Annotated in this window: 54 protein-coding genes, 3 tRNA genes and 1 other RNA gene (2 of these 58 running past the window's edge); 30 read left to right on the top strand and 28 right to left on the bottom strand. The window is 70.7% G+C overall.

The window, feature by feature from the left end; all coding sequences use genetic code 11:
* The 3 genes from ppgK to EXU32_RS05210 form a co-directional block, all read left to right on the top strand.
* Positions 1–488: the 3' portion of a polyphosphate--glucose phosphotransferase gene (ppgK, locus tag EXU32_RS05220; protein WP_130628948.1), read on the top strand. It extends 268 nt beyond the left edge of the window; 488 of the gene's 756 nt are visible here — the last part of the coding sequence; its start codon lies beyond the left edge, outside the window; the stop codon is at positions 486–488.
* A gap of 52 nt (positions 489–540) precedes the next feature.
* On the top strand, positions 541–1,797 hold the full coding sequence (locus EXU32_RS05215; protein ID WP_165399584.1) for an APC family permease: 1,257 nt from the start codon (positions 541–543) through the stop codon (positions 1,795–1,797).
* 462 nt (positions 1,798–2,259) lie between these two features.
* A complete protein-coding gene (locus tag EXU32_RS05210) occupies positions 2,260–2,451 on the top strand; it encodes a hypothetical protein (RefSeq protein ID WP_130628946.1) in 192 nt (63 codons plus the stop codon).
* A 14-nt stretch (positions 2,452–2,465) separates the two neighbouring features.
* Here the strand turns inward: EXU32_RS05210 and EXU32_RS05205 are convergent, their stop codons facing one another.
* The 3 genes from EXU32_RS05205 to EXU32_RS05195 form a co-directional block, all read right to left on the bottom strand.
* Positions 2,466–3,041, bottom strand: a complete 576-nt coding sequence (locus tag EXU32_RS05205) for a hypothetical protein (protein ID WP_130628945.1) — start codon at positions 3,039–3,041, stop codon at positions 2,466–2,468.
* Between the two features lie 66 nt (positions 3,042–3,107).
* A complete protein-coding gene (locus tag EXU32_RS05200; RefSeq protein ID WP_165399583.1) occupies positions 3,108–3,764 on the bottom strand; it encodes an HIRAN domain-containing protein in 657 nt (218 codons plus the stop codon).
* Positions 3,761–4,597, bottom strand: a complete 837-nt coding sequence (locus tag EXU32_RS05195; RefSeq protein ID WP_130628943.1) for a HipA domain-containing protein — start codon at positions 4,595–4,597, stop codon at positions 3,761–3,763. The genes EXU32_RS05200 and EXU32_RS05195 overlap by 4 nt, the downstream gene beginning before the upstream one ends.
* Positions 4,598–5,309: 712 nt before the next feature.
* Between EXU32_RS05195 and EXU32_RS05190 the strand changes: the two genes are divergently transcribed.
* Positions 5,310–6,575: an IS110 family transposase gene (locus EXU32_RS05190; protein WP_130628060.1), complete on the top strand. Its 1,266-nt coding sequence runs from the start codon at positions 5,310–5,312 to the stop codon at positions 6,573–6,575.
* A 435-nt stretch (positions 6,576–7,010) separates the two neighbouring features.
* Here EXU32_RS05190 and rnpB read toward each other — a convergent pair.
* The 3 genes from rnpB to EXU32_RS05175 all read right to left on the bottom strand — a co-directional run bounded on the left by rnpB (position 7,011) and on the right by EXU32_RS05175 (position 9,705).
* Positions 7,011–7,389: RNase P RNA component class A (rnpB, locus tag EXU32_RS05185), an RNA gene on the bottom strand.
* Between the two features lie 45 nt (positions 7,390–7,434).
* On the bottom strand, positions 7,435–8,019 hold the full coding sequence (locus EXU32_RS05180) for a TMEM165/GDT1 family protein (RefSeq protein ID WP_130628942.1): 585 nt from the start codon (positions 8,017–8,019) through the stop codon (positions 7,435–7,437).
* Positions 8,020–8,241: 222 nt separating this feature from the next.
* Positions 8,242–9,705, bottom strand: coding sequence for an RNB domain-containing ribonuclease (locus tag EXU32_RS05175; protein WP_165399582.1), 1,464 nt, complete (start codon positions 9,703–9,705; stop codon positions 8,242–8,244).
* A 37-nt stretch (positions 9,706–9,742) separates the two neighbouring features.
* Here EXU32_RS05175 and EXU32_RS05170 point away from each other — a divergent pair, with 37 nt between their 5' ends.
* Complete coding sequence (locus EXU32_RS05170) at positions 9,743–10,489, top strand: YaaA family protein (protein WP_130628940.1); 747 nt, start codon at positions 9,743–9,745, stop codon at positions 10,487–10,489.
* A 13-nt stretch (positions 10,490–10,502) separates the two neighbouring features.
* On the opposite strand, the gene EXU32_RS05165 is transcribed toward EXU32_RS05170, so the two are convergent.
* From EXU32_RS05165 to EXU32_RS05115, 11 genes are all read right to left on the bottom strand, one after another.
* Positions 10,503–11,720 (bottom strand): O-succinylhomoserine sulfhydrylase, encoded by a 1,218-nt coding sequence (locus EXU32_RS05165; protein ID WP_130628939.1) that lies wholly within the window; start codon positions 11,718–11,720, stop codon positions 10,503–10,505.
* A complete protein-coding gene (locus tag EXU32_RS05160; RefSeq protein WP_130628938.1) occupies positions 11,717–12,130 on the bottom strand; it encodes a rhodanese-like domain-containing protein in 414 nt (137 codons plus the stop codon). The genes EXU32_RS05165 and EXU32_RS05160 overlap by 4 nt, the downstream gene beginning before the upstream one ends.
* A 65-nt stretch (positions 12,131–12,195) precedes the next feature.
* Positions 12,196–12,720: a hypothetical protein gene (locus EXU32_RS05155; protein WP_130628937.1), complete on the bottom strand. Its 525-nt coding sequence runs from the start codon at positions 12,718–12,720 to the stop codon at positions 12,196–12,198.
* Between the two features lie 93 nt (positions 12,721–12,813).
* A complete protein-coding gene (locus EXU32_RS05150; protein ID WP_130628936.1) occupies positions 12,814–13,551 on the bottom strand; it encodes a zinc ribbon domain-containing protein in 738 nt (245 codons plus the stop codon).
* Entirely contained in the window at positions 13,548–14,411 is an 864-nt protein-coding gene (locus EXU32_RS05145) for a Nif3-like dinuclear metal center hexameric protein (protein WP_130628935.1), read from the bottom strand. The genes EXU32_RS05150 and EXU32_RS05145 overlap by 4 nt, the downstream gene beginning before the upstream one ends.
* 1 nt (position 14,412) lies before the next feature.
* Positions 14,413–14,485, bottom strand: a tRNA-Val gene (locus tag EXU32_RS05140).
* 60 nt (positions 14,486–14,545) lie between these two features.
* Positions 14,546–15,520, bottom strand: coding sequence for an isopenicillin N synthase family dioxygenase (locus tag EXU32_RS05135; protein WP_130628934.1), 975 nt, complete (start codon positions 15,518–15,520; stop codon positions 14,546–14,548).
* A gap of 31 nt (positions 15,521–15,551) precedes the next feature.
* Complete coding sequence (locus EXU32_RS05130) at positions 15,552–16,028, bottom strand: peroxiredoxin (RefSeq protein WP_130628933.1); 477 nt, start codon at positions 16,026–16,028, stop codon at positions 15,552–15,554.
* Between the two features lie 34 nt (positions 16,029–16,062).
* A complete protein-coding gene (locus EXU32_RS05125; protein ID WP_242612891.1) occupies positions 16,063–16,533 on the bottom strand; it encodes a DUF3052 domain-containing protein in 471 nt (156 codons plus the stop codon).
* Complete coding sequence (locus EXU32_RS05120) at positions 16,530–18,005, bottom strand: PH domain-containing protein (RefSeq protein WP_130628932.1); 1,476 nt, start codon at positions 18,003–18,005, stop codon at positions 16,530–16,532. The genes EXU32_RS05125 and EXU32_RS05120 overlap by 4 nt, the downstream gene beginning before the upstream one ends.
* Positions 18,002–18,538 (bottom strand): PH domain-containing protein, encoded by a 537-nt coding sequence (locus tag EXU32_RS05115; protein ID WP_130628931.1) that lies wholly within the window; start codon positions 18,536–18,538, stop codon positions 18,002–18,004. Before EXU32_RS05115 ends, EXU32_RS05120 begins: the two co-directional genes overlap by 4 nt.
* 64 nt (positions 18,539–18,602) lie before the next feature.
* Here EXU32_RS05115 and fdhD point away from each other — a divergent pair, with 64 nt between their 5' ends.
* The 3 genes from fdhD to EXU32_RS05100 all read left to right on the top strand — a co-directional run bounded on the left by fdhD (position 18,603) and on the right by EXU32_RS05100 (position 23,011).
* Positions 18,603–19,490, top strand: coding sequence for a formate dehydrogenase accessory sulfurtransferase FdhD (fdhD, locus tag EXU32_RS05110; RefSeq protein ID WP_130628930.1), 888 nt, complete (start codon positions 18,603–18,605; stop codon positions 19,488–19,490).
* A 74-nt stretch (positions 19,491–19,564) separates the two neighbouring features.
* Positions 19,565–22,357 (top strand): pyruvate dehydrogenase (acetyl-transferring), homodimeric type, encoded by a 2,793-nt coding sequence (gene aceE, locus EXU32_RS05105; RefSeq protein ID WP_130628929.1) that lies wholly within the window; start codon positions 19,565–19,567, stop codon positions 22,355–22,357.
* A gap of 51 nt (positions 22,358–22,408) precedes the next feature.
* Positions 22,409–23,011: an MOSC domain-containing protein gene (locus tag EXU32_RS05100; RefSeq protein WP_242612890.1), complete on the top strand. Its 603-nt coding sequence runs from the start codon at positions 22,409–22,411 to the stop codon at positions 23,009–23,011.
* A 44-nt stretch (positions 23,012–23,055) separates the two neighbouring features.
* On the opposite strand, the gene EXU32_RS05095 is transcribed toward EXU32_RS05100, so the two are convergent.
* Positions 23,056–23,766 carry a hypothetical protein gene (locus EXU32_RS05095; RefSeq protein WP_130628928.1) on the bottom strand — a complete coding sequence of 237 codons (711 nt, stop codon included), beginning with the start codon at positions 23,764–23,766 and terminating at the stop codon, positions 23,056–23,058.
* Positions 23,767–23,838: 72 nt separating this feature from the next.
* On the bottom strand, positions 23,839–24,990 hold the full coding sequence (locus EXU32_RS05090) for a glycerophosphodiester phosphodiesterase (RefSeq protein WP_242612889.1): 1,152 nt from the start codon (positions 24,988–24,990) through the stop codon (positions 23,839–23,841).
* 150 nt (positions 24,991–25,140) lie between these two features.
* On the opposite strand from EXU32_RS05090, the gene argG reads away from it, so the two are divergent.
* The 11 genes from argG (at position 25,141) to EXU32_RS05035 (ending at position 36,838) form a co-directional block, all read left to right on the top strand.
* Positions 25,141–26,568 (top strand): argininosuccinate synthase, encoded by a 1,428-nt coding sequence (gene argG, locus EXU32_RS05085; RefSeq protein ID WP_130628927.1) that lies wholly within the window; start codon positions 25,141–25,143, stop codon positions 26,566–26,568.
* Between the two features lie 316 nt (positions 26,569–26,884).
* Positions 26,885–28,066: a PucR family transcriptional regulator gene (locus tag EXU32_RS05080; protein ID WP_130628926.1), complete on the top strand. Its 1,182-nt coding sequence runs from the start codon at positions 26,885–26,887 to the stop codon at positions 28,064–28,066.
* A 130-nt stretch (positions 28,067–28,196) separates the two neighbouring features.
* Complete coding sequence (locus EXU32_RS05075; protein WP_278044457.1) at positions 28,197–29,303, top strand: acyltransferase domain-containing protein; 1,107 nt, start codon at positions 28,197–28,199, stop codon at positions 29,301–29,303.
* Positions 29,300–30,298, top strand: coding sequence for a beta-ketoacyl-ACP synthase III (locus EXU32_RS05070; protein ID WP_130628924.1), 999 nt, complete (start codon positions 29,300–29,302; stop codon positions 30,296–30,298). Before EXU32_RS05075 ends, EXU32_RS05070 begins: the two co-directional genes overlap by 4 nt.
* 57 nt (positions 30,299–30,355) lie before the next feature.
* Entirely contained in the window at positions 30,356–30,607 is a 252-nt protein-coding gene (locus tag EXU32_RS05065) for an acyl carrier protein (protein WP_130628923.1), read from the top strand.
* Between the two features lie 79 nt (positions 30,608–30,686).
* Positions 30,687–31,937: a beta-ketoacyl-ACP synthase II gene (gene fabF, locus EXU32_RS05060; RefSeq protein WP_130628922.1), complete on the top strand. Its 1,251-nt coding sequence runs from the start codon at positions 30,687–30,689 to the stop codon at positions 31,935–31,937.
* A complete protein-coding gene (locus tag EXU32_RS05055) occupies positions 31,934–33,373 on the top strand; it encodes an acyl-CoA carboxylase subunit beta (protein WP_130628921.1) in 1,440 nt (479 codons plus the stop codon). Before fabF ends, EXU32_RS05055 begins: the two co-directional genes overlap by 4 nt.
* A gap of 147 nt (positions 33,374–33,520) precedes the next feature.
* A complete protein-coding gene (locus tag EXU32_RS05050) occupies positions 33,521–34,279 on the top strand; it encodes an amino acid ABC transporter ATP-binding protein (RefSeq protein ID WP_130628920.1) in 759 nt (252 codons plus the stop codon).
* Between the two features lie 81 nt (positions 34,280–34,360).
* Complete coding sequence (locus EXU32_RS05045; protein ID WP_130628919.1) at positions 34,361–35,200, top strand: glutamate ABC transporter substrate-binding protein; 840 nt, start codon at positions 34,361–34,363, stop codon at positions 35,198–35,200.
* Positions 35,201–35,294: 94 nt separating this feature from the next.
* Complete coding sequence (locus EXU32_RS05040) at positions 35,295–35,975, top strand: amino acid ABC transporter permease (protein WP_130628918.1); 681 nt, start codon at positions 35,295–35,297, stop codon at positions 35,973–35,975.
* Positions 35,972–36,838: an amino acid ABC transporter permease gene (locus EXU32_RS05035; protein ID WP_130628917.1), complete on the top strand. Its 867-nt coding sequence runs from the start codon at positions 35,972–35,974 to the stop codon at positions 36,836–36,838. Before EXU32_RS05040 ends, EXU32_RS05035 begins: the two co-directional genes overlap by 4 nt.
* Positions 36,839–36,925: 87 nt before the next feature.
* On the opposite strand, the gene EXU32_RS05030 is transcribed toward EXU32_RS05035, so the two are convergent.
* Positions 36,926–37,438 carry a DUF3145 domain-containing protein gene (locus EXU32_RS05030; RefSeq protein WP_165399581.1) on the bottom strand — a complete coding sequence of 171 codons (513 nt, stop codon included), beginning with the start codon at positions 37,436–37,438 and terminating at the stop codon, positions 36,926–36,928.
* A gap of 226 nt (positions 37,439–37,664) precedes the next feature.
* On the opposite strand from EXU32_RS05030, the gene EXU32_RS05025 reads away from it, so the two are divergent.
* From EXU32_RS05025 to EXU32_RS17125, 3 genes are all read left to right on the top strand, one after another.
* A tRNA-Ile gene (locus tag EXU32_RS05025) sits at positions 37,665–37,738 on the top strand.
* A gap of 123 nt (positions 37,739–37,861) precedes the next feature.
* Positions 37,862–38,551 carry a hypothetical protein gene (locus EXU32_RS05020; RefSeq protein ID WP_130628915.1) on the top strand — a complete coding sequence of 230 codons (690 nt, stop codon included), beginning with the start codon at positions 37,862–37,864 and terminating at the stop codon, positions 38,549–38,551.
* A 137-nt stretch (positions 38,552–38,688) separates the two neighbouring features.
* On the top strand, positions 38,689–39,639 hold the full coding sequence (locus EXU32_RS17125) for a glutamate ABC transporter substrate-binding protein (protein ID WP_165399580.1): 951 nt from the start codon (positions 38,689–38,691) through the stop codon (positions 39,637–39,639).
* A gap of 149 nt (positions 39,640–39,788) precedes the next feature.
* Here the strand turns inward: EXU32_RS17125 and EXU32_RS05010 are convergent.
* The 5 genes from EXU32_RS05010 to EXU32_RS04990 form a co-directional block, all read right to left on the bottom strand.
* Positions 39,789–39,861, bottom strand: a tRNA-Asn gene (locus EXU32_RS05010).
* A 65-nt stretch (positions 39,862–39,926) separates the two neighbouring features.
* Positions 39,927–40,925, bottom strand: a complete 999-nt coding sequence (locus tag EXU32_RS05005) for an isopenicillin N synthase family dioxygenase (protein ID WP_130628914.1) — start codon at positions 40,923–40,925, stop codon at positions 39,927–39,929.
* A gap of 113 nt (positions 40,926–41,038) precedes the next feature.
* On the bottom strand, positions 41,039–41,554 hold the full coding sequence (locus tag EXU32_RS05000; RefSeq protein WP_130628913.1) for a hypothetical protein: 516 nt from the start codon (positions 41,552–41,554) through the stop codon (positions 41,039–41,041).
* A complete protein-coding gene (gene dnaG / locus EXU32_RS04995) occupies positions 41,551–43,470 on the bottom strand; it encodes a DNA primase (RefSeq protein WP_130628912.1) in 1,920 nt (639 codons plus the stop codon). The genes EXU32_RS05000 and dnaG overlap by 4 nt, the downstream gene beginning before the upstream one ends.
* 96 nt (positions 43,471–43,566) lie before the next feature.
* Complete coding sequence (locus tag EXU32_RS04990; protein WP_130628911.1) at positions 43,567–44,796, bottom strand: deoxyguanosinetriphosphate triphosphohydrolase; 1,230 nt, start codon at positions 44,794–44,796, stop codon at positions 43,567–43,569.
* 104 nt (positions 44,797–44,900) lie between these two features.
* Between EXU32_RS04990 and EXU32_RS04985 the strand changes: the two genes are divergently transcribed.
* Positions 44,901–48,275 carry a pyruvate carboxylase gene (locus EXU32_RS04985; protein ID WP_130628910.1) on the top strand — a complete coding sequence of 1,125 codons (3,375 nt, stop codon included), beginning with the start codon at positions 44,901–44,903 and terminating at the stop codon, positions 48,273–48,275.
* 2 nt (positions 48,276–48,277) lie between these two features.
* Here the strand turns inward: EXU32_RS04985 and dusB are convergent, their stop codons facing one another.
* Positions 48,278–49,513, bottom strand: a complete 1,236-nt coding sequence (dusB, locus tag EXU32_RS04980; RefSeq protein WP_130628909.1) for a tRNA dihydrouridine synthase DusB — start codon at positions 49,511–49,513, stop codon at positions 48,278–48,280.
* Between the two features lie 49 nt (positions 49,514–49,562).
* Here dusB and EXU32_RS04975 point away from each other — a divergent pair, with 49 nt between their 5' ends.
* Genes EXU32_RS04975 through EXU32_RS04960 form a run of 4 tightly spaced genes read left to right on the top strand, consistent with a single transcriptional unit; the run spans position 49,563 to position 52,717 of the window.
* On the top strand, positions 49,563–50,210 hold the full coding sequence (locus EXU32_RS04975) for a DUF1648 domain-containing protein (protein WP_165399579.1): 648 nt from the start codon (positions 49,563–49,565) through the stop codon (positions 50,208–50,210).
* Complete coding sequence (locus tag EXU32_RS04970; protein WP_130628907.1) at positions 50,207–51,157, top strand: cation diffusion facilitator family transporter; 951 nt, start codon at positions 50,207–50,209, stop codon at positions 51,155–51,157. Before EXU32_RS04975 ends, EXU32_RS04970 begins: the two co-directional genes overlap by 4 nt.
* The gene (locus EXU32_RS04965) at positions 51,154–51,978 is read left to right on the top strand and encodes a sulfurtransferase (RefSeq protein ID WP_130628906.1); all 825 of its coding nucleotides are present in this window, start codon (positions 51,154–51,156) and stop codon (positions 51,976–51,978) included. Before EXU32_RS04970 ends, EXU32_RS04965 begins: the two co-directional genes overlap by 4 nt.
* Positions 51,979–52,000: 22 nt before the next feature.
* Positions 52,001–52,717, top strand: a complete 717-nt coding sequence (locus EXU32_RS04960; RefSeq protein WP_242612888.1) for a dienelactone hydrolase family protein — start codon at positions 52,001–52,003, stop codon at positions 52,715–52,717.
* 12 nt (positions 52,718–52,729) lie between these two features.
* On the opposite strand, the gene EXU32_RS04955 is transcribed toward EXU32_RS04960, so the two are convergent.
* The gene (locus tag EXU32_RS04955) at positions 52,730–53,476 is read right to left on the bottom strand and encodes an alpha/beta fold hydrolase (protein ID WP_130628905.1); all 747 of its coding nucleotides are present in this window, start codon (positions 53,474–53,476) and stop codon (positions 52,730–52,732) included.
* A 4-nt stretch (positions 53,477–53,480) separates the two neighbouring features.
* The gene (locus EXU32_RS04950; RefSeq protein ID WP_130628904.1) at positions 53,481–54,887 is read right to left on the bottom strand and encodes a glycine--tRNA ligase; all 1,407 of its coding nucleotides are present in this window, start codon (positions 54,885–54,887) and stop codon (positions 53,481–53,483) included.
* 60 nt (positions 54,888–54,947) lie between these two features.
* Between EXU32_RS04950 and EXU32_RS04945 the strand changes: the two genes are divergently transcribed.
* The 3 genes in view from EXU32_RS04945 to EXU32_RS04935 are tightly spaced (at most 42 nt apart) and all read left to right on the top strand, a layout consistent with a single transcriptional unit that may run on beyond the window.
* Positions 54,948–55,256, top strand: a complete 309-nt coding sequence (locus EXU32_RS04945) for a DUF6703 family protein (RefSeq protein ID WP_130628903.1) — start codon at positions 54,948–54,950, stop codon at positions 55,254–55,256.
* 42 nt (positions 55,257–55,298) lie between these two features.
* On the top strand, positions 55,299–56,231 hold the full coding sequence (locus tag EXU32_RS04940) for a metal ABC transporter substrate-binding protein (protein ID WP_130628902.1): 933 nt from the start codon (positions 55,299–55,301) through the stop codon (positions 56,229–56,231).
* A gap of 14 nt (positions 56,232–56,245) precedes the next feature.
* Positions 56,246–56,445: the 5' end (the start) of a metal ABC transporter ATP-binding protein gene (locus EXU32_RS04935; protein ID WP_242612887.1), read on the top strand. It continues 580 nt past the right edge of the window; only the first 200 of its 780 coding nucleotides appear in the window; it begins with the start codon at positions 56,246–56,248; its stop codon lies off the right edge, out of view.

Genomic DNA, 56,445 nt, shown 5'->3' with positions numbered 1-56,445 from the left:
TCGGCGTGGACGCCGCAGCACTCTTCGCCGACCGCCTGGACCGCGAGGTGCACATGGTCAACGACGCCGACGCGGCGGGCGTCGCCGAGCGGTACTACGGCGCGGCCAAGGACCGCGACGGTGTCGTCGTGCTCACCACGCTCGGCACGGGCATCGGGTCGGCGCTGATCATCGACGGACAGCTGGTGCCCAACACCGAGCTCGGGCACCTCGAGATCGACGGTCACGTCGCCGAGAGCCGGGCCGCGGAGTCCGCCCGGGCGCGCGAGGGACTGACCATCGAGCAGTGGGCCGAGCGCCTCCAGACCTACTACACCCGTGTCGAGGACCTGCTGTGGCCGGACCTCTTCGTCGTCGGTGGGGGGATCAGCAAGCAGGCCGACACCTTCCTCCCCCTGCTCGACCTGCGCACCGAGATCGTCCCCGCCCGGCTGAAGAACAAGGCCGGCATCATCGGCGCGGCACGTCTGGCGGCCAAGAGCAGCTGACCCGGTCGGCGCGCTCCCTGCGACCGACGGGCAGATGCGGCAGGGTGTTGCCATGGCGACAGCGTCCGAGCACCATGCCGACGGCACCGACCGTCGACTGCTGCTGCCCGGCGCCGTGGGCACGGGGCTGGCGGCGACGGTCGGTGCCGGCCTCTTCGTCGTCCTCGCGCCCGCTGCCGCCACGGCTGGCGACCACCTCGTCTGGGCCGTCCTGCTCGCCGGTGCACTTGCCGTCGCCAACGCCGCCTCCTCCCTTCGGCTGGTGGCCGCCGGGCGCCCACGACCCGGCACGCACGCCCCCGTCCGCGACCGGCTCGGTGTGCCGTGGGGTCACCTCGCCGGCTGGGCGCATGTCGTGGCCTCCATTGCCGCCTGTGCCGCACTGGCGCAGACCATGGGCCTGCACGTCCTGCCCGACTGGTCCAAGGTCTTCGCCGCCGTCGCCGTGGTCGCAGCCCTCGGGCTGCACCTGCAGGGCATCGACCGGTCCGCGCGCGGCGAGCAGGTCGTCGCGCTGCTCGTCGCCGTGGTCCTCGTCGTCTTCGTGACGATCCTGCTCACCACTCCCCCCGTCCTGACGGATGCCCCGAGGGACCCCGAGGGTGCCGGCGGGCCGCTCGGCGTCGTGTCGGCCGCTGGCTTCGTCGTCTTCGCCCTCACCGGTCACCAGCGTCTGGTCGACCTGCGCGACCGGGTCAGCGACCCGGCCCGCACCGTCCCGCGGGCGATCGCGCTCTCGCTCGGCATCGTCATCGCGCTGCACGTGCTCGTGACCGTGGCCCTGACCCGCACCCTGGGCACCGGGTGGCTCGCCGCCCGGGAGGCGCCGCTCGCGGAGGCGGCCGAGATCTCCGCGTGGCCGTGGCTCGGGCCGGTCGTGCGGATCGCCGCGGTGCTCGCTGCCGGCGGGGTGATGATGTCGCTGCTGCTCAGCGCGGCCGGTGAGGTCGCGCTGATGGCTCGTGACCGACACCTGCCGACCTCCCTGGCCACGCGGGTGGGACCGAGCCTGGTGCCGCGTCGCGCCGTCGTCGTCGTCGCTGCCCTGACCCTCGCCTCGGTGGTGCTCGTCGACGTACGCCAGGCCATAGCCTTCGCGTCGTCGTGCGTGCTCGTCCACTTCGCCCTCGTCCACGCCAGCGCGTGGACCCTGGACCGCCGCTGGACCCGTCGCGTCGTCCCCGTCCTGGGCGTCACGGGGTGCCTGGTCGTGGCGGTGCTCCTGCCGTGGCAGTCCGTCGTCGCCGCCGCTCTCGTGCTGCTGCTCGGCGCAACCATCGGCTGGGTGCGGCACACCACCCGTGAGTGAGCGCGCCTGCACCCCAATGACGAGGGGTGTGGGGTGAGTCGACCTGTAAGCCGGGTTGTCCCATGCGTCCTAACAGTTACGACGATTGTCGTCGAAAGTCGATGGGCGCCCCGGTATTCCGGGGATTTTGAGCCCCACGAGGCCGACGGACGCCGATGGTTGTTTCGTGTCTCTGGTGGATATCTTGAGGACTGTTTGAGGACTGAGCGCTACTCGACGAGGGGCGATCCCGCCCCCCTCTGAACGCCCCTCCTAGCTACCTCTTGCGCTGCATCCACATGACGCCGCCCACCACCGCCACGACCAGCGCGACGACGAAGGCGAGGCACAGCAGGAGCACGATGATCTCCAAAGGCCCAAGGTTGAGCATGGGCCTTATCTAACAGGAGATGACGACCGGCGGCGCGACTTGGCCCCGGTCACTCCTCTATCCGCGCACCACCTCCCCGCTACTCTCACCGCATGAGGACTTTTCTGCTGGTCCTGGCCGCTGTGTGCGCTGGTGTCGGCGTGCTGTTCCTGACCGCCGCCTTGGCGTGGATGCTGAGCGGTGGGTCGGGCGTGACGGGATGGGTAATTGCCAGCTCGGCGCCGTTCAGTGTGGCAGCGGGTGCAGGGCTGGCCGTGGTGTGGCTGGATGGTCGGTCGCAATGACTGGTCCGTCTGCGCTACGGCTTCTCGGGGGTCTCGTCGAGCAGCGCGATGCCGGGCATCGCCTCGGGAGGGAGCTCCCAGCCTCGCGCCGCGCACACATGCCTGCTCTGCTCGCGCGCGTTGTCCGTGAGCCGTCGCATCATCTGCTCGTCGTAGCCGGTCGCGCGGAAGCGGCGGAGGTTGATGACGAAGGCGGCACCCCATCGGGCGGAGTGTTCTGGCAGGCGCTGAGGGTCTGACGTCATGTCCTCGAGGTCGGCGTGGGCCGCCAGGGCTCCGAGGGCCTGCTCGTGAGCTGCCCACTCTCCTAGCGCCCCCCACTCCGGCAGGGCGTCGACCAGCGCCATGAGGTCGGCCCGCGCGTCGCGCAGCATGGGCCCAGCGTCCTCGGCTGTGGGGTTGAACGTCATCCGGTGATTGACGGATCGGATAACGGCCGCCCATATGTCTCCGACCTTGCTCGAGCGGGCCTCAGCAAGCGCCTCACGCGCGAGGCGGTTGGACTCGTTGGCCCTGCTGTGGGAGCTGAAAAGGGCGAGCACGGCGACCAGGAGAGAGAGCCCGGCGAGCACGAGCGCGACGACGTCCATGTAGGGACACTAGAGCGCCGGACTCGCTCGAGAGCGTCTGAGCCTGCTGCCGGTGTCGACCGACTCCTAGGCGGGCAAGTGGCCAGCCAGGCGCACGAGCAGGCGCATGTGGAACCCAGCTGCAGGCGAGTTGATCCGCTCGACGGTCAGCTCGTGGGGGTGCCCCATCGCCGGACGCACGTACTCGAGCAAGGGTCGAGGTACGTAACCGAGGCGGTGGCCGTCATCGGTCACGAGGACCGCAAGGCAGTCGACCTCGTTGTCGGGCTCGGGGGTCAGGGTCACGCTCTGCCCCGGCTCAAGCGTGTCGATCCGTGCTTGCTCCTCCTCGTCGAGGTGCCGGATGCCGTGGACGAGGAAGTGGACCTCGAAGGGGCCCGGGTCCGGGATCGGCGTCAGCTCGAGCGTGTCCGTGGCGCTGCGACCACCGGAGCGTTCCAGCACCTCGAAGGGCTCGGCCGCCGGCTCGAGGTCGAGCAACCCGAGTGTGTCGCCGTGGTCAGCGCGACGGGGGGAGGTGATGCGGTGCCCGAAGAGGGGGAAGAGGACATCTGAAGTGCTGACGGTGCCCAAGGGCAGGCCGGGCAACTTGCGCGTGACGCCGGGCCGGTAGGCGAAGGCGTAGCGCTGCGTCTGTGGGTCGCGGGTGAGCTCGCCGACAGGCGCATAGGCGCCCGTGTGCGGATCGCGTCGCGTCACGAGCAGGCGTGTCGTGCGGGTCATGGTCGACATGCTTCGCTCACCCTCTCTTGGTTGATCGTCAGGACGTCGCTCACGAAACTACGGGTGAGGTCTGACAACGCGCCGTGCTCGTCCAGTATGGCCGTCCACGTCGCGGGATGAACAGTGGCCACCCGGTCAGCCCACCACGCCGCGCCGGTCAGGTCGACGGCCTCCCGAGCAATGTCGATGAGCGGGCGCTTGAAAGCGCGGGACTTGCCTCGTGCGCACCACGCGTGCCGGTCGCATCGCTCGCGGCGATCGTTGGTCATGCCCGACCCGAGCGCGCTGCCGTGATCGAAGGTGGGTGCGAGGTAGGCAGTGCCGTCGGGTGGCTCGATGACCGCCCAATTCTCTTCGTGGCGATCGGTGTTGCCGATCCACGCATCGAGGACGAGATAGCCGGTGAAGACCTCGGCGGCGCTCATGCCCTCGCAGGGTGGCGGGCCGGTCAGGCCCTCCAGGACGCTCAGGATGCTGTCCACGGTGTAGCCGTCGCCCCCCTGCGCGCCCCATGCGCTGCCCGGGGACAGCTCGTAGAGGTGAGGGGCGATCTGGCGCGAGATGATCCCCCGCTCCCCGTCCCGGACGGCGTACTTGCACGGTGCCGAAGGGAGGCCGATCGCCTCAGCCAGGTGGTGGGCGACCATCTCCGCCACGTCGTTGATGCGCGTCGGGCGAGTCCCTTCCAAGGATCCGGTCTCCTTGAGCGGCTTCCACAGCCACCACTCGTCGCGCGGGGCGTCGCCGACGAGTGAGAGCCATTCCTTGCGAGCGTCGAGGCCGCCTTGCTCGGGTTGGATCGAGCTCCATGAGCTGACATCGACGACGGCCACGCGCAGATCCTCCCACCGACGACGAGCGAAGGTGGGAGGCCTGCCACCTGTCCCTCGCCGCGGCTGGCGGGCCCGACTCTTGCGGCCCGGCTGCCAGCGCTGGCCTCGAGGGTTCCGCGGGCCCTCCAGGGGCCACCACCGCGTCGGGTGACTCCCTTCGCCGCCGGCCAGCCCGCTGAGGTGCGAGCGGCGACCGTCGGCGCGGCAGGCCTCGGCCACGGGACAGCAACCGCAGTAGCGCCTTGCGTCAGGCCGTCGTACACGAGGGGAGGCCGTCGGCCTCGGGGGCCTTGCCGAACACGGACTCGTCCATCCGCGGTGTCGTCGCTGCTCTCGACGTTCTTCGGACGGGTTGGCAGCCCAAGCTTCTTCACGAGCCGGCCACGCTTCGCGCCGACGAGCTGGGCCGGCGTCTTGGCGATCGGCGCCTCGATCGGTTCGGCGCTCACTGGTCTACCTTCCTTGTATCAGCGTTCTCCGATAGGGCGTTGATGCACCCGAGGTGCCACCAGGCCATCGCCCAGCTCGCTCGATGCGTTGGATGTCCACGATGAGATCTGCGAGGTCTGGTGGTTACCCGGGACGTGCAGACCGTCGACAGGGCTGAGCGCCTCCGAGCGCCGATCAGTGAGCGAACCGGCAGCTGCGTCCCGGCACCAGCGGCACCACATGAGGGTGCCTCCCCACTGGGACTAGCAGCGAGGAGGCTGACATGCAGTCTGCCACCAGCACCACCCTGCCCGAAACCCCACTCAACGACGTCACGGCCGGCATCGATTGGGCCGTGGATGACCACGCCGCGTGCATCGTCGACGGCCGCGGCCGCGAAATAGCGCGCGTCATGGTCGAACACACCACGACCGGCCTGCGCGACCTGGTCATCTTCCTGGCCAAGCACGGCGTCGATGAGGTCGCCATCGAACGACCCGACGGGCCGATCATCGACGTCCTCCTCGAGGCCGAACTGACGGTGGTGGTGATCAGCCCCAACCAGGTCAAGAACCTGCGCGGCCGGTACGGCTCGGCCGGCAACAAGGACGACCGCTTCGACGCGTTCGTGCTCGCCGACACCCTGCGCACCGACCGGGCCCGGCTGCGCCGACTGGAGCCGGACACCCAGGCCACCACGGCGCTGCGCCGCGCCTGCCGCACCCGCAAGGACCTCGTGGCCCACCGGGTCGCCGCCGCCAACCAGCTGCGCGCCCACCTGAGCATCGTCTTCCCCGGCGCGGTGGGCCTGTTCGCCGACCTCGACTCCGAGATCAGCCTGGCCTTCATCGCCCGCTTCGATACCCAAGAGCGCGCCGACTGGCTCTCTCCCGCCCGGCTGGGCAAGTGGCTGGCCTCGGTCGGCTACAGCGGCCGCACCGACCCTGCCGTGCTCCACGCCCACCTGACCCAGGCACCCAGGGGCCTGACCGGCCCGGCGGCCACCGCCGAGGCCGGCAGCACCCACGCGATGATCGCGCTGCTGACGACCCTGGTCGAGCAGATCAAGATCCTGGGCCGCCAGATCGGCGACCAGCTCGACGCCCACGCCGACGGGCACATCTTCACCAGCCTGCCCCGCTCCGGACGCGTACGCGCCGCCCGGCTGCTGGCCGAGATCGGCGACTGCCGCGCCAAGTACCCCACCCCCGAATCCCTGGCCTGCCTGGCCGGCGTCGCGCCCTCGACCCGACAATCCGGCAAGATGCGCGTCGTCGGCTTCCGCTGGGCCTGCGACAAGCAACTGCGCGACGCCGTCACCGACTTCGCCGGCGGCAGCCGACACGCCAACCTCTGGGCCGCCGACCTCTACGACCGGTCCCGAGCCCGCGGACACGATCACGCCCACGCCGTGCGCATCCTCGCCCGCGCCTGGCTCTACGTCATCTGGCACTGCTGGCAAGACAACGCTGCCTACGACCCCGACAAGCACCACGCGCTCCAACGCGTCCTGACCAACCGACGAGCCACCCAAAACCAGGCGGCTTGACACAGGGCTTCTCATCGCTGCGCCCCTTCGTGAGCCACGGCATGAGCTGGCCGACAAGGTGGGCGGCTGGGCCTGCCAGGGCCTCGAACGCTCGAGAGTCACGGCTGTGTCGTCCAGGACGAAGCGAGGCCAGTGCAGGCACGTCTCACGGTGTCAAGTGAAGGCCAGCGCGTTGGCCTGCGGGTTCAGCGGTGCCCAGGTGTCGTGTCGGTTGCGCAGGCGCATGTCATCGCGCACGGCGAGTCGGCGGTCACGGTGCAGGCGCGGGTGGGGCACAAGAGCGCTGAGGAAACTCTCTCGACCTACAGCCACTCGTGGCGTGACGCCGACGAGCGGACCCGGGAAGCGGTCGACGAGCTCCTCGTTCGTGGTGAGGACTCTGTGAGGACTCGACCCGCTGGGAGCGGCCAGAACCGCCGGTAAATCAAGGATGGTTGGATGAGTCGGCCTGTAAGCCGGGTTCTGTCATCCGGCACCGTTACCGGTACCGGCGAGACGGCCATCCATCTCGGGTCGCCGTTGCCGACGACCTCCAGCGTCCTACCCGTGCACTCGGGCGGGCAGCCCTCGGACGCGCACTGTCTGGACTTGCTCCTGGTGGGGTTTACCGAGCCGATCCGGTCACCCGGATCGCTGGTGGTCTCTTACACCACCGTTTCACCCTGACCTCGCCCGCAAGCGGTCGAGGCGGTCTGCTTTCTGTGGCACTGTCCCGCGGGTCGCCCCGGGTGGCTGTTGGCCACCACCACGCCCTGTGGAGCCCGGACTTTCCTCGACACCGCCGAGGCGGTGACGCAGCCGTCCGGCCGACTCATCCGTGGAACAGTGTACGGGAGCCGCGCACTGCCCTACGGGAGGCTCAGCCCAACCAGCCCAGGCCCTCGGCGATGAGGACCAGACCGAAGATCACGAAGGCCGCGGCGGCGCCGTACTTGATGACCTTCTCCGGGAGCTTGCGTCCGAGGACCGCGCCGACCGCGATGGCCAGTGCGTCGGCAGCCACCATGCCGATGGTGGAGCCGATCCAGGTGCCGAGCCAGTCCTCACGGACCGCCAGGGTGATGGTGGCCAGCATCGTCTTGTCACCGAGCTCGGCGAGGAAGAAGGCCAGACCCACTGCCAGCAGCGCGGAGCCCTTGGCCTTGCGCGCCTTCTGGGCCTCCTCGTCGGTCAGCTCGTCGCCGCGCAGCGTCCAGGCGCCGAAGGCCAGGAAGGCGAGACCGGCCACGATGGCGATGGGACCCTGGTACTTCTCGAAGCTCGCCCCGATGAAGTACCCGATCCCGACCGACGCCAGGTGCACGACGGCGGTCGCGACCGTGATGCCGATGATCACGTCGCGCGCCCGGTACCGGGTGGCGAAGGTCATCGCCATGAGCTGGCTCTTGTCGCCGAGCTCGGCGACGAAGATGACCACGGTGCTGAGCACCAGTGCGGAGAACATGAAAAAAAACTCCTCGTCCACCCGGACGAGGAGTCATGGTGACGAGCCTCGACCGGGAATGTGGGAACACAAACCGATCGAAAGTCTCGTCCGCCAGCACTGCTGGCCCGATGTGCCGGAGCCGGGACCCGAGGGTCGCGGCTCAGTATGTCGACACACCTGTTGGGGACTACTCCCTTTCGCTGCTGGAGACTCTAACCCACCCGTCGCGCGCCCGAAGAATCAGACCACCTCGAAGGTGACCTTGCCCTGCGCCAGGTCGACGTCGGTGAGGCGCACGGTGACCTCGGCGCCGAGGTTGGCCGCTCCCTTCGCCTTGGCCATGACGGGCGGGTCGACCAGCTGGATCTCGAGGTCGTCCCCGTCGTCCTTGCCATCGGGCGCGTCCACGACGACCGCGGGGAACTCCTGGCCCACGCGGTCGGCCAGCGTGGCCGCCTCGACCGCGTCGGTCGTCGCGCGCTCCACCGCACCGGCCGTGCGGTCCGACGCCTCCATCAGGTCGGGCAGCACGGGCAGGGCCTCGCGGACCCACTGCGGCACCTCCTCGCCCGCGCTCACCGCGACGCACAGGGCCAGCCCGAAGCGGTCGACGAGCCGGCGCAGCGGCGCGGTGACGTGCGCATAGGGCGCCCCGATGGCCGACTGCTCGACGACCTCGGGCACCGAGCCGTCGAAGGCCGTGTACCCGGCCCCGCGGAAGAGCACCGTCGACTCGTGGATGAGGGCCAGGTGCTTGGGATCGGTCCCGTCGAGCGAACGCAGGAAGGTCCCGTGGTCGGTGCCCTCCGCCCACTCGACGCCGAGGGCGCGGGCGATGCGCCGCAGCTGGTCGACGGCCGACCTCTCGGGGTCGGGCATGGTGCGCAGGATCCCGACCCTGGCCTCCAGCATCATCCCGCCAGCGACCATCCCGGTGAGCAGGGAGATCTGCGCGTTCCAGTCCTCGGCGGGCACGAGCGGTCGCAGGTGCAGCCGGAACCCGCCGTCGACCTCCTCGACCTCCTGGTCGGGCATCGGGAGGGAGGCGCCCCCGCGCTCCTGCTCGAGGGCGATCCGCTTCTCCCCGATCTCCTTGAGCAGCACGAGCCGCTCGTCGTCGGTACCGGCGTCCACGGCCTCCTGCACGGCCGTGTACTCGAGGCGGTCGACGCTGCGCACGAGCGCCGGGTAGACCTCGGCGGCCGTGTGCTCGCCCCGCGCATCGAGCCGGATGTCCCACAGGTAGGCGGGGCGGACCTGATCGGGCAGCAGACTGGCAGCCCCCTCGCTGAGCGTCGGCGGATGAAGGGGGGTCCGCTCGTCGGGCGCGTAGATCGTCTGGCCACGTCGCCGCGCCTCCGCATCGATGGCGCCTCCGGGCGCGACGAAGGACTCCAGGTGGGCGATCGCGTAGCGGACCCGGTACCCGTCACCGTCGCGACTCAGGTGCATGGCCTGGTCGAGGTCCATCGACCCGGGCGGGTCGATGGTGAGGAAGGGGAGCTCGCTCTCGTCACGCTCCGGTCGCGAGAGGGGCTGCGTCGCAACCGTGTCGGCCTCCGCGAGGACGTCGTCGGGGAACTCGGCCGGGACCTCCTGCTCGGCGCGGATGGCGTCGAAGCGGGGCTTGAGACCCGCGGCGGCCACCACCTCTCCCGCGGCGGGGTCGGTGGAGCGGAGGGTGACGGTGCGCTGCGAAGCCATGCTCGCCACCTTAAAGGGCTGACGTATCGTCCGGGGGGTGCTCGTGCTGCTCCCGCCCTCAGAGTCCAAGACCGGTCGCCTGCGCGGCAGGTCGCTCGACCTGGACACGCTGTCCTTCGCCGCCCTGCGTCCGCAGCGTGAGGCCGCGATCGCGGCCGTCGCCGCGGTGAGTGCCCGCGAGGACGCCCACGCGGTCCTCGGGGTCAGTCCCAACCTCGTCGAGGAGGTCGCCCGCAACACCCGCCTGACGACCGCTCCCGCTCCCCCGGCCGCCGATGTCTACTCCGGCGTGCTCTACGACGCCCTCGACCTCGGGGACCTCACACCGGGCCAGCGTCGACGGGCCAATCGATGGATCGTCGTCGTGTCCGCCCTCTTCGGCGCAGTCCGGCCCAGCGACCGGATCCCTCCCTACCGCCTGTCGATGGCCGTCAACCTTCCCGGGGTCGGGCCCCTCGCCAGCCACTGGCGAGAGGCCCTCGACGCGGAGCTCACCGAGGCCGCCGGCGACGGCCTCGTCGTCGACTGCCGCTCGAGCACCTACACCGCCGCCTGGACCCCCTCGGGCGACGTGGCCCGCCGATGGGTCCAGATCCGGGTCCCCGGCGCCACCCACATGGCCAAGCACACGCGCGGTCTGGTCACGCGGCACCTGCTCGGCGTCGACCGCGAGCCCAGGACGCCGGCCGCCCTCGCCCGCGTGCTCGAACCCGCCTTCGAGGTCGCTCTCACGGCTCCGACCAAGGCGGGCGCCCCGTGGGTCCTGGACGCCACGGCGCGCTGAGGTTCACGCGGGTCTAGCCCAACGCGTGCAGCAGGTCAGCCACCAGGTCCTCGGCTGCCTCGAGGCCGACCGAGATGCGCAGCGTGGTGTCGGTGATCCCGATGGCCGCGCGCGCCTCCTCGCCCATGCGTCGGTGTGTCGTGGTCGCGGGGTGCGTGATGAGCGACTTGGAGTCCCCCAGGTTGTTGGAGATGTCCACGATGCGCAGGGAGTTCATCAGCGCGAAGGCCTGCGCCTTGCCCCCGACGACGTCGAAGGTGACCACGGTGCCGCCACCGGTCATCTGTCGCTGCGCCAGCTCGTGCTGCGGGTGCTCGGGCAGCCACGGGTGGATGACCCGCGAGACATTGGGGTGCTCCTGCAGGACCCGCGCGATGGTCAGCGACGACTCGGCCATGCGGCGCACCCGCAGGTCCATCGTCTCCAGCCCCTTGAGCAGCACCCAGGCGTTGAAGGGAGAGAGGGACGGGCCGGTGTGCCGGATGAGGTTCTTGACCGGGCCGTCGATGTACTCCTGCGGGCCGAGGATGGCGCCGCCGAGCACCCGCCCCTGCCCGTCGATGTGCTTGGTCGCCGAGTAGACGACGATGTCGGCGCCGTGGTCGAGGGGCCGGGAGAACACCGGGGTGCCGAAGACGTTGTCGACGACGACCTGCGCGCCCGCCGCGTGCGCCAGCTCGCTGACTGCGGCGATGTCGACGAGCTCCTGCATCGGGTTGCTCGGCGTCTCGAAGAAGACGGCCGTCGTGGGCTCGGACAGTGCCTCGCGCCACTGGTCGAGGTCGGGCCCGTCGACGAAGACGGTCTCCACGCCCCAGCGCGGCAGGATCTCGTCGAGGACCACGAAGCAGCTGCCGAAGAGACCACGCGAGGAGACGACCCGATCCCCCTTCGCCAGGAGTGCCGCGAGGGCGGTGAAGACCGCGGACATGCCGGAGGCGGTGGCATAGGCGGCCTCGGCGCCCTCGAGGAGGCGCAGCCGCTCCTCGAACATCGCCACGGTCGGGTTGCCGTAGCGGGAGTAGACGAACTTGTCGACGCCGTCGGTGAAGGCCGCCTCGGCCTCTTCGGCGCTGCCGTAGACGAACCCGGAGGTCAGGTACAGGCCCTCGGAAGTCTCGTCGAAGGTCGAGCGTGCCTGCCCCCCGCGGACGGCCAGGGTCTGGGCGGACAGTCCGTCGGGGTCCAGGTGGGGACGCGGGTTGCCGGGACCGAAGGGGGTCCCGCTCATCCCTGCCGCCACGGGAGACCGGCCTGCTTCCAGCCGTTGGCCTCGCGGTGGCCGTGCTCGTCGAGGTCACCCTCGAAGCCCTCGGAGACATTGGTCGCGCCCGTGTAGCCGGCAGCTGCCGCAGTTGCGGTCGCGGCCGCGGAGCGGGCCCCCGAGCGGCAGAGGAAGAGCACGGGTGCATCCTGGGACGGCAGCGCTGCCATCAGCTGCTCGAGGAAGCGCTGGTTGGGCGCGCCGTCGGGGAAGGTCGTCCACTCGATGGGAACGACCTGCTTGCCGAGCGCAGTCACGTCGGGCAGGCCGACGAAGGACCACTCGGCCTGGGTGCGCACGTCGACGAGGACGGCGTCAGGGTCGCGCTCGAGGAGGTCCCAGGCCTGCTGGGGGGTGAGGTCTGCGTGCTGGCTCATGGGGTCAGGTTAATTTCTGCTCGGAGGCGGCCAGACCACGGGTCACGTCGCGAGACGTGCCGGGGTCATTGGCCGAGGGACATGCCGCGGGCGACCAGCCACGCCGTCACGATGAACCTGCCGAGGCACCCCACCGTCGTCACGACGAAGAAGAGGACCATGTTGACCCGCTTGATGCCCGCAGCGACCGTGACCACGGCCAGCGGTGGGAAGCCGACCGCCGATGAACCGAGCATGACCAAGGGCCCGAGGCGGGGTCGGTCGAGCACGTCGATCATCGCCTTGCTCCACCGGGTCAGGCGCCCTCGGATCGGCCCGGAGGGATGTCGTGGCTCGGCCGCCTCGCGTGCCTCCTTGGCCTCGCGTCGGCGGCTGTAGGCCTCGGCGCCCTTGTCCGCGATGACGAAGTGCGACATCTTGCCGACGACGAGGCCCGCGGTCATCGCGCACACGTGCAGGACCCACGCGTCGGGGAAGATCACGGGCGCGGCCAGGGCATAGATCTCGGCGTTGAGGGGCGGGAAGAAGGCCGACAGCAGCCCGAAGAGGACCGCCCCGATGAGACCGGTGGCGATGAGCCAGTCAGGCACGTTGGTGATGTCAGGCCCCCTCGGGTCCAGGTGGTGACGACGAGACGGGCCGGCCATCCGGCCTCGCGTGAGGTGCGGGCGGCCGGGGCGGCATCAGTCGTCGGAGTGGGTGCGCACGAGGATGCGGGAGCACTCCTCGCAGCGGACGACCTCGTTGCTCGCCGTCTTGTCGATGGCGGCGAGGTCGGTCGGGTTGAGCTCGAGCCGGCAGCCGCCGCACCGACCGTGCTTGAGCTCGGCGGCGGCCAGGCCGCCGGAGTGCTCGCGGATCCGCTCGTACAGCGCCAGGAGGGCGTCGTCGATGCTGGCGGCGATCTCGTCACGGGGGCGGGCCACCTCGATGCGCTCGGCATCGAGCTCGGCGACGGCGGCGTCGCGCTCGGCGGTCAGCCGGTCGACCTCTGCCTGCACCTCGGCGCGCTGCGAGGTGAGCTCGCCCAGCCGCGTCTCGACGCTCTCCTGACGCTCCATCACCTCGATCTCGACGTCCTCGAGCTCGGCCTGCCGGCGTGCCAGCGACTCCAGCTCGTGCTGCAGCGCCTGCAGGTCCTTGGCGCTCCCCTGGCCGGACTCGAGCCGCGAGGTGTTGCGGGCGGTGCGGTCGCGCACCTGCTGCACGTCGGCCTCGGCGCGATCGACCTCGCGGCGGATGTCGGACAGCCCCGTCTCGACGCGGACGACGTCGTCGCTCACCTGCTGCAGGCGGCTCCCGGCCTCCTGCACGGCAGCGATCTGCGGCACCCGGGTGCGCGCGTGGTCGATCTGCTGGAGGCGGGTGTCCAGCGCCTGCAGGTCGAGGAGTCGTGCCTGGACGAAGGGGTCTGCCTTCACTGCGGGTCTCCTAGGTCGGGTCGTGCGCCGACGGTGAAGCTCCACGGGTCGGTGCAGATGGTGCTCACGTGGGTCTCCAAGCCAACCACGTCGTGTCCGGCGGCCTCGAGCGACTCCCCGAGGCGCTGGAGCATCTCTCCCAGCCACAGCGACTCGGTGGCCCAGTGACCGGCATCGACGAGGAAGGGGGTGCCCCCGGTCGTCGCGGCCTCCTCGCGGGCCTCGAGGGCCGGGTGGTGGCGCAGGTCCGACGTGACGTAGACGTCGGCGCCAGCGGCGGCGGCAGCGCCGATGAGACCGTCGCCGGCCCCGCCCAGGAGGGCGACCCGTCGCACGACGCCGTCGAGCGGTCCGGCCACGCGGATCCCCGCCGGGGCCGAAGGGAGTGCCTGCGCCAGCCGCGCAGCGAAGTCCGCCAGGGAGACCGGCTCGTCGAGGTCACCGACGCGCCCCATCGGGCGGCCCTCCTCGATCGTGAGCGGCTCGGTCGAGGTCAGCCCGCAGGCGGCGGCGAGCGCCGTGTTGACCCCGGGCTCGGCGACATCGGCGTTGGTGTGGGCGACGTAGAGCGCGACGTCGCCGACGACGAGGGAGGTGACGGCCGCTCCCTTCGCGCTGGTGGTGGCGACCGAGTGCACGCCGCGCAGCAGCAGGGGGTGGTGCGTGATGATCAGGTCGGCGCCGGCGTCACGGGCCTCATGGATGACCGCGAGGGTCGGGTCGACGGCCGCGTGGATGCGACGGATCGGCTGCTCGGGGTCACCGGAGACGAGCCCGACGCGGTCCCAGGACTGGGCCGACCCCTGCGGGAAGAAGTCGTCCAGGACGCTCAGCACGTCCCGGAGCGGGATGGAAGTCATGTGGGCCCGGCCGGTCTCGAACCGACGACACCCGCGGTGTAAACGCGGTGCTCTACCAACTGAGCTACAGGCCCCGGCGCGCACGGCACCGCGGTCATTGTGTCAGCCCGCGGCCGGTGCTCGGTGCCGCGGCGTCAGACCCGGCGTGCGTCCTCGATCAGGTTGATCTCGTAGAGCACCAGGTCGAGGGCGTCGGCTGCGCTGATCGGCGAGAAGAGCTGGGGCGTCTGCTCGGTGACGGTGGGCACGAGGGGGCTGAGGACCGTCCACGGCGTGGGGTGGGCGAACTGGACCACCGAGTAGCGATCACCCTCCTGGCCGGGAGCGGCGACGACCCGGTGGATGCCGGGCGTGATGATGCCGTTGGTGACCACCTCGAGCATGAGACCGGTGTTGATGATCGCCCCGCCCTCCGGGGCGACCGCGTCGATCCACTCGCCGCTGTCCTTCAGGCGGACCTGCAACCCGGCCGCGGTGGCCCGGGGCAGGGCGGTGATGAGGTTGATGTCGGCGTGCTCGGCCGCCCACACGTGCGGCGCGTCGGGCGCGGACTGCATCGCCGGGTAGTGGATCGCGCGGGAGAGCGTCGGCCCGTCGACGAGCATCTTCTCGAAGTAGTCCGGGTGCGCACCGACGCCGGTGGCGATGATCCGCAGGACCCGGCGCTGCAGGTCGGCCACCGCCGTGTGGAAGGTCGTCAGCGTCTCGGTGATGCCCGGCACGGCCGACTCGGGGAGCACCGGGTCGTGGTAGCGGTGCGGGTAGCGCGTGCGAAGGGGGTGCCCCGCCGGGACGGCGCCACCCCAGTTGAGCATCTCCTTCCAGTCCGCCACGTCGGCCGTGGCGGCGGTCTCGACGAGGAGACCCGTGTAGCCGGTCTGCCCGTGGGTGCCGGGAGCGACGAACTGCTCCTTGACCGCGCGCTCGGCCGCGAAGAACTCCTCGAGCATGTCGTAGGCGCTGTCGATGAGGTCCTCGGACAGGTCGTGGCTGACGTAGACGAAGCCCGTGTCCAGCGAGGTCATCAGACCGTCGACGACGGCCCGTGCTCGCTCACCGTCCCCGGACTCGAAGGCCAGCAGGTCAACCTCGAGGATGTCGTCGCTCATGACGACGCAGGCTACCTGCCCCGGCGGGTCCTCAGGTGTGGACGAGTCGGGCGAGCGCGTCGTGGTAGCCGGTGAAGTCTCGCGCCTGACCCGCGGGGTTGACGAGCGACCACGCGATGCGACCGTCACGGCCCACGAGGAAGGTCCCGCGCTCGGCCTTGCCGGCGGTCTCGTCGAGCACGCCGTAGTCGCTCGCGACCTGCCCGTGCGGCCAGAAGTCCGACAGCAGCGGGAAGAAGTAGCCCTGCTGGTCGGCCCAGGCCCGCAGGCTGAACATCGGGTCGCAGGAGATGGCGACGGTCGTGACCGCCTCGGACTCGAAGCGGCCCAGGTCGTCGCGGATCTCCCCCAGCTCACCGGTGCAGATGCCGGAGAAGGCGAAGGGGTAGAAGACCAGCAGCACGGCCCGCTCGCGCTGGTACTCGCTCAGCGAGACGTCGCGGCCGTTCTGGTCGCGCAGGGTGAAGCCGGGCGCGGTGTCCCCGACCGACAGAGGCTGCTGGGTCATCCCGGCAGTCTGCCAGTGAGCCGACCGGCGACGATCAGGCGACGCCCTTGCGGGCGGCGAGCCGGGTCGCCACCCAGTACTCGGAGCACATGACATTGCCCGAGGTGTGAAGCCCGGCGGTGGTGGCAGCCTCGTCGACCTCGCTCGGGTCGACCTCGTCCTGCTGGCCCGGACGGGGCGTGAGCAGCACGATCGAGGAGCCCTCGGCGAGCGTGCCCAGGGTGTCGACGAGGGCGTCGGTGAGGTCACCGTCGCCGTCGCGCCACCACAGGATCACCGCGTCGACGACGCCGGTGTACTCCTCGTCCTCGATGGGGTCGCCCACGACCTCCTCGATGGCCGTGCGCAAGGCCTCATCGGCGTCGTCGTCCCAGCCGTACTCCTGGACGATCTGCTCCTTGGCGAAGCCCAGCTTGGACACGGCATCCCGGGCGAGATCCTCTCCCTGTGCCGACGACTGCCCCATCACGACCGTGGTCCCTTCTCCTGCTCTGTGCTCATTCATCGGTCACAGTCCACCGTGTCCGGGCGCGGGAAGCAAGCAGAGCCCTCCGGCTCGCCGCGTCGCGAGCGGCTCGCGAGGGTCTCGGTGCGGCTCCTCAGGCGCTCTGCAGCGGCCCGGTCGAGGTGGCTGACGTGCGGGCTCACCGGCCCGACGGTGCTCACGAAGTGCACGCTCGCCAGGTCCATCCGTCGAGACAGCGGACCCTGGGTGAGGGTCATCGACTGGATCCGTCCCCACGGGACGACCTGGATCGTGTGGTCGAGCCACCCACCGCGGGTCATGACCGCCCGCTCCCCCGCGAGGTAGCCGATGCGGCGGTGGGCGAAGGGGTGCAGCCGGCGCGCCCGGGACGGTTGCCCCACGAAGTCCTGCGGGGTGCCACCCATGAGCGACGCGGCCGCTGCGGTCGTCGTCGGGTCCCCGGTGAGGACCGCGAGCAGCCGCATGACCTCGGCGGTCGTCGCGACGGGCACGAGGTCGCTGTCCGACGCACCCTCGGAGGCCGAGCCGATCTCGGCGCCGGCGACGTTGACCTCCAGCGACCACCAACCCTGCCGTCGCCACAGCCAGGGCTGCGTGATCGCGACTGCCTGCACGCGGTGCAACGGCACCGATGAGGTGCGCGTGTCGGTCAGGCCCCGTTGGCTCGTCAGGGTCGAGCCCCGCAGCCCGACGGTGAGGCCCCACCACCGGGTCAGGCGCATCAGAGCGCGTCCGCCGCTCACCACCAGCAGCGGGACCATGCCACCGACGGCAGGTCCGAGCCCGGCGACGCCCAGGACGACCGCGACCGCCGCCACCACGACGACGACGATCGCCTCACCGCTCAGCAGGACGGAGGCGACCACCCGCGCGGGCGGCACGCTCAGCAGGTGCTGCGTCGCCGGGGCCTGCGGTGCCGGGGCCTGCGGCGCTCCTGGCAGCGCCGAAGCCGTGGGCCCGTCGCCATCGACGGGTGCCGGCGGGCCCGAGGCCGCGGCGCCGCGCTCCGCGAGCCCGAGCAGGCGCGCTCTCACGGCCTCGGCCTCGGCAAGCGGCAGGTAGGCGATCGACAGGTGCGAGTCGCCGCCCCCGGCCGACTCCACCCGCACCTCCGCCAGGCCGGTGAGACGGGCCAGGAGTGGCCGGACGACGTCGACGGCCTGGATGCGGTCATAGCGCACCTGGCGGTGCTGGCGGAAGAGCGCACCCGTGTGCATCTCGATGCTGTCCTCGCCGAGCCGGTAGCGGGTGAACCACCACGAGGCGAGACCCAGCACGACCGCCCCGAGGACGACCACGACGAGGACGCCGACCTGGACGAGGACCCAGCGTCCACCCCCTTCGCCGCCTCCGTCGTCGATCCCCGCGATCGCTGCGGTGATCGTGTCGATCTGCTGGCTGACGAGGTAGCCGAGGACACCCAGGACGATCAGCCCGCCCCGGACGAAGGGCGAGAGCGGGTGGACCCGGACGAAGCCCTCGTCGGTCACAGGCCCGCCCGCTGCGCCTCGCCACGGGCCGCGAGGCGCACCCGCAGCTCCTCGGCCACCTCGACCGGCAGCCCGGGGATGTCGCCGCTGCTCGCGGGCGAGGCGGTGTTGACGGTGATGTCGGCCAGACCCGCCTGGCGCTTGTAGGGGCCGGAGCTGAGGTCGACGTACTGGATGCGGCCGTAGGGGATCGTCACGAGCCGGCGCCACATGCGCCCCTTGCGGATCGCCAGCTCCTCGGGCAGCTCCGCCCAGCTGATCGCCCGCACCTGCACCCCGAGCACCCACATCAGCCAGGCCCACACGAGGACCACCGCACCGGCGCCGATGGCCAGCCACCACCAGAGGTAGACGGAGGTGAAGGCGAGGGCGAGCGCCGCCGGGAGCAGTGCCGCGGTCGCACTGACCCGTCGCACCCCGGCGAGCTTGGGCGAGACGGGGTGCCAGTCGGCCCCGTGGTCACCCCGCAGGGGCAGCACGGACGGGCCCGGAGGGGGCGGGGTCGAAGGGGGTCCTGCCGGCTGCTCGTCCACGGCACCATCACACCAGACGCGGTCCGTAGGGTGGCATCGTGGCCGATCGACCGGAGGTGCAGTGATGGGACGGATGACGCAGCGGCTGAAGGCGCAGCGGGTCGGGGACGTCTCTGGGTCGCGGATCGAGTCCGTCGCGGTCGAGGAACCACTCGAGATCCGGGTCGCCGCCCTGCCCGCCAGCGGGATACCGGCCGGGAGCAACCCCCTTCGTCCGCCGTCGACGACCGTGACGACGACCATGCGCCTGCCCGGCGACGACTTCGACCTCACCCTCGGCCACCTCGTGGCCGAGGGCCTCATCGGCGACGGTGACGACATCGCCACGATGATGCACTGCACCGACGTCGGGCCGGACGGGTCACCGACCTTCAACGTCGTCGAGGTGACCCTGGCCGCGGGTGTCTCGCTCCGGCGGCCGATCAGCGAGCGGACCGAGGTCGCGACGAGCGCCTGCGGGGTCTGCGGGTCGACCTCGGTCGACGACCTGCTGGCCGCTCTCCCCCAGTCACCCTCGACCGATGACGCCCGCTTCGGGCTCGACGCGATCCAGGCCGGCATGGCAGCGATGCGCCTGCGGCAGAAGGTCTTCGACGCGACAGGGGGTGTGCACGCTGCTGCCCTGCTGGACGCCCGGGGCGAGGTGCTCGTCGTGCGCGAGGACATCGGTCGGCACAACGCCGTCGACAAGGTCATCGGGTGGGCGACCCGCGAGGGCCGGCTGCCCCTGCGCGGGCATGCCCTGCTCGTCTCCTCCCGGGCCGGCTTCGAGATCGCGCAGAAGGCCGCGGTCGCGGGGGTGCCGGTGCTGGCCTGCGTCTCGGCCGCGACGTCGCTCGCCGTGGAGGTCGCCGAGCGCAGCGGCCTGACCCTCCTGGGATTCGTCCGCGAGGGCCGCGCGACCGCCTACAGCCACCCCGCACGCGTCTCGGAGGCCGACCCCGGTTTGTGACGATTGCCACGGGCACGAGATAGTGGCTGTGTCCGTCGTCACCTCTGACGGACCGGTCTTGAAAGGACGACGACGTGCCCGGCTCAGCGGATTACCTCAGCGACGGACCCATCCTCAACGGCATCCCCACCCACCTGCCGGACATCGATGCGGAGGAGACGGCCGAATGGTTGGACTCCATCGATGCCCTCATCGACGACTCCGGGCTCGATCGCGCCCGCTACGTGATGCTGCGGCTGCTGGAGCGAGCCCGGATGAAGAACGTGGGGGTCCCGTCGTTGACGACGACCGACTACGTCAACACGATCAAGCCGACCAACGAGCCGTGGTACCCCGGCGACCAGGAGGTCGAGCGCCGCTACCGCGCCTGGATCCGCTGGAATGCCGCGATCCAGGTCCACCGCGCCCAGCGCCCCGGCGTGGGCGTCGGCGGCCACATCTCCTCCTACGCCTCCGCGGCGACCCTCTACGAGGTCGGCTTCAACCACTTCTGGCGGGGCAAGGACCACCCCGGCGGTGGCGACCAGATCTTCTTCCAGGGGCACGCCTCCCCCGGCATGTACGCCCGCGCCTTCCTCGAGGGACGCCTGAGCGAGGACCAGATGGACGGGTTCCGTCAGGAGGCCAACCGGCTCGCGAGCGGCGGCGAGATCGGGATGCCCTCCTACCCGCACCCTCGGTTGATGCCCGACTTCTGGGAGTTCCCCACCGTCTCGATGGGGATCGGCCCGATGAACGCGATCTACCAGGCGCAGTTCAACAAGTACCTGCACAACCGCGGCATCAAGGACACCTCGCAGCAGCACGTGTGGGCCTTCCTCGGTGACGGCGAGATGGACGAGCCCGAGAGCCGCGGTCTGCTCCAGACCGCGGCCTTCGAGGAGCTGGACAACCTCACCTTCGTCGTCAACTGCAACCTGCAGCGCCTCGACGGGCCGGTCCGTGGCAACGGCAAGATCATCCAGGAGCTCGAGGCCTTCTTCCGCGGGGCCGGGTGGAATGTCATCAAGGTCGTCTGGGGCCGCGGCTGGGACCCGCTGCTGGCGTCCGACCGCGATGGCGCGCTGGTCAACCTGATGAACCAGACGCCCGACGGCGACTACCAGACCTTCCGCGCCAACGACGGCGCGTATGTCCGCGAGAACTTCTTCAACCGCGACCCGCGCACCCGCAAGCTCGTCGAGGACTGGTCCGACGAGGACGTGTGGTGGAAGCTCAAGCGTGGTGGCCACGACTACAACAAGGTCTACGCCGCCTACCGCGAGGCGACCGAGCACACCGGCCAGCCGACCGTCATCCTCGCCAAGACGATCAAGGGCTACGGCCTGGGGTCGCACTTCGCCGGGCGCAACGCGACCCACCAGATGAAGAAGCTGACCCTCGAGGACCTCAAGGGCCTGCGCGACGGGCTGAAGATCCCGATCTCCGACGAGCAGCTGGAGAAGGACCCGTACCTGCCGCCGTACTACCACCCCGGCGAGGACGACGAGGCGATCCAGTACCTCAAGGAGCGTCGCGGCAAGCTCGGCGGCGGCCTGCCCCAGCGCCGCGTCGAGTACACGACCCCCACGCTGCCCGGCGACGACAAGTACGCCCAGATGGCCAAGGGCTCGGGCAAGCAGGAGATCGCCACGACGATGGCGTGGGTCCGGCTGCTCAAGGACCTCATGCGGGAGAAGGACTTCGGCGACCGGGTCGTGCCGATCATCCCCGACGAGGCGCGCACCTTCGGGCTCGACGCCTTCTTCCCGACGAAGAAGATCTACAACCCGCACGGCCAGAACTACACCTCGGTCGACGCCGACCTCATGCTCGCCTACCGCGAGTCGGAGCAGGGCCAGATCATCCACACCGGCATCAACGAGGCCGGTTCCGTGGCGGCCTTCACCGCCGCCGCGACGAGCTATGCCACGCACGGCGAGCCGATGATCCCGATGTACATCTTCTACTCGATGTTCGGCTTCCAGCGCACGGGCGACAGCATCTGGGCCGCGGGCGATCAGATGGCACGCGGCTTCATGCTCGGCGCCACCGCCGGTCGCACCACGCTGACCGGTGAGGGCCTGCAGCACGCCGACGGCCACTCGCCCCTGCTCGCGGCGACCAACCCCGCCGTCGTGGCCTGGGACCCGGCCTACGGCTTCGAGATCGCGCACATCATGCGCCAGGGGCTGGAGACGATGTACGGCGGCGACACACCCAAGGGCGACTCGAGCCGCAATGTCATCTACTACCTGACCCTCTACAACGAGCCGCTCGTGCAGCCGGCCCAGCCCGAGGGCCTGGACGTCGCCGGCCTGCTCAAGGGCATGTACCGCTACTCCGCGGGTGACGACTCCGGTCTGGGTGACACCCCGCCCCGGTGCCAGCTGCTCGCCAGCGGCGTCGGCATGCCGTGGGCGCTCGAGGCGCAGCAGCTGCTCAAGGACGACTGGGGCGTCGTCGCCGACGTCTGGTCGGTGACCAGCTGGAGCGAGCTGCGCCGCGAGGCGATGGCCTGCGACGAGCAGCGCTTCCTCCACCCCGAGGCCGAGCGGCGCACGCCGTACATCACCCAGGCCCTCGAGGGCGCGGTCGGCCCGGTCGTCGCGGTCTCGGACTACATGAAGCAGGTCCAGGACCAGATCCGCCCGTGGATCCCGGAGGAGTTCTCGGCGCTCGGCACCGACGGCTTCGGCTTCTCCGACACGCGTGCAGCAGCCCGGCGCTACTTCCACGTCGACGGCCCGTCGATGGCCGTGCGGGCCCTGCAGATGCTCGCCGAGCGCGGCTGGGTCGCCGAGGACGTGCCCGGCAAGGCGGCCGACAAGTACCGCCTGCTCGACATCAGTGCCGGGACCTCCGGCAACGCCGGCGGCGACGCCTGACGCAGGCCGCCCCACGAAGGGGGTGTCCGCGACCGTGGCAGGATCACGGGCGTGGACACCCCCTTCGTCATGTCGGTGAGTCGGGACCAGCTGCACCGCTTCAGCAAGCAGTCGTGCGAGGCCATCGACCTCGTCGAGGACCTCGGGGTGCGCGGTGACGCCCACGCCGGGACCCTGGTGCAGCACCGCTCACGCGTGCGGCGTGACCCCAACCAGCCCAACCTGCGGCAGGTGCACCTGATCCAGGGCGCGCTGCTGGACGAGGCCCGCGACGCCGGGCACGACATCGGTCCTGGGTCGCTCGGCGAGAACATCCTCACGTCGGGAGTTGACCTGCTCGCCCTCCCCGAGGGGACGCGGCTGCACCTGGGTGGGGCAAGCGTGCGCCTGACCGGTCTGCGCAACCCGTGCCGGCAGATCGACGAGCACTCGCGGGGTCTGCTCAAGGTCGTCGTCCGCCGGGTCGATGGCGTCGCATCCGACTCCGACGTCGAGCTGGGCCCGACGGGTGGCGTCCAGAGCGTCGACGGGGTCGGCATCGTGCGCCGCGCCGGCGTCATGGCCGTCGTCGAGCGGAGCGGCACGGTGCGCCCCGGGGACGCCATCGAGGTCGAGCTGCCACCGCAGCCGCACACTCCGCTCACCCCGGTCTGAGCGTCGGTCGAGCCGCGCCGCGGGCCTGCGTCACCTGCTGAGGCTCAGCCCCGGGCGGTGACCGAGAGCAGGCTCCTCAGCGCGGCCTGCGCCTCGCAGCCGCAGCCGACCGGACGAGACCACTCGACCCGGATGTCGCGACGACAGGTCCCGACGTACTCGCGCAGGACGAGTCCGTCGGCGTCGGCCAGGACCGGTCGCACCGTGGCGACCGGCTGCACCTCACGCTCGACGAGCCGCCGCAGGTCCTCCCGGTGGCTCCCGTCGAGGTGGGTGATCCACCCGTCCTGCCAGCCCGCGAGCGGATCGACCTCGGCCGCGACGTAGTCGCAGGCGGCGACGTCCACCAGTGCCGGCCGGGTGGCCCGGCACTCCACGGACCACTCGAGCGTGATCGTGTCCGGGACGAGCCGCGCGACCGGCTGCCCCTCGGTGAGCCCGAGGTGCTCGAGCAGCTCCTCGCACACGGGCTCCGTCATGACCTGCGCCCTGCCGGTCAGCTCGACCCGGCCGCGCACCCGCCCACGGTGCGGCACCGACGACACGTCGCTGGCGCCGGCGTCGACGAGCGGTCCGCGCTGGCCGGGTCGGACGAGGTGGGCACACTCGGGCGCCACCTCCTCGAGCGCGAAGAGGATCGCCCCCGCGGCATCGGTCGCATGCCGCGCCACGGGCGCTCGGCGCCCGAGGATCCCGATGTCGATCGCACTCGCGCCGGCGACGACCGTCCTGGCCAGCTCTGCCCAGTCCTTCACATGACTCTCCTTCGGCGTGAACCTGTGGTTAGGCATACCTAACCACAGGTTCACGCCGAAGGGGAGGTCCTCTCAGCTGGCGTCGAGGAAGTCCTCGCGTGCCCCGACGCAGATGTCGGGCTGGTCGCAGAAGACCCCGTCGACGCCGACCTCGAAGAAGCGCGTGACCTCGTCGGCCATCCGCCCATGGGTCGCGGGGTCGGAGCCGGTGCGGTAGTCGGTCGGGAGGAAGGTGTTCTCCGCGCGGAAGGTCCACGGGGTGACCTTGAGCCCGGCGGCGTGCGCGTCGTCGACGAAGCTCGTCGGCTCACCCAGGGTGCCGTCCGCGTTGCGGGCGATGACCGCGTTCTTCTCCGGGCCGAAGCCGTCGATCCACTGGGACAGCTCCTGCATGGACGCGGCGGTCGTGAGCTCGGCGTAGGTCGTGCCCTGCTCGCGCAGGTCGTAGGGGCCGCCCTTGACCGTCGTGAGGAAGGTGCTCTTGCCCCGGTACCCGTGCTCGCGCAGGGACTTCAGTGCGGTCAGCTCGAAGGACTGGACCCAGATCGGGGCCTTGCGGTGGTCGAGGTGGTAGGCCTTGACGAGCCGGGTGACCTCGGCCTCGGGGTCGAAGCCCTCGGCGTGCAGGTAGGTCGAGTGCTTGATCTCCGGGATGATCCCGATGACGCGACCGGTGGAGCGGGAGAGCGCCTCGCGCTGGGCGAGCACCTCCTCGAAGGTCGGCACCTGGAACTGACCGTCGTAGGTGCTCGACCCGGGCCGCAGGTCACCCAGACGCTCCTTGGTGCGCAGCGTCTTCAGCTCGGCGAGGGTGAAGTCGTCGACGAACCAACCGGTCACGGACGCACCATCGACCTGCTTGGTCGTCCTGCGGTCGGCGAACTCGGGACGGTCGGCGACGTCGGTGGTGCCACCGATCTCGGGTTCGTGGCGGTCGACGAGCACTCCGTCCTTGGTCATGACCAGGTCGGGCTCGATGTAGTCGGCGCCCTGCTCGACGGCGAGGTCGTAGGCGGCGAGGGTGTGCTCGGGGCGGTAGCCGGACGCGCCGCGGTGGGCAAGCACGAGCGGGTCGCTCATGTCCTTCTCGCGGTACCCGGGGTTGCCCGAGACCGACTGGGTGGTGCTCTGCGACGGGGCGGTGGGAGCGGCCGTGGCCGTGGCTGCTGGCAGGACGAGGGAGACGGCGGCCAGGACACCGGTGGCGATCTCGGTGGGGTGCATGTCGGCGACGCTAGGTCCGTCAGGCACCCCGTCGTCCGACGGTGCAGTGACGTCGGGGTGAGCACTCGATGAACGCACGGGAGGGCCCCCTTCGCCCCGTGTGACGGACCGGGGCAGCTCCCCGACGCGCGAGGACCTAGGCTGGCCCTCGTGTCCAAGGTACTGACTTCTCTTCCTTCAGGTGAACGTGTCGGCATCGCCTTCTCCGGCGGTCTCGACACCTCGGTGGCTGTCGCGTGGATGCGCGAGAAGGGAGCGGTGCCGTGCACGTACACCGCTGACCTCGGCCAGTACGACGAGGACGACATCGAGTCGATCCCCGGTCGTGCCGGCCAGTACGGCGCCGAGCTCTCCCGCCTCGTGGACTGCAAGGGCCCGCTCGTCGAGGAGGGCCTGTCGGCCATCGCGTGCGGCGCCTTCCACATCCGCAGCGGAGGCCGCACCTACTTCAACACCACTCCGCTCGGGCGCGCCGTCACCGGCACCCTGCTCGTGCGGGCCATGAAGGAGGACGGCGTCTCCATCTGGGGCGACGGCTCGACCTTCAAGGGCAACGACATCGAGCGCTTCTACCGCTACGGCCTGATGGCCAACCCGGGCCTGCGCATCTACAAGCCGTGGCTCGACGCCGACTTCGTCACCGAGCTCGGCGGCCGCCAGGAGATGTCCGAGTGGCTCACCGAGCGCGACCTGCCCTACCGCGACAGCGCGGAGAAGGCCTACTCCACCGACGCCAACATCTGGGGTGCCACGCACGAGGCCAAGACCCTCGAGCACCTCGACGAGTCCCTCGAGATCGTCCAGCCGATCATGGGCGTGCGCTTCTGGGACCCCGAGGTCGCCATCGAGCCCGAGGACGTCACCGTGCGCTTCGAGCGCGGTCGCCCCGTCGCGATCAACGGCGACGACTTCGGCAGTGACGCCGTGGCCCTGGTCATGGCCGCCAACACCATCGGTGGGCGCCACGGACTGGGCATGTCCGACCAGATCGAGAACCGCATCATCGAGGCCAAGTCCCGCGGCATCTACGAGGCCCCGGCCATGGCCCTGCTGCACATGACCTACGAGCGCCTGCTCAACGCGATCCACAACGAGGACACGATCGCCGCCTACCACGCAGAGGGTCGCCGCCTCGGCCGGCTGCTCTACGAGGGCCGCTGGTTCGACCCGCAGGCGCTCATGCTGCGCGAGTCGCTGCAGCGCTGGGTGGCCTCCGTCGTCACCGGTGAGGTCACCGTGCGCCTGCGTCGCGGCGAGGACTGGACGATCCTCGACACGGTCGGCGAGCACTTCAGCTACCACCCGGACAAGCTGTCGATGGAGCGCACCGACAACGCCGCCTTCGGTCCCGTCGACCGCATCGGTCAGCTCACGATGCGCAACCTCGACATCGCCGACAGCCGCAGCAAGCTCGAGGTCTACGCCGCGCAGGACCAGCTGAGCGGTGGCTACCTCGAGATCATGGGCGAGCTCGAGGCCGGCGGCGGCGACCTGATCGCCTCCAACCCGGCGGCCAAGAACGTCGACGACCAGGACGACGCGCTCGACCGCGCCGCCATGGAGTTCGGCACCGACTGAGCCGAACCGCCGCGGTTCGATCGCTCCCGAAGGGAGGGGGTCGGCCCCCGCCGAAGTCCTTCGTCGTCCTGCACGCGCGGGTCGTCGTATCCGACTTCGGTTTGATGGGGGCCGACCCCCTCCCTTCGTCTGCTCCCGTCCGTGGGCACGGCGCCTCGCGGACCGTGGTGGGCAGGACCTGTACGCGCGGGTTGCCTGATGGGGGCCGACCCCCTCCCTTCGTCCGCTCCCGTCCGTGGGCAGGGCGTCTCGCGGAGCGTGGTGGGCAGGACTCGACCCGGTCACGCCTTGTGCGGGTCAGACATAGACTCGGGTCATGTCGCGCCGTGGCCTCGTCTCCCTCACGACCCGTCGGCAGGTCCGCCGTTCTGGCGGCGACCTCGCGCGGGCAGCGACCCAGCGACTCGAGGCCACGCACGACTGGTACGCCCGTCTCGGTGCAGAGGAGCGGTCCTGGGTGGCGCTGGTCGCTCAGGCCGGCATCGCCAACTTCATCGAGTGGCTCGACGGGGTCGCCCCCGCCGACACCCGCACGACCTTCGGCGCCGCCCCGAGCGAGCTGACCCGCACCATCAGCCTGGCCCAGACCCTGGAGCTGGCCCGCTCCGTCGTCGACGTGGTCGACGAGCGCGTCGAGGAGCTCGCCCGCCCCGGTGACGACACCGACCTGCGCATCGCCGTCCTGCGCTACTCCCAGGAGGTCGCCTTCGGCGCGGCCCAGGTCTATGCCAACGCCGCCGAGCAGCGGGGCGCGTGGGACGCCCGCCTGGAGTCGCTCGTCATCGATGCCGTCATGCGTGGTGAGGTCGACGAGTCGATCCGGTCCAGGGCCGCCGCCCTGGGGTGGGGTGAGGTCACCGATGTCGTTGTGCTGGTGGGGAGCTCGCCAGTATCCGGTGACGACGGGGGCGACCCGTCGACGGCCGTCGGCCAGGTGCACTCGACCGCGAGGCGCCTGGGCCGGCCGGTCATCGCCGGCGTCCAAGGTGCCCGCCTCGTCGCGGTCGTCGGTGGCGTGGAGGACCCGCCCGCCATGGCCCGCGCCTTCGCCCAGTGCTTCGCCGAGGGCGACCTCGTGCACGGTCCGCTCGTCCACGATCTGGCCGACGGCGCCCTCTCCGCGCACGCCGCCGTGGCCGGGCACGTCGCTGCACCCGGGTGGCCCGGCCGGCCACACCCGGTGGCGGCCGACGACCTGCTCGCCGAGCGGGCCATCGCGGGCGACGACCTGGCCCGGGTCACCCTGGTCGAGCAGGTCCAGCTCGCCCTCGAGGACCACCCGAGCCTGCTCGAGACCGCCCGCACCCACTTGGAGTCCCCCGGCCTCGAGGCGACGGCGCGAGAGCTCATCGTCCACGTCAACACCGTGCGCTACCGGCTCGGCAGGATCAGCGATGTCATCGGCTACGACCTCACCGACCCGCACGAGGCCTTCACCGTGCGGATCGCGCTGGCTCTGGGGGCCATCTTGGAGGATCCCTCCAAGAGCCTCGGGTGAATCTCTGGTGGAGTCGACGTCGCCCCCACCCTCGTTGTCGCGGGACTCTTGAGTCGTGCTCGCCATCACCTGCCCCGGTCAGGGGTCCCAGACGCCCGGTTTTCTCTCTCCATGGCTCGAGCTGCCCGGTGTGGCAGACCGACTCCACTGGCTCTCGACCGTCGCCGGGATCGACCTGGCCGCGCACGGCACGACCTCCGACGAGGAGACCATCAAGGACACCGCGGTGGCGCAGCCGCTCATCGTCGCCGCAGGGCTGCTCTCGCTCCTCGCGCTCTTCCAGCACCCGGCCGACGGGTTCCGCGTCGTCGGGGCCGGCGCCGGGCACAGCGTCGGTGAGATCACCGCGGCCAGCGCAGCCGGTGTCATCAGCGCCGAGCAGGCCATGGTCCTCGTCCGCGAGCGCGGCCGGTCCATGGCCAGTGCCGCCACGGTCACCGCGACCGGCATGAGCGCGGTCCTCGGCGGTGACCCGCAGGAGGTCCTCGCGAGCATCGAGTCGCAGGGTCTGACGGCCGCCAACGTCAACGGCGCCGGCCAGGTGGTCGCCGCAGGCACGCTCGAGCAGCTCGCCGCCCTCGCCGACAACCCGCCCGCCAAGACGCGGGTCATGCCGCTCAAGGTCGCCGGCGCCTTCCACACCGAGCACATGCAGCCTGCGGTCGCCGACCTCGCCCGGCTGTCACGCGCCGTCTCGACCCACGACGCCCGCGTCCCGATCGTCTCCAACGTCGACGGGAGCGTGGTGCACTCCGGGCCCGAGGTCCTGCGACGCATCGTCAACCAGGTGAGCAACCCGGTGCGCTGGGACCTGTGCATGGAGACGCTCAAGGACCTCGGCGTCACCGGCATCATCGAGATCCCGCCGGCCGGGGCCCTGACCGGTCTGGTCAAGCGTGGTCTCAAGGGTGTCGAGGTGCTCGCGCTCAAGACCCCCGACGACCTCGAGGCCGCGCACCGCATGGTCCGTGAGCACGGCTCCAGCCGTCAGGCATCCCAGCCCACCTGGCGCCTGGTGACCTCTCCGGTCAAGGGCATGGTCCAGGTCTCCGCCGTGCAGCCGGGGACCGAGGTCGCCGCCGGCGACGTCGTCGCCCACGTGTCCTCCCTTCGCGACTCGCTCGAGGTGCGCTCCGGCCACGCCGGCACGGTCGTCGAGTGGCTCGTCGAGGACGGCGACCCGGTCTCCCCCGGCCAGCCGCTGCTGCGCATGCACCCCCAGGAAGGTCTGTCATGAGCACCCTCGGCGTCCCCGACGTCCTGCACCACGCCCGGCTGACCGGCATCGGCGGCTACCGCCCCGAGCGCGTCGTGCCCAACAGCGAGATCGTCGAGGCGATCGACTCCTCCGACGAGTGGATCCGTGAGCGGTCCGGCATCGCCTCGCGGCACAAGGCAGCCCCCGACGAGAGCGTCGTCGACATGGCCGAGCACGCCTCGCGCGGCGCGCTCGAGTACGCGGGGATCACCGGTGAGCAGGTGGACGCAGTCATCGTCGCGACGGTGTCCCACCCCTACCAGACGCCTGCCGCAGCCCCTGAGCTCGCGGCGCGGTTGGGCTCTCGTGCACCGGCATTCGACCTCTCCGCCGCCTGCGCCGGCTACTGCCACGGCATCTCCGTGGCCAACGACATGGTCCGGGTCGGCACCGCCGAGCACGTGCTCGTCGTCGGTGTCGAGAAGATGCTCGACTTCACCGACCCGACGGACCGTGGCTCGGCCTTCATCTTCGGTGACGGCGCCGGTGCCGCGATCGTCTCGCGCAGCGACACCCCGGGCATCGGCCCGACGGTCTGGGGCAGCGACGGCGAGCAGAAGCACCTGATCGCCCAGCGCGAGTCCTGGATGACCCTCGAGGCCGACCGCGCCATGCCATGGCCGGCGATCGTCATGGAGGGTCCCAGCGTCTTCCGGTGGGCCGTCTGGTCGATGGCCAAGGAGGCCCAGCGGGCGCTCGACGCCGCAGGCGTCACGGCCGAGGACCTCGCGGCCTTCGTCCCCCACCAGGCCAATGTGCGGATCATCGACCAGATGGTCAAGGCGCTCAAGCTGCCCAAGGACCTGCCCGTCGCCCGCGACATCGTCACCACCGCCAACACCTCCGCGGCATCCGTCCCGCTCGCCATGGAGCGCATGCTCCGTGAGGGCGAGGTCGTGCCCGGCGGACTGGCCCTGCAGATCGGCTTCGGCGCGGGCCTGACCTGGGCCGCGCAGGTCGTGACCCTTCCCTAGTTTCCCGTCGGTCCGACGGGTTCTCGGACCACCCACCGCACAACAAGGAGCAATTCCATGGCATTCAGCGACCAGGAGATCCTCGACGGCCTCGCCGAGATCGTGTCCGAGGAGACCGGTGTCGACGCGTCCGAGGTGACCGCCGACAAGACCTTCACCGATGACCTCGACGTCGACTCGCTGTCGATGATGACGATCGCCGTCACCGCCGAGGAGAAGTTCGGCGCCAAGATCCCCGACGAGCAGGTCAAGAACCTCAAGACCGTCGGCGACGCCGTCACCTTCATCAAGGCCAACCAGCCCGCCTGAGACCGGTGACGTTCCCCCCTTCGGCATGACGAAGGGGGGAACCGCCCGGCCCCACTCCCCTCACCCACAGGAGCCCCGAATGACTTCTCCCCGGCCCACCGTCGTCGTCACCGGCCTCGGCGCCACGACCCCGCTCGGCGGCACCGCCGAGGAGACCTGGCAGGCGATCCTCGCCGGACGCCCCGGCGCCGCCACCCTCGACGAGTCGTGGGTCGAGGAGTTCGAGCTGCCCGTCAGCTTCGCCGCGCAGCTGACCGTCCCGGCCGCCGAGGTGCTCAAGAAGGTCGAGACCAAGCGTCTGGACCCCTTCGCCCAGTACGCCCTCGTGGCCTCGCGTGAGGCGTGGGCCAACGCCGGCTCCCCCGAGGTCGAGCCCGAGCGGCTCGCCAGCGCGGTCGGCACCGGCATCGGCGGCGTCCAGACCCTGCTCACCGCGTGGGAGGCCTTGCGTACCAAGGGTCCTCGCCGCGTCTACCCGCTGTCGATCCCGATGCTCATGCCCAACTCGGCGGCCGGCACGGTCTCGCTCGAGTTCGGTGCCCGCGCCGGCGCGCACACACTCGTGTCCGCCTGCTCCTCCGGTGCCGAGTCGATCGGCTACGGCGCCCACCTCATCCGTGAGGGCCTGGCCGATGTCGTCATCGCCGGTGGCGCCGAGGCGTCCATCCACCCGCTGCCCATCTCCGGCTTCGCCGCGATGCAGGCGCTGTCGACGCGCAACGACTCCCCGCAGACGGCCTCGCGCCCCTACGACACCGACCGTGACGGCTTCGTCCTCGGCGAGGGTGCGGCCATCCTCATCCTCGAGTCCGAGGAGCACGCCCGGGCCCGCGGCGCCAACATCATCTGCGAGCTCGCCGGCTTCGGCGTGAGCGCGGACAGCCACCACATCGCCGCTCCCGAGCCCGAGGGTGCCGGTGCCTCGCGGGCGATGGCCGACGCCGTCCGCGACGCGGGCGCCACGCCCGCGGACCTGTGCCACATCAACGCGCACGCGACCTCGACTCCCGTCGGTGACGTCGCGGAGGTCGCCGCGATCCGGCGGGCCTTCGGTGACGACGCCGACCACATGGCCGTCAGCGGGACCAAGTCGATGACCGGGCACCTCCTGGGCGCCGCCGGCGCCCTCGAGGCCGTCTTCTCCGTGCAGGCGGTGCGTGACCGGGTCGCTCCCCCGACCATCAACATCGACAACCTCGACCCGGCGGTCACCCTGGACGTCGTCCGGGACACCCCCCGCCCCCTCGGCGACGGGGACCTGCTCGTGCTCGACAACTCCTTCGGATTCGGTGGGCACAACGTCGCCCTGGCCTTCAGGACCTTCGCATGACCCGCCAGCCCAGTGCCGCCTCGGCCGCTGTCGGCAAGCGCGTCAAGGTCCCCCGCGAGGAGGACCCCCGTAACCCCAACCACCGCCTCGCCGCCTTCCTCGACGACGGCTCGCTCGAGCTGATCACGCAGGACGACGACTCGGGGATGCTCGCCGCGACGGGCACGGTCGGCGGCCAGCCGGTCGTCGTCTTCGCCTCCGACGCCACGATCATGGGCGGCGCGATGGGCGTCGCCGGCTGCAAGGTCGTCGTCGCCGCCTACGAGCGCGCGCTCGCCGACGGGCTGCCGATCGTGGGCCTGTGGCACTCCGGTGGCGCCCGACTGCCCGAGGGCGTCGTCTCGCTGCACGCCGTCGGTGAGGTCTTCGCGATCATGACCCGGGCCTCGGGCACGATCCCCCAGATCTCCGTCGTCATCGGCGCCGCCGCCGGTGGCGCCGCCTACGGCCCGGCGCTGACCGACATCGTCATCCTCGCCCCGGAGGGGCGCATCTTCGTCACCGGACCCGATGTCGTCCGGTCGGTCACCGGAGAGGACGTCGACGCCCTTCGCCTGGGTGGTCCCGAGCCGCACGGTCGTCGCTCCGGTGTCGTCCACGTGCTCGCCGACTCGATCGAGGACTCCTTCGAGCGGGCCGGCACGCTGTGTCGCCTGCTCGCTGACCAGGGCAGCTTCGACGTGAGCGGCGTCAACGACGTCGACCTCGCCGAGCAGCTGCCCGAGTCGGCCAAGCGTGCCTACGACGTGCACCCGCTCGTGGAGCAGCTGCTCGACTCCGGCGAGGTGCAGGAGCTGCACGGCCGGTGGGCCCCCAACATCGTCACGACGCTCGGCCGCATGGGTGGACGCACCGTGGGTGTCGTCGCCAACAACCCGATGCGTCTGGGCGGGTGTCTCGACTCCTCCTCGGCGGAGAAGGCCGCCCGCTTCGTGCGGATGTGCGACGCCTTCGGTGTCCCGCTCGTCGTGCTCGTCGACGTCCCCGGCTACCTGCCCGGTGTCGGCCAGGAGTGGGACGGCGTCGTGCGACGCGGGGCCAAGCTCCTGCACGCCTTCGCCGAGGCCGTCGTTCCGCGGGTGACGGTCGTGACCCGCAAGACCTACGGCGGCGCCTACATCGCGATGAACTCGCGCTCGCTCGGTGCCACCAAGGTCTTCGCCTGGCCCGACGCGCACGTCGCGGTCATGGGCTCCGTCGCCGCGATCCGCATCCTGCACCGGCGCCGCCTGGCGGAGGTCGACGAGTCGGAGCTGGCCGAGGTCGAGCAGCAGCTCGCCGACGAGCACGACCGCCTCTCGGGCGGTCTGGAGCGGGCCGTGGAGATCGGCGTGGTCGACGAGATCGTCGAGCCCACCCGCACCCGCTCGGCGATCGCCCAGGCACTGGCCGAGGCGCCCGCCCGACGTGGGGAGCACGGCAACATCCCGCTCTGACCCGCGGCCCGCGCACCTCGGGCACGAGCCCGACGCGCGTCCCACCCACGCCCGACCCGACAGGCCGGCGTGACCGAGTGTCTCACTCAGGTCACGCCGGCCTGTTGGTGTGACCCGGCACACGTGTGAGCGACTAGGTTCGACCACATGTCGAGCGACAGCGTCACCCATGAACCCCTCGTCGTGCTCACCGATGTCAACAAGCACTTCGGTCAGCTGCACGTCCTCAAGGACATCAACCTGACGATCGGCAAGGGCGAGGTCGTCGTCGTCATCGGGCCCTCCGGGTCGGGCAAGTCGACCTTGTGCCGCACGATCAACCGTCTCGAGACCTTCGAGTCCGGCAGCATCACCATCGACGGTGTGCCGCTGCCCGAGGAGGGCAAGGCGCTGGCCCGTCTGCGGGCCGATGTCGGCATGGTCTTCCAGTCCTTCAACCTCTTCGCGCACAAGTCGATCCTCGACAACGTCACCCTCGGCCCGATGAAGGTGCGCAAGAAGTCCAAGGCCGAGGCCAACCAGCGCGCCCACGAGCTGCTGACCAGGGTCGGTGTCGAGGCCCAGTCCTCGAAGTTCCCCGCGCAGCTCTCCGGCGGGCAGCAGCAGCGCGTGGCGATCGCCCGCTCCCTGGCCATGGACCCCAAGGTCATGCTCTTCGACGAGCCGACCTCGGCCCTCGACCCCGAGATGATCAACGAGGTCCTCGACGTGATGACCCAGCTGGCCCAGTCCGGCATGACGATGGTCGTCGTCACCCACGAGATGGGCTTCGCCCGGCGGGCAGCCGACCGGGTCGTCTTCATGGCCGACGGGCAGATCGTCGAGTCGGACACGCCCGAGGAGTTCTTCACCAATCCGAAGAGCGATCGGGCCAAGGACTTCCTCGGCAAGATCCTCAGCCACTGACCAGCACACCACGTCACGCACGCACCAGAGCAGGACCGCGGATCACAGGGAGTGGCCCGCGGACAACCCAGGAGGAGCACCATGATCACGCGACGAATCGGCGCAGCAGCATTCACCCTCGTCCTTGCGGCCGGCCTCGCGGCCTGTGGCAGCGACGACGGCGGCGGTGACGACGGCGCCGGCGGTGGCGCCGGCGGCGAGAGCATCAAGGTCGGCATCAAGTTCGACCAGCCGGGGCTCGGCCTCAAGGAGGGCAACACCTACACCGGGTTCGACGTCGACGTCGCCAACTACGTCGCCAAGGAGCTCGGCAAGACCGATGTGCAGTTCGTCCAGGCGCCGAGCAAGCAGCGCGAGGACCTCATCGCGACCGGCCAGGTGGACCTGATCTTCGCCACCTACTCGATCACCGACGAGCGCAAGCAGAAGGTCTCCTTCGCCGGCCCCTACTTCATCGCCGGTCAGGACCTGCTCGTGGCCACCGACTCCACGATCAAGGGCCCCAAGGACCTCGACGGCAAGAAGCTGTGCTCGGTCACCGGCTCGACCTCCGCCGACAATGTCAAGAAGGAGGTCCCCGGCGTCAATCTGCAGGAGTTCGACACCTACTCCAAGTGCGCCGAGGCCGTCTCCAAGGGCCAGCTCGACGCCCTGACGACGGACGACACGATCCTCGCCGGCTACGCGGCGCAGGACCAGTACAAGGGCACGCTCAAGGTCGTCGGTGCTCCCTTCTCCGAGGAGCGGTACGGCGTCGGGCTGAAGAAGGGCGACACCGCGCTGTGCGAGGACGTCAACAAGGCCCTGACCAAGATGGTCGAGGACGGTGCCTGGGACAAGGCCGTCGAGGCCAACTTCGGCCCGGCGGGCTTCAAGGTGGACGCCAAGACCAACCCGCCGAAGCTCGACGCCTGCTCCTGATGTGAGCGGTGGGGTTGGGCTGGCACCTCTGCCCAACCCCACCGCCCCCCGCCCGATCTCTTCAGCACCATAGTTCGCTCGTAAGGAGTAGTGGATGAACGAGCTCTTCCAGCAGTTCGACGTGTGGGGAGCCTTCTGGCTGACCATCAAGCTGGCCGCCTTCTCCCTCGTCGGAGCCATGGTGATCGGGACGATCGTGGCGATCATGCGGGTGTCGCCGGTGGCGATGTTTCGCTTCGTGGGTGCCGCCTACGTCAACATCATCCGCAACACCCCGCTGACCCTGATCCTCACCTTCACCATCTTCGTCATGCTCTACGACCTCGGCATCAACCTCGCCGACGAGGCGAGCCCGACATCCATCGCCGACAACGGCGTGCGATGGGCCATCGTCGGGCTGGCGGTCTACCACGCGGCCTTCGTCTGCGAGGCGATTCGCAGCGGCATCAACACCGTGCCGCCGGGCCAGGCCGAGGCGGCCCGCTCCCTCGGGTTGACCTTCACCCAGAACCTCACCAACGTCGTCCTCCCACAGGCCCTTCGGGGGGCGATCACGCCGCTCGCCTCGGTGACCATCGCCCTCATCAAGAACACCACGGTCGCCGCCGCCATCGGCGTCGCCGAGACGGCAGCCCTGATGAGCTCGGCGATCGAGCTGCGGGCCGACCTGAACTACGTGACCTTCGCCCTCGTGGCCGGCTTCTTCATCATCGTCACCCTGCCGATCGGCATCGGCCTGACGAGCCTCTCGCGTCGGATGGCGGTCAAGCGATGAGTGCCAGCGTCCTCTTCGACAACCCCGGCCCCAAGGCACGAGCCCGCTACCGGATCATCGCCGTCCTCGGCATCGTCGTGGCCGTCGCCATCGCCTGGGTCGTCGTGGGCAAGCTCAACGAGTACGAGGAGTTCTCCGGCGCGAAGTGGTCACCGATGGCCACGTGGTCCACCTGGCGCTACTACCTGCTCCTTGGTCTGTGGAACACCCTCAAGGCCGCTGGTCTCTCGGTCATCGGCGCGAGCATCTTCGGCTTCGTCTTCGGCACCGGCCGGCTCTCCCAGAGCCGGCTCGTGCGCATCATCAGCAGTGCTGTCGTGGAGTTCTTCCGCGCCATCCCCGTGCTGATCATGATGATCTTCTTCTTCGGCATCTACGCCTACAACGGCGTCTTCTCCGCGGAGATCAATCCGCTCGCCGCTGTCGTCACCGCACTGACCCTGTACAACGGCGCCGTCATGGCCGAGCTGTTGCGCTCAGGAGTGCACTCGCTGCCTGCCGGGCAGCGAGAGGCCGGCCTGTCGGTGGGTCTCTCGCCCAACCAGGTGCTGCGCTCGATCCAGATTCCGCAGGCCGTGACCGCGATGCTGCCAGCGCTGGTCAGCCAGCTCGTCGTCATCCTGAAGGACACCGCGCTCGGCACCGTCATCACCTACCCGGAGCTGCTCCAGCAGGGCCAGAACCTCTCGTCCCTGCACTCCAACATCTTCGCCGCGCTCGTCGTCGTCGCCCTGATCTTCATCACGGTGAACTGGGCACTCACCGCCCTCGCCGGGCTGCTCGAGCGTCGGATCAATCGCCGGGGACGCACGTCCGCCGAGGCGATCCCGACCGCGCCGGTCGCGGCTGGCGCCGAGGACTAGCACCCGGCAGCCCCATCCGGGCATGACGAAGGGCGCCGCGCCAAGGAGGGTGCGCGGCGCCCTTCGTAGTGGAGTCCGGTGGAGGGGTCAGCCGAGCTTGTGCAGCCAACGCACGGGGGCACCGTCGCCGGCGTGACGGAAGGGCTCGAGCTCGGCGTCCCAAGCCTCGCCGAGCAGCTCACCGAGCATGTCCTCGACGGCCTCGCCGGCGCCCTGGGCGAGGGTCATGACCTCGCGGAGACGGTTCTCGTGCAGGACGACATCACCGGATGCCGAGATGGTGGCGTGGTGGATGCCGAGGGTCGGCGTGTGGCTCCAGCGGGAGCCGTCCAGACCCGGGGTGGGCTCCTCGGTGACCTCGTAGCGCACGTTGTCCCAACCGCGCAGGGCGGAGGCCAGCTTGGCGCCGGTGCCGGGGTCGCCCGTCCAGGAGAACTCGGCGCGTTTGAGCGACCGGCCGAGCTGCTGCTCGGTCCAGTCCAGTGACACAGCCTGACCCAGCACGGACTCGAGCGCCCACGTGATGTGGGGGCACAGGGCCGTCGGGGTGCTGTGGATAAACACCACACCTCGCGTACTGACGCGCTTTCCTGCAGACATCTCGATCCTCCTTGAGTGCGATGGACGTCTTCCCCAACGCCAGGCACTGTCTCGTGGATCAAGCTGCTGCACGCATGAGACTTCGTGGTGTGCTGCTCGACGATATTCGGTTGTGCGGCCATTGTGCCCCAAGTACCACAAGAGCACCAGCCCTCACGATGGCCCCGGGCACCTCAGTCGTTTCACCGCCGACAAGGTAGCCTCACGCCGACGCCCTCGGGCGTTCGGGGCGGTAGCTCAGTCGGTCAGAGCACCGGACTCATAATCCGTCGGTCCTGGGTTCAAGCCCCAGTCGCCCCACCGCATGCTTCGCCGGTGACGAGTCCGCGAACCGGTCATGGTCATTGTCGGCGCTCAGCCCTACTCTTCGAGTTGTCCGGGCGTCGCCCGGGCTCCGCCCTTCGTCCTGATCCGAGGTCACCCATGCTCCAACGCCTCGCGGCCGCCGTCGCCGCATCCCTGTTTCCCCTGACCCTCATGACCGTCGCGGCTCCGTCCTCGCAGGCCGTACCGACCGCGCAGACCGCGTACTCCTGCAACATCACCGTGCCGAGCCGGGTGGCCATCTCCAGCCCCTACCGGACGATCACGGCCTCCTTCAGCCCGGGCTGCCTCTCGTACGCCCAGTCCGGCTGGTGGGACCTGATGCACCCGACCCAAGGGTACGAGGGTTCCTTCAACTTCGACGGTGCCTCGACGGACACCGAGGACTGGTACGACTGGTCACCCCTCGGCACCTACTCGGTCCGACCTGACTACGCCTACGACCACAACTACGACGACATGCTTCAGAACTCGCGGACCATGACCGTCAAGATCGGCTCCAGGACGTCCATCAGCAGCAGCCGCAGCGGCAACTACGTGACGGTCAAGGGCACGGCCACCCGGTACTCCCTCAACTACGAGACCTACCGCGCCTGGGCCGGGCAGAAGGTCGTCCTGCGGGCGAAGAACTGCTCGTCCTGCTCGTGGAGGTGGGTGGCCAGCCCGATCGCCGATCGGTACGGACGGGTCAGCGTCAAGGCCTACGCGTCGACGGCCCGCTACTGGCGTCTGTCGACGGCCGACACCAGCACGACCTTCGGGCGCACCTCCTCGACCGTCAAACGCTGAGGCACGAGGCGGCCCATCACCCCTTCGTCGACGGTCGGGACCTGAGAGGATGGACCCGTCCGACGAAGGGGGATGACGTGCGCCGAGTCCGCGTGCTGACCACAGCCGCGCTCACCGCTACCCTCCTGACCGCGTGCGTGCGATCCGTGGATGTCGGCCCCACCGACTCCCCCGCACCGGTGTCCACCAGCTCGACGACCTCCTCGAGCACCACGACGAGCGGGACCAGCACCTCCTCGAGCACCACGACGAGCGGGACCAGCACCTCCTCGAGCACCACATCGAGTCCCTCCCTGAACGAGACCGAGCTGCCGGGCACCCTGCGGGTGGGCATCTCCTTCGACCAACCCGGTGTGGGCCTGCGTGAGGCCGACACCTACAGCGGCCTGGACGCCGACGTCGCGCGCTACATCGCGCGCTACCTGGGCATCTCGCGGATCACCTTCGTCGAGGCACAGACCGATCAGCGCGAGACGCTGCTGGCCACCGGCCAGGTCGACCTGGTCCTCGCCGCCTACTCGATCACGCCCGAACGAGCCGATCAGATCACGTTCGCCGGCCCCTACCTGACGACGGGCCAGGACCTGCTGGTGCCCACCACCAGCAGGATCCGCAAGCCCTCCCAGCTGTCGGGCTCGACGGTGTGCAGCGTCCAGGGCTCGCAGTCGACGACCGAGCTGGTCGCCAACTACCCCGGGCTGCACCTGACGGTGCGACCACGCATCTCCGACTGCGTCGACCTGCTCAAGCGGGACAAGGTCGATGCGGTCACCTCCGACGCGGCGATCCTCGCGGGCTTCGCCCGGGCCTCCACTCCCCCGGACGAGTGGCGCACGAGCGGCAAGCCGTTCACCCGCGAGCGCTGGGGCGTCGCCATGCGCCGTGAGGACACCACCCTCTGCAAGGACGTCCGCGACGCCCTGGCGGCCATGGTCGAGGACGGCGAGTGGAAGCGCTCGGTGCGCGACAACCTGGGCACCGTCAAGCAGATCGGCAAGCGCACGGCCACCCCGCCGAAGCTGCAGGCCTGCCCCGAGCCGCGCCCTGCCAGCACGTCCAGCTCCGACGGGTCCCCCAGCTCGAGCTGACCCGTCAGCAGACCCGGGACCGAGGCCCGGCACCCCCGACCGACCCGAGGCCCGGCACCCCCGGCCGACCCCGAGGCCCGGCACCCCCGCAACGAGCCCAGCAATGCCGAGAGCCCCTCACCCGGGTTGCGGGTGAGGGGCTCTGCTTGCTCCCCCGACTGGACTCGAACCAGTAACCTGCCGATTAACAGTCGGCTGCTCTGCCAATTGAGCTACAGGGGATCGCGCCGAAGCGCTGCGCCACCATAGCAAGAAGGTGGCCGTGAGACGAAAACGGGGGCTGGGACTCACTCCTCGTGGCTGACGAGGTCGGCGTGGTGCAGCGCGGCGACGTCGGGGTGGGCCCGCAGACGAGCCTTCAGGAGGTTTTCCCCGTAGCGGCTCCCGATGACATTTGCGGCGTCCTGGGTGACGCCCTTCGCCTCCGCCGCGAGGTGCGGCGGCAGCTCGACGGAGGGCACCGGGGCATCCAGCGCGGGGTTGAAGAAGAAGGGGATCGAGAGCCGCTCGCTCCCCTGCGCGGGGGCGGTGACGCGGTGCTGCGTGGCGCGCAGATAGCCGTCGGTCGCCACCTCCATGAGCTCGCCGATGTTGACGACGAAGCAGTCCTCGGTCGGGGGCACGTCGATCCACCCGTCGCCCGCCTGCACCTGCAACCCGGCCTTGCCCGGCTCGATGAGCAGCAGCGTGAGGATGCCGGGATCGCTGTGCGCCCCGACGCCCTGGGAGGTGTCGGCCGTCCCGGGGTACTTGACGAGCTTGAGCAGGATCGACGCCGGGTCGAAGGTCGAGACGAAGTGGTCGGCCGGGGCGCCCAGTGACAGTGCCCACTGCGCGAGCAGCCGGTGACTCAGCACCTCCAGCCGCTCGATCCACGCCTGGAGGACGACGCGCAGCTCGGGCAACGCCTGCGGCCACTGGTTGGGGCCGTCGAGGCGCATGTAGGGCGGGTCGACGATGCCGCTCTCCTCACGCTCGGAGCCGACGTCGATCTGCTCGCGATGGTCGACCTGCCCCTGGGTCAGCTCACCATCGAGCCGCGTCCACCCGCGGAACTGCGGGCTGCGGATCATCTCGATCGCGCGCTTGTCCTCCTCCGGCAGGGCGAAGAAGCGTCGGGCGACGTCGAAGAGCTCCGCGACGACCGCGGGCTCGATGTGGTGACGCAGGTGGAAGAAGCCGACCTCGTGGGTGGCCGTGCGCAGCTGCTCGCGGAACCGCTCGGCGGCCTCGGGGCCCGCGTCGAGGTCGGCGAGGTCGAGCACGGGCAGGGCGTCGGTGGTCATGTCCTCACCATAGGAAGGGAGGGACCCGGCGACCACGGCCGGTCACCGCGCGGACGTCAGCCGCGCGACGTCAGCCGTCCGGACATCAGCCGCGCGACGTCAGCCGTGCGACCTCAGCCCTCGAGGCCGATCTGCTCCGCCAGCCGGTCGGCGACCACCTCGGTCGCGGCCACCAGGTCAGGATCGTCCGGGTCGCAGCCTCGGCCGACGATGGTCTGGGCGAGCATCCTCCCGGACGCCAGGTCCTTGCGCAGGACGACCCTGGCGCGCCGCTGACGGTCGACCGAGACCTCCTCGACGAGCACGATCGTCGCCTGCACCCGCTCGCGCAGCAGGTCGGGCACCGCACCGGCATCGGTGAGCGTCCACTGCCCGGCGGGTCCGTGGTCGACCCAGGTGACCGACAGCTCGTCGGTCTCGGGGTCCCACCGACCCCGATCGACCAGGTGCCAGGGCCGGCCGCCGGCGAGCGCTCCCCCGGGCACGACGAGACGGTGGGTCGTGATGACCACGACCTCGTCACCGGTCGTCGCTGCCGTCGCGAGCACCCGCTCGCCACGCGCGAGCTCGACGCCCTCGGGGACGGGGACCGCGCGGGCCCGCCGCCATCGACTCCACGCTGGACTCATTGCAGCTCCGCTCGCAGGGCAGCGCGCTCGCGCTCGAGCCCCTGCAGGGTCAGGGACAGCTCGCGCAGGGCGCTCTGGTCCGAGGACGGGTCGGCAGCGAGCCGCCGCATCTGCGACATCGCGTCGGAGATGCGGCGCCCGATCGCCACCTCGCGCACTCGCACCAGCAGCGAGCGGGTGTAGTGCGGGGGCGGCGCGCCGGTGGACTGGTCATGGACGACGGGAAGGGGGGCGACGGACAGCTCGGCGACGAGGGGCGCGACGGCGAGCGGCGTCGCCTCGTCGATCCGGGCGTGCCAGCCCGACAGGCTCGTCCCCTGGTCGAGGGGTCCGACCTCCCGGACGGCGGCGAAGACGGCTCGGTGGGCCGGGGCGGCGAAGCCCTCCGGCTCGACCGCGTCGAGGTCCTCGGGCGAGAACATCGAGGGGTGCTGGAGCATCGACTGCAGGAGCTGCCGCTCGGCCTTGACGATCGGGTCGCGCAGGTCGGGTGTGGGGACCCCCGAGGCGGCCTCGCCGGCCGTCGGCTCGGGCGTCTCGGGGTTGGCTCGGTTGTCACCCGAGTCGGCTCGCGCCTGGATCCGACCCGCCCGGGTCACCGCGTCGCGCATCTGCTCGACCTCGACGCCGACCCAGCCGGCGACCGTGCGCACGTACTCGGGCCGCAGGGAGGAGTCGCGGATGCTGTTGATGATCGGCGCGACGGCGCCCATCCCGCGTACCCGGCCCTCGGCCGTCTGCAGGTCGAAGCGCGCCAGCGTCGTGCGCACCGCGAACTCGAACATCGGCACGGCGTCCTCGACCAGGTCGCGGACGGCGGCGTCGCCCTCGCGCAGCCGCAGGTCGCACGGGTCCATGCCGTCCTTGGCCACGGCGACGAAGCTCTGGCTGGCCCACTTGTCGTCCTGGGCATAGGCCTTCATCGCCGCACCCTGACCGGCCTTGTCCCCGTCGAAGGTGAAGATCACCTTGGCCGGGGCGAGGTCGGCCTCGTCGCGCACGATGCGGCGGATGACCTTGATGTGGTCCTCGCCGAAGGCGGTGCCGCAGGTGGCCACCGCGCCCTGGACCCCGGACAGGTGCGCGGCCATGACGTCGGTGTAGCCCTCGACGACGACGACCTGGCGCTCGTCGCGGATCGACTTCTTGGCCAGGTCGAGCCCGTAGAGGACCGTCGACTTCTTGTAGATCGGGGTCTCGGTGGTGTTGAGGTACTTGGCGCCGATCCGGTCGTTGTCCCACAGGTGCCGGGCACCGAAGCCGATGGTGTCGCCGGTGATGTCGCGGATCGGCCAGATGAGGCGTCCGCGGAACCGGTCGTACAGCCCGCGCGACCCGCGGCCACACAGCCCGCCGATCGTCAGCTCGTCGTCGGTGAAGCCCTTGCCGCGCAGGTGGCGGGCCAGCTCCTCCCCTGATCGTGGCGCGTAGCCGATGCCGAAGAGCTTGGCCTCCGGCGACGCGAAGCCCCGCTCCCGCAGGAAGTCACGGCCGATCCGCGCCTCCGGCGTCTCGAGGAGGCGGGAGTGGTAGAACTCCGCGGCCGCTCGGTGCGCCTCGATGAGGCGGGATCGCTTGCCGAGCCCGACCCCGTCACGGGGGCCGCCCCCTTCGTCGTAGCGCAGCTCCATCCCGAGCTTGCCCGCGAGACGCTCCACGGACTCGGCGAAGGTGAGGTGGTCCAGCTTTTGCACGAAGGAGATGACGTCGCCGCCCTCGCCACAACCGAAGCAGTGGTAGGCCCCGACGGTCTCGCGGACGGTGAAGCTCGGCGTCTTCTCGTCATGGAAGGGGCACAACCCCTTCATCGAGCCGATGCCCGCCGGACGCAGGCTCACGTGCTCACGGACGACGTCGGTGATCGAGGAGCGCTCCTTGACCGCCTGCACGTCCTCTGCGCGGATCCGTCCCGCCACTGGTCACCTCCACGCTCGACCCGACTGGGGCCGAGTCTAGGTGCCGCCGGTGACTGCCCGTCAGCCGTCCGTCGGAAGGACCACGACAGTCGCCACTCAGCAGTGCGCGGAGTGCAGCGCCAGCGCTCGCACGTCGGTCAGCCCCGCGACCTGGTCGACGACCACCCGCAGCCGGGCGGCATCGTCGCCGGCCGCCGCGAGGTCGTACCGGAGGTCGGCGTCGAGTCGTCCCTCGGGGTCGGCCGCGAACCACCGGACCAGGTCGGCGACCACCTGACGCTGGTACAGGTACTCGTCGTCACGCTCCCCGGAGAACATGACGAAGTGGGCGGCCACCGCCTTGAGCACAGCGACCTCCGCCAGGGAGTCGTCCGGCACGACCAGCCGGGCCTCGTAGCGCCCCAGGTCACCGGGGCCGTGGACCGCTCGGGTGGCCTCCTCCGCGGCGTGGACGAAGCGTCCGATGATCCGGGAGGTCATGTCCTTCAGCCCGGCGAGCGCCGCGCGGGAGCCGTCGTAGGAGTCGGGCACCGCGCCCGTGGCGAGGATCCGCTCCAGCCCCTCCCCGACCGCATCGCGGCCGAGGTCAGCGGCGAAGAAGCGCACTGCCATGTCGAGGACCGCGTCCGTCTCGTGGGCGTCACGCAGCTGCCGCAGCTCCAGCCGCCCGGACGCGATGGCGTCCTCGACGTCGTGCACCGAGTAGGCCACGTCGTCCGACCAGTCCATGACATCCGCCTCGAGGCAGCGGACGAAGCCGCCGGGACCCCCTTCGCGCATCCAGTCGAAGACCGGCAGGTCGTCCTCGTAGGCGCCGAACTTCGGTGTGGGAGAGGGTCCGTGACCACGTCGCCACGGGTACTTGGTGGCTGCGTCGAGGCTGGCGCGGGTGAGGTTGAGCCCTGCCGGGCGACCGTCGGGGTGCACCCGCTTGGGCTCGAGCCGGGTGAGGATGCGCAGCGTCTGCGCATTGCCCTCGAAGCCACCGATGGCGTCCGCGACCTTGTTGAGCGCGGTCTCGCCGTTGTGGCCGAAGGGGGGATGCCCCAGGTCGTGGGCGAGGCAGGCCACCTCCACCACGTCCGCACGACATCCGAGGGCCCCGCCGAACTCCCGGCCGATCTGGGCGACCTCGAGGCTGTGGGTCAGCCGGTTGCGCACGAAGTCGTCGCTGCCCGGACCGAGCACCTGCGTCTTGGCCGACAACCGCCGCAGGGCCGCCGAGTGGATGAGCCGCCCACGATCGCGCGCGAAGTCGTCCCGGTCGGCACGCTTGTGCACCGGGTCCTCGGAGACCCACCGCTCACGATCGCTCTGGTTGCTCACGCCCGGGAGCCTATGCCCGTTCCCACGATGGGAACCGGACTCCCCTTCGTCGGTACCGACCGCTACCTTCGGCGGTGAGACCGCCCTCACACCCCGGAGGCACCATGTTCCGCAAGATCCTCGTCGCCAACCGAGGCGAGATCGCCATCCGCGCCTTCCGCGCGGCCACCGAGCTCGACGCCACGACCGTCGCCGTCTACCCCGTGGAGGACCGGCTGTCGGAGCACCGGATGAAGGCCGACGAGGCCTACCTCATCGGAGAGGAGGGCCACCCGGTCCGCGCCTACCTCGACCCCGAGGAGATCGTGCGCGTGGCGGTCGAGGCCGACGTCGACGCGATCTACCCCGGCTACGGGTTCCTGTCGGAGAACCCCCAGCTCGCCGAGGAGTGCGCCGCCCACGGCATCACCTTCATCGGCCCGCCGGCGCAGGTCCTCGAGCTCACCGGCAACAAGGCGCGCGCCATCGCCGCGGCCAAGGCGGCCGGCCTGCCCACCCTCGGTGGGTCCGAGGCGAGCACCGACCTGGACGTCCTGGAGAGGGCCGCCGAGGAGGCGGGCTTCCCGATCTTCGTCAAGGCCGTCAGCGGCGGCGGTGGGCGTGGCATGCGCCGGGTCGCGCGGCGCGAGGACCTGCGCGAGGCCCTCGAGGCCGCCCAGCGTGAGGCCGAGTCCGCCTTCGGCGACCCGACGATGTACCTCGAGGAGGCTGTGATCAATCCGCGGCACATCGAGGTGCAGGTCGTCGGCGACTCCAGCGGTGAGGTCCTGCACTTCTTCGAGCGCGACTGCTCCGTGCAGCGCCGCCACCAGAAGGTCGTCGAGATCGCCCCCGCGCCCAACCTCGACCCGGACCTGCGCAAGCGCATGTGCGCCGACGCGGTGAAGTTCGCGAAGTCGATCGACTACGTCAACGCCGGCACCGTCGAGTTCCTGCTCGGCGAGGACGGTCGCTACGTCTTCATCGAGATGAACCCGCGCATCCAGGTCGAGCACACCGTGACCGAGGAGGTCACCGAGGTCGACCTCGTCGTCATGCAGATGCAGATCGCCGCCGGGGCCACGCTCGCCGAGCTCGGTCACCGGCAGGAGGACATCAGTACCCACGGCTTCGCGCTGCAGTGCCGCATCACCACCGAGGACCCGGCCAACGGCTTCCGTCCCGACTCGGGCACGATCTCGGCCTACCGCTCCGCAGGCGGCTCGGGCGTGCGCCTCGACGGCGGCACGACCTTCGTCGGCGCCGAGGTCAGCGCCCACTTCGACTCCATGCTCGTCAAGCTCACCTGCCGCGCCGCGACCTTCCCGCTGGCCGTGCGCCGCGCCCGCCGGGCCCTGGCGGAGTTCCGGGTCCGTGGGGTCGCGACCAACCTCCCCTTCCTCGAGGGCGTGCTCAGCGACCCCGCCTTCCAGGCCGGCGAGGTCACCACGAGCTTCATCGACGAGCGCCCCCAGCTGCTCGACGCGCCGACCGGCAAGGACCGGGCGACCAAGCTGCTCGCCTACCTCGCCGACGTGACCGTCAACCAGCCGCACGGCCCGCGCAAGAGTGACGTGCGGCCGCGTACCAAGCTGCCGCAGCTGCCCGACGGCGAGCGGCCCGAAGGGAGCCGGGACCGTCTCCTGCGGCTCGGCCCGGCCGGCTTCGCCACCGACCTGCGCCAGCGCACGGACGTCCCGGTCACGGACACGACCTTCCGCGACGCACACCAGTCCCTGCTCGCCACCCGGGTGCGCACCCGCGACCTGCTGCACGTGGCCGAGCACGTCTCGCGGCTCACCCCGCAGCTGCTCTCGGTCGAGGCCTGGGGCGGCGCGACCTACGACGTCGCCCTTCGCTTCCTCCACGAGGACCCGTGGGAGCGTCTGGCCGCGCTCCACGAGGCGATGCCCAATGTCGCCCTGCAGATGCTGCTGCGTGGACGCAACACCGTCGGCTACACGCCGTACCCGACCACCGTGACCGACGCCTTCGTCACCGAGGCCGCCCGCAGCGGGCTGTCGATCTTCCGCATCTTCGACTCACTCAACGACGTCAGCCAGATGCGCCCGGCCGTCGAGTCGGTGCTGGCGACCGACACCGCTGTCGCCGAGGTGGCGCTGTGCTACACCGGCAACCTCCTCGACCCGCGCGAGGAGCTCTACACCCTCGACTACTACCTGCGCCTCGCCGAGCAGATCGTCGAGACCGGCGCCCACGTCCTCGCGATCAAGGACATGGCCGGGCTGCTGCGCGCCCCCGCGGCGGCCACCCTGGTGCGCGCCCTGCGCGAGCGCTTCGACCTGCCGGTCCACCTGCACACGCACGACACCGCGGGTGGGCAGATCGGCACCCTGCTCGCGGCGATCGACGCGGGCGTCGACGCGGTCGATGCCGCCAGCGCGACGATGGCCGGGACGACCTCGCAGCCGTCGCTGTCCGCGCTCGTCGGCGCCACCGACGGCACGGACCGACCGACCGGCCTGGACATCGAGCAGGTCTTCGCCCTCGAGCCCTACTGGGAGGGAGTGCGCCGCCTCTACGCCCCCTTCGAGTCCGGACTGGCCTCCCCCACCGGGCGGGTCTACCGGCACGAGATCCCCGGCGGCCAGCTGTCCAACCTGCGCCAGCAGGCGATCGCGCTCGGTCTCGGGGAGCGCTTCGAGGAGGTCGAGGACATGTACGCCGCGGCCAACTCGATGCTCGGCAACATCGTCAAGGTCACCCCGAGCAGCAAGGTCGTCGGCGACCTCGCATTGTCCCTCGTGGGCCTGGGCGCCGACCCGGCGGAGTTCGAGTCCGACCCGGCCCGCTTCGACATCCCCGACTCGGTGATCGGGTTCCTGCGCGGCGACCTCGGCGACCCGCCCGGCGGTTGGCCCGAGCCCTTCCGCACCAAGGCCCTCGAGGGTCGGCGCGAGCAGCCCCCGACCGCCGACCTCACTCCCGAGCAGGAGCAGGCGCTGCGGGAGTCCCCTCGCGAGACGCTCAACGAGCTGCTCTTCCCGGGCCCGACGCAGGAGATGCGCGCAGCCCGCACCTCCTTCGGCGACACCTCGGTGCTCGACACCGGGCTCTTCCTCCACGGGCTGGAGCAGGGCGAGGACCACGAGGTCGAGATCGAGCCGGGCAAGACCCTCACCATCGGGCTGAGCTCGGTGAGCGAGCCCGACGAGCTGGGCATGCGCACGGTCATGGGCACCGTCAACGGCCAGCTGCGGCCGGTCCAGGTGCGCGACCGCACCGTCGACGCCGAGGTCGTGGCGGCGGAGAAGGCCGACCCCAACGCAGCCGGTCAGGTCGCGGCTCCCTTCGCCGGGGTCGTGACGCTGCAGGTCGAGGAAGGCGCCGAGGTCGCGGCCGGTGACACCGTCGCGACCATCGAGGCGATGAAGATGGAGGCCTCGATCACCACCCCGCAGGCCGGCACCGTCACGCGGCTGGCGATCGGTGGCCGCCAGCAGGTCGAAGGGGGCGACCTGCTCGTCGTCGTGGGGTGAGGTCAGCCGCCGTCGGCGACGGACTGCTCGGCGGCGGCGATCGTCGCGAGCTGCGCCTCGTCGAGGTCCTGCGAGGCGAGCCAGTTCTCCGGCAGGGCGACGACGCGGGAGGAGCCGGCGCGGCCGCGCTGCCCCTCGGCGGCGTCGCCGGGCCACGGGCTGGTCGGGTCCATCGTCTCGATGAGCCGGTCGAGCGCCGCGAGCGAGTCGACGAGCGCGAGCTGGTTGCGCACCGTCGACCCGGCGGGGAACCCCTTGAGGTACCAGGCGATGTGCTTGCGGATGTCACGGCAGGCGCGCAGCTCGTCGCCGTCGTAGAAGTCGGTGAGCAGCTCGGCGTGCCGGCGGAGCGTCGCCGTGACCTCGCCGAGGGTCGGGCGCACCCGCACCTGCGTCCCGGCGAAGGCCGCCGAGAGGTCGGCGAAGAGCCAGGGACGCCCCAGGCACCCACGGCCGACGACGACCCCGTCGCAGCCGGTCTGCTCGACCATGCGGAGCGCATCCTCGGCCGACCAGATGTCGCCGTTGCCCAGGACCGGGACGGACGTGATGGTCTCCTTGAGCAGCTTGATGTGGGACCAGTCAGCGGTGCCGGAGTAGGCCTGGCTCGCGGTGCGCGCGTGCAGCGCGACGGCGGCGACCCCCTCCTCGACGGCCGAGGTCGCGGCCTCGAGATAGGTGTGGTGCTCGGCGTCGATCCCCACGCGCATCTTGATCGTGACGGGGATGTCCCCCTTCGCCCCCTCGGTGACCGCCGCGGAGACGATCGCACGGAAGAGGTCGCGCTTCCACGGCAGCGCCGCGCCGCCCCCCTTGCGGGTGACCTTGGGCACCGGGCAGCCGAAGTTGAGGTCGATGTGGTCGGCGCGCTCCTCGGTGACCAGCATCCGCACGGCGGCGGCGGTGGTCGCAGGGTCGACGCTGTAGAGCTGCACGCTGCGCGGGCGCTCGTCCTCGTCGTGGGCGATCAGGCGCATCGACTCGGGCGTCCGCTCGACCAGCGCGCGGGAGGTGACCATCTCGTTGACGTAGAGACTGCTGGCCCCGGTCAGGCCGCTCGCGGCGAGCCCGGCGTCACCCGCCTCACGGCACAGGCGGCGGAAGGCGCGGTTGGTGATCCCCGCCATCGGCGCGAGGACGACCGGTGAGTCGATGACGTGCCGACCGATGCGAAGGGGAGGCAGCACGCGCTCCCCCGTGGTCGCCGGGGTGCTGGGGGCAAGGGTCTGGGTCGTCATCGCGCCTCCCAGTGTCGCACCGCGGGCGGGAAGAGGGACAATCGCACACGTGGACTCACCAACTCCCCCCACGCGCCCCGTCCTGCTGTGGGCACTGCTGTGCCTCGCCCTGGGGATCGCCGCGGTCGTCACGGGCGTGCTGCGCTACGACGCACTGCCGGAGCACTACCCGACGCACTTCGGCTTCTCCGGTGAGCCCGACGCCTTCGGCACGAAGTCCTGGGGCACCGTCCTCGGGCCGCTCGTCATCGGACAGCTGTCCGCGCTGGTCATCTTCGCGATCACCCTCGCCATCCCGGGCAAGGGCGCCGGCACACGTGCCCCGCTCGCGGCCCTCGGCTGTGCCATCGGTGGCGGCGTGAGCCTGATGTGCCTGAGCGGCTACATCGCCGACGACGCGGTCCCGAGCCCCTGGGTCCTGTGGGCCTTCCTCGCCGTCACCCTCGCCACGACGGTGTGGCTGGTGGTCGTCTCGGTCCGGACAGGTCGTCGTGACCTGGCGGACGACCCCGACCGGGAGCACTGGCACCTCGGCGGCCTCGTCTACGCCAACCCGGACGACCCGGACGTCCTCGTCAGCAAGCGCATGGGTCTCGGGACCACCATCAACTTCGGACGTCCTCTCGGCTGGGCCGTGCTCGCGCTGATCCTCGTCCCCGTGGCGATCCTCGTCGTGCTGGTCACGGTGACCACGTGAGCGCCTCCCCACGGGCCAACCTCGAGAAGTTCGCCTGGCTGTCCATCGCCGCGGCCCTGGCGACCATCGCGCTGAAGACCGGCGCCTGGTACATCACCGACTCGGTCGGCCTGCTCGCGGACGCCGCGGAGTCGATCGTCAACCTCGTGGCGGCCATCGCCGCGCTGATCGCCCTGCGGGTGGCGGCGCGCGCCGCGGACGACAACCACCACTACGGGCACTCCAAGGCCGAGTACTTCTCGGCGGCCATCGAGGGCGGCATGATCTTCGTCGCCGCCAGCTTCATCATCTGGCAGTCGATCGTCCGTCTCCTCGCCCCGCAGCCGATCGAGCAACCCGGCATCGGCCTGGCGATCTCGGTCGTCGCGTCGGTCATCAACGGCGCCGTCGCCTTCGTCCTCCTGCGTGCCGGGCGCGAGCACCGGTCGATCACCCTGCGCGCCGACGGGCAGCACCTGCTCACCGACGTGTGGACCTCGGTCGGGGTCGTCGTCGGCGTCCTGCTCGTGATCGTCACCGGCATCGACCGGCTCGACCCGATCGTCGCCATGCTCGTCGGCCTCAACATCATCTGGACCGGGTGGAAGCTCATCAGCGAGTCCGGCCGCGGCCTCATGGACGAGGCCCTCGAGCCGGAGGTCAACGCGGCGATCGCGGCCGCCCTCGATGCCCGCCGCACCGACGACGTCGACTTCCACGGCCTGCGCACCCGCGGCGCCGGGCACCTGTCCTTCGCCGCGATGCACGTCCTCGTCCCCGGCTCGTGGTCGGTGCGCCGCGCGCACGACGTCGTCGACGACATCGAGCAGTCCCTGCAGGCCGAGTTCCAGGACCTGGAGATCACCACCCACATCGAGCCACGCGAGGACCCTCGCGCCTACGACGACTTCGGCGACTACGAGGTCCCGATCCAGCCCCTGACCGACGACCACGAGGAGACCCCGTGAGTGCCCTGATCACCCCCACCGACCTGCAGGACGAGATCGCCCACAACCCCAAGCTCGTCGTCCTCGACGTGCAGTACACGCTCGCCGGCGAGGGCCCCGCGTTCTACGCCGCCGGCCACGTGCCGGGCGCTCCCTTCGTCAACCTCGACACCGTGCTCGCCGGACCCGCGGGCGAAGGGGGGCGACACCCCCTTCCCGATGTGCAGACCCTGCAGGACGGCCTGCGCGCGGCGGGAGTGCAGACCGACTCCGTGGTCGTCGTCTACGACCAGCAGCCCTCCCTCGGTGCCGCGCGCGCCTGGTGGGTCCTGCGCTGGGCCGGCATCGAGGAGGTCCTCGTCCTGGACGGCGGCCTCGCTGCCTGGCGGGCCGCCGGCGGAGAGGTGAGCACCGAGCCGGTCGAGGTGGAGCCCGGTGACGTCGTCCTCGACCCCGACGAGCTGGTCGCGCTCGACGCCGACGACGCCGCAGCCACCGCCAAGCTCGGCGTGCTCGTCGACGCCCGCTCCCCCGAGCGCTTCCGCGGGGAGGAGGAGCCCATCGATCCCGTCGCCGGCCACATCCCCGGCGCGGTCAACGTGCCGATGGCCGACCTCGTGCGCGAGGACGGCCGACTGCGGCCGGCCCGCGAGCTGCGTGAGCGCTTCGGGCAGCTGGGCATCGACGAGGTGACCGTCGTCGGGACCTACTGCGGGTCCGGGATCACGGCGGCGCACACCGCGCTGGCCCTGCACGAGGCCGGCGTCGAGGCCGACCTCTATGTCGGCAGCTGGAGCGACTGGATCACCGACTCCTCACGCCCGATCGCCACCGGGAGCTGACGCTGCTCCCTAGAGTGGCCGGGTGACCGACATCGCGCCCGACCAGCAGCCCAGCGTCCCCGTCGAGGACGGCGCCGTCCCCACCCAGCTCTTCCTGCCGCCCGGCGGCAGCGGGCCCGGACTCGTGCTGTGCCAGGAGATCTTCGGGGTCACCGACTACATCCGTCGCCGCGCCCGGGCGCTCGCCGACCTCGGCCACGTCGTGCTCGTGCCCGAGTCCTACTGGCGCCTGGGCAGCCCCGTCATCAGCGAGGGCATGGAGCGGATCGAGGAGGCGATGGGCGCGTCCTCGCGCCTGGACTGGGAGCGCACGGTCGCCGACACCGTCGCCGTCACCCGGGCGCTGCGCGAGCGGCCCGAGGTGAGCGGCGGCACGGGGATCATGGGCTTCTGCTTCGGCGGGGGCCTGGCCTGGGCCACCGCCGCAGCGCTCACCGAGGCCGGTGAGCCGCCGAGCGTCCTCGTCGCCTACTACGGCTCGCAGATCCCGACGCTCCTCGACCTCGCCGACAGCATCCGGGTGCCGCAGCTGCACCACTGGGGCACCGCCGACCAGTTCATCCCGGCCGAGGGGGTCGCCGAGATCGAGCGGGTCACGGCCGGCCCGGGGACGACCTTCGTGCGGCACGAGGGCGCCGGGCACGCCTTCGACAACCCGAGCCCGGCCTTCCACCACCCGCAGGCATCGCAGGACGCGTGGGCGAGCACGACCCGCTGGTTGGCCGAGAACCTGGTCTGAGGGGACGCCTGCTCAGGACGGCAGCGCGGAGGCGAACTGCGTGATGGCCCGGGCCACCGGCACCGGGTGGGTCATCGGCGCGAAGTGCGTGGCTCCGGCCACGTGGACGATCTCGAGGTCCTGACGCAGGCGACGGGCCCTCCCTTCGCCCACCCGGAACTGGTCGAACTCGCCGTTGACCGCGAGGATCGGGACGTCGATCTGGCTGAGGGACCGCAGGTCCACGCCGTCGATCACGGCGTCCCACGCGTCGGGGATGGCCGCGAGGCCCGGGCCCCGCTCGATGACCGCGGCGGCTGTGCGTGCCCCGATGATCCGGCGCAGCGAGGCGGCGTCGGTCTCCATGATGGAGGAGGCGCGCCGCTCGTCCACGAGCCCGGCGCGCAGGGCGCTGCCGAAGGCCCGGTAGACAGCGGCGAGCCTCGAGGACGGCTGGGCGGTCGAGCCCATGAGCACCAGACCGGCGAGGACGTCGTGGTTGTCGGCGGCCCACTCCATCGCGACATAGCCACCCAGGCTGTGCCCCGCGAGGACGACCCGGTGCCGATCCGGCTCCAGCGCCCGGACCGCGTCACCGACGGCCTCGAGCGCGCGAGGCATCGTGAAGGGCTCGTCGCTGGCCAGCCCGTGGCCGGGCAGGTCGACGTGGTCGCAGACGATGCGTCCGAGGAGGGCCTCCTCGAGCGGGATCCACGCAGCCGCGTTGAGCCGGCTGCCGTGGACGAGCAGCAGCCGGATCGGCTGCGCCGACCGGCTCATCGGGTCAGGACCCGAGCAGCTTGGGCGCGAGGTAGGCCTCGACCTGGTCGATCGAGATCCGCTCCTGCGCCATCGAGTCACGCTCGCGGATGGTCACCGCGTTGTCCTCGAGGGTGTCGAAGTCGACGGTGATGCAGAAGGGGGTGCCGATCTCGTCCTGGCGGCGGTAGCGCTTGCCGATCGCCTGCGCGTCGTCGAAGTCGACATTCCAGTTCTTGCGCAGCTGGGCCGCCAGGTCGCGGGCCTTGGGCGACAGGTCCGCGTTGCGCGACAGCGGGAGGACGGCCGCCTTGACCGGAGCCAGTCGGTGGTCCAGACGCAGGACGGTGCGCTTGTCCACGCCGCCCTTGGAGTTGGGTGCCTCGTCCTCGGCGTAGGCGTCCACGAGGAAGGTCATGATCGAGCGGGACAGACCGGCCGCGGGCTCGATGACATAGGGCGTGTAGCGCTCGTTGTTGGCCTGGTCGTAGAAGACCAGGTCGGTGCCGGAGTGCTCGCTGTGGCTCTTGAGGTCGAAGTCGGTACGGTTGGCGATGCCCTCGAGCTCGCCCCACTCGCTGCCCGTGAAGTTGAAGCGGTACTCGATGTCGACGGTGCGCTTGGAGTAGTGGCTCAGCTTGTCCTGGGCGTGCTCGTAGTGACGCAGGTTGTCGGGGTTGATCCCCAGGTCCGTGTACCAGCGGGTCCGCTCGTCGATCCAGTACTGGTGCCAGTCCTCGTCCTCGCCGGGCTTGACGAAGAACTCCATCTCCATCTGCTCGAACTCGCGGGTGCGGAAGATGAAGTTGCCCGGCGTGATCTCGTTGCGGAAGGACTTGCCGGTCTGCGCGATGCCGAAGGGCGGCTTCTTGCGCGAGGTCTGCAGCACGTTGTTGAAGTTGGTGAAGATGCCCTGCGCCGTCTCGGGGCGCAGGTAGTGCAGCCCGGACTCGTCCTCGATGACACCGAGGTAGGTCTTGAGCATCATGTTGAACTCGCGGGCCTCGGTCCACTGGCCGCGGGTGCCGCAGTCGGGGCAGACGATCTCGCTCAGCGGGACCGTGTCGGGGTCGATCTCCTGCCCCTTCTTCGCCGCCTTGTCGGCGACGGCCTCCTGCAGGTGGTCCTGACGGTGGCGCTTGTGGCAGTTGAGGCACTCGGTGAGCGGGTCGGTGAAGGTCCCGACGTGACCCGAGGCGACCCAGGTCTCACGCGGCAGGATGATCGAGGAGTCCAGGCCGACGACGTCGTCGCGGCCGGTGACCATCGACTTCCACCACTGGCGCTTGATGTTCTCCTTCAGCTCCACACCGAGCGGTCCGTAGTCCCAGGCGGACTTGGTCCCGCCATAGATCTCACCGCAGGGGAAGACGAAGCCTCTGCGCTTGCACAGGTTGACGACGGTGTCCACGGTGGAGGTCTGCTTGGCCATGTGGGAGAGGTTATCCGGGACCGGCTCGAAGGCCCGCATCGGGCCGCCTACCCTGTGGGGGTGTCCAGCAGTCCTACGCCCCGTCCCGAGCCCGTCGCGACCAACGCCTTCGAGCGCGCCAGCCTGCCGCTGACCCGCTTCATCGCGCAGCTGCCGCCGCTCGTGCCGATCGTCGTCGTCTTCCTCCTCGTGATCGTCGGCGCCTTCCTCGGCCCGTGGGGTGCGATCCCGCTCGGGCTCGTCGTCCTCTTCCTGCTGTGGATGCTGGCCCTCAGCTGGCCGCGCCTGACGACGAGCGAGGTGCTCATGCGCGCCGCCGTGATCGTGCTCGTCCTCGGCCTGGCGGCGATCAAGCTCTTCCCACGTTGACCGAGTTGACAACGATTCTCATCACCAGTGAGAATCGTTCTCATGAAGTTCAACCGCATCGTCCTGGCCCTCTCGGCCGCCGCCCTCGCCCTCACCGGCTGCGGCTCCGCCGACACCGGATCGAGTGACGGTCGACTGTCGATCGCCACGAGCTTCTACCCGCTCGAGTACGCCACGCAGCAGGTCGGCGGCGACCACGTCGACGTCACCAACCTCACCCAGCCCGGCGCCGAGCCGCATGACCTCGAGCTCACCCCCAAGCAGATCCTGCAGACCACCAAGGCCGACGCCCTCGTCTACCTCAGTGGCTTCCAGCCCTCGGTCGACGACGCGGCGAAGGAAGGCGACGGCACCGCCTTCGACGTCTCCCCCTTCGCCCGTCTCGATCTGAAGCCGGCGGACGAGCAGGACCACGGTGGCGAGGAGGAGGACCACGCCGGGCACGACCACGGCAGCGTCGACCCGCACTTCTGGCTCGACCCGACCCGCTACGCCGACGTCGTCGACGCCATCGCCGACCACCTGGCGACGATCGACCCCACCAATGCCGCGGACTACCGGGCCAATGCCACGGCCTTCACCGGCAAGCTGGGCACCCTCGACAAGGACCTCAAGGCCGGCCTGTCCGACTGCCGCAGCACCGACCTCGTGACCGCTCACGCCGCCTTCGGCTACTTCGCCGACCGCTACGGGTTCCACCAGGAGTCGGTGAGCGGCCTGTCCCCGGGCGCCGAGCCGAGCCCGACGGCCCTCGCGGACCTGATCGCCCTCGTCAAGCGGGACAAGATCACCACCGTCTACGCCGAGACCCTGGTGCCCGCCGACGTCGCCAAGACGCTCGCCCGCGACTCCGGGGCCACGGTCGCCGTGCTGGACCCGATCGAGGGTCTGACCGACGCGTCCGCCGGATCGGACTACCTTGAGGTCATGCGCAGCAACCTGGCGACCGTCCGCAAGGGTCAGGGGTGCAGGTGACCTCCGCTCCACCAGTGATCGAGCTGACCGGCGCGGCCTTCGGCTACGGCGACCGCACCGTCGTGCGCGACCTCGACCTCACCGTCCACCGCGGTGAGGTCGTCGCCGTACTCGGCCCCAACGGCGCCGGCAAGTCGACTCTCGTCAAGGGCCTGCTGGGCCTCGCCGAGCAGCACGCGGGCAGCGCCCGCGTGCTCGGTCACGAGGTCGGCAG

It is taken from the genome of Janibacter limosus, from assembly GCF_004295485.1.
Classification (GTDB): Bacteria; Actinomycetota; Actinomycetes; order Actinomycetales; family Dermatophilaceae; genus Janibacter; species Janibacter limosus_A.
The sequence above is the reverse complement of the archived record's forward strand: the minus strand, read 5'-3'. Positions and strand labels throughout refer to the sequence as shown.

Bases quoted from the DNA above. Each gene is read 5' to 3' on its own strand.
- EXU32_RS05210 (WP_130628946.1), top strand. From the start codon at position 2,260: ATGAGGACTTTTCTGCTGGTCCTGGCCGCTGTGTGCGCTGGTGTCGGC.
- EXU32_RS05180 (WP_130628942.1), bottom strand. From the start codon at position 8,019: ATGTTCTCCGCACTGGTGCTCAGCACCGTGGTCATCTTCGTCGCCGAG.
- EXU32_RS05175 (WP_165399582.1), bottom strand. From the start codon at position 9,705: ATGGCTTCGCAGCGCACCGTCACCCTCCGCTCCACCGACCCCGCCGCG.
- fdhD (WP_130628930.1), top strand. From the start codon at position 18,603: ATGGGACGGATGACGCAGCGGCTGAAGGCGCAGCGGGTCGGGGACGTC.
- EXU32_RS05165 (WP_130628939.1), bottom strand. From the start codon at position 11,720: ATGAGCGGGACCCCCTTCGGTCCCGGCAACCCGCGTCCCCACCTGGAC.
- EXU32_RS05205 (WP_130628945.1), bottom strand. From the start codon at position 3,041: ATGGACGTCGTCGCGCTCGTGCTCGCCGGGCTCTCTCTCCTGGTCGCC.
- EXU32_RS04940 (WP_130628902.1), top strand. From the start codon at position 55,299: ATGAAGTTCAACCGCATCGTCCTGGCCCTCTCGGCCGCCGCCCTCGCC.
- EXU32_RS05145 (WP_130628935.1), bottom strand. From the start codon at position 14,411: ATGACTTCCATCCCGCTCCGGGACGTGCTGAGCGTCCTGGACGACTTC.
- EXU32_RS05000 (WP_130628913.1), bottom strand. From the start codon at position 41,554: ATGAGTCCAGCGTGGAGTCGATGGCGGCGGGCCCGCGCGGTCCCCGTC.
- EXU32_RS05080 (WP_130628926.1), top strand. From the start codon at position 26,885: ATGTCGCGCCGTGGCCTCGTCTCCCTCACGACCCGTCGGCAGGTCCGC.
- EXU32_RS04985 (WP_130628910.1), top strand. From the start codon at position 44,901: ATGTTCCGCAAGATCCTCGTCGCCAACCGAGGCGAGATCGCCATCCGC.
- EXU32_RS05070 (WP_130628924.1), top strand. From the start codon at position 29,300: ATGAGCACCCTCGGCGTCCCCGACGTCCTGCACCACGCCCGGCTGACC.
- EXU32_RS04955 (WP_130628905.1), bottom strand. From the start codon at position 53,476: ATGAGCCGGTCGGCGCAGCCGATCCGGCTGCTGCTCGTCCACGGCAGC.
- EXU32_RS05215 (WP_165399584.1), top strand. From the start codon at position 541: ATGGCGACAGCGTCCGAGCACCATGCCGACGGCACCGACCGTCGACTG.
- EXU32_RS05090 (WP_242612889.1), bottom strand. From the start codon at position 24,990: ATGCACCCCACCGAGATCGCCACCGGTGTCCTGGCCGCCGTCTCCCTC.
- EXU32_RS05050 (WP_130628920.1), top strand. From the start codon at position 33,521: ATGTCGAGCGACAGCGTCACCCATGAACCCCTCGTCGTGCTCACCGAT.
- EXU32_RS05130 (WP_130628933.1), bottom strand. From the start codon at position 16,028: ATGACCCAGCAGCCTCTGTCGGTCGGGGACACCGCGCCCGGCTTCACC.
- EXU32_RS05020 (WP_130628915.1), top strand. From the start codon at position 37,862: ATGCTCCAACGCCTCGCGGCCGCCGTCGCCGCATCCCTGTTTCCCCTG.
- EXU32_RS05190 (WP_130628060.1), top strand. From the start codon at position 5,310: ATGCAGTCTGCCACCAGCACCACCCTGCCCGAAACCCCACTCAACGAC.
- EXU32_RS05065 (WP_130628923.1), top strand. From the start codon at position 30,356: ATGGCATTCAGCGACCAGGAGATCCTCGACGGCCTCGCCGAGATCGTG.
- EXU32_RS05055 (WP_130628921.1), top strand. From the start codon at position 31,934: ATGACCCGCCAGCCCAGTGCCGCCTCGGCCGCTGTCGGCAAGCGCGTC.
- EXU32_RS05135 (WP_130628934.1), bottom strand. From the start codon at position 15,520: ATGAGCGACGACATCCTCGAGGTTGACCTGCTGGCCTTCGAGTCCGGG.
- EXU32_RS05035 (WP_130628917.1), top strand. From the start codon at position 35,972: ATGAGTGCCAGCGTCCTCTTCGACAACCCCGGCCCCAAGGCACGAGCC.
- EXU32_RS05160 (WP_130628938.1), bottom strand. From the start codon at position 12,130: ATGAGCCAGCACGCAGACCTCACCCCCCAGCAGGCCTGGGACCTCCTC.
- EXU32_RS05045 (WP_130628919.1), top strand. From the start codon at position 34,361: ATGATCACGCGACGAATCGGCGCAGCAGCATTCACCCTCGTCCTTGCG.
- EXU32_RS05040 (WP_130628918.1), top strand. From the start codon at position 35,295: ATGAACGAGCTCTTCCAGCAGTTCGACGTGTGGGGAGCCTTCTGGCTG.
- EXU32_RS04950 (WP_130628904.1), bottom strand. From the start codon at position 54,887: ATGGCCAAGCAGACCTCCACCGTGGACACCGTCGTCAACCTGTGCAAG.
- fabF (WP_130628922.1), top strand. From the start codon at position 30,687: ATGACTTCTCCCCGGCCCACCGTCGTCGTCACCGGCCTCGGCGCCACG.
- EXU32_RS05125 (WP_242612891.1), bottom strand. From the start codon at position 16,533: ATGAATGAGCACAGAGCAGGAGAAGGGACCACGGTCGTGATGGGGCAG.
- EXU32_RS05005 (WP_130628914.1), bottom strand. From the start codon at position 40,925: ATGACCACCGACGCCCTGCCCGTGCTCGACCTCGCCGACCTCGACGCG.
- EXU32_RS05200 (WP_165399583.1), bottom strand. From the start codon at position 3,764: ATGACCCGCACGACACGCCTGCTCGTGACGCGACGCGATCCGCACACG.
- dusB (WP_130628909.1), bottom strand. From the start codon at position 49,513: ATGACGACCCAGACCCTTGCCCCCAGCACCCCGGCGACCACGGGGGAG.
- EXU32_RS05030 (WP_165399581.1), bottom strand. From the start codon at position 37,438: ATGTCTGCAGGAAAGCGCGTCAGTACGCGAGGTGTGGTGTTTATCCAC.